The organism is Chamaesiphon sp. VAR_48_metabat_135_sub, assembly GCF_031418915.1.
Lineage (GTDB): Bacteria > Cyanobacteriota > Cyanobacteriia > Cyanobacteriales > Chamaesiphonaceae > Chamaesiphon.
The window spans coordinates 1-57,671 of sequence record NZ_JANOJV010000144.1; the positions used below are offsets into that span (position 1 = coordinate 1).

The 57,671-nt window shown below is 44.3% G+C and carries 54 protein-coding genes and 2 pseudogenes (1 of these 56 running past the window's edge); 30 read left to right on the forward strand and 26 right to left on the reverse strand.

Going from position 1 to position 57,671, the window contains the following annotated elements; genetic code table 11:
- Nucleotides 1-139: 139 nt before the first annotated feature.
- From RMO55_RS09935 to menH, 9 genes are all read left to right on the forward strand, one after another.
- On the forward strand, nt 140-493 hold the full coding sequence (locus tag RMO55_RS09935) for a hypothetical protein (protein WP_310426180.1): 354 nt from the start codon (nt 140-142) through the stop codon (nt 491-493).
- A gap of 161 nt (nt 494-654) precedes the next feature.
- Nucleotides 655-1,068 (forward strand): SDR family NAD(P)-dependent oxidoreductase, encoded by a 414-nt coding sequence (locus tag RMO55_RS09940; RefSeq protein WP_310426182.1) that lies wholly within the window; start codon nt 655-657, stop codon nt 1,066-1,068.
- A gap of 159 nt (nt 1,069-1,227) precedes the next feature.
- Complete coding sequence (locus RMO55_RS09945) at nt 1,228-1,356, forward strand: hypothetical protein (protein WP_310426184.1); 129 nt, start codon at nt 1,228-1,230, stop codon at nt 1,354-1,356.
- A gap of 110 nt (nt 1,357-1,466) precedes the next feature.
- Nucleotides 1,467-2,609 carry a glutamine-hydrolyzing carbamoyl-phosphate synthase small subunit gene (gene carA / locus RMO55_RS09950; protein WP_310426186.1) on the forward strand — a complete coding sequence of 381 codons (1,143 nt, stop codon included), beginning with the start codon at nt 1,467-1,469 and terminating at the stop codon, nt 2,607-2,609.
- 147 nt (nt 2,610-2,756) lie between these two features.
- A complete protein-coding gene (locus RMO55_RS09955; protein ID WP_310426187.1) occupies nt 2,757-3,128 on the forward strand; it encodes an STAS domain-containing protein in 372 nt (123 codons plus the stop codon).
- Between the two features lie 214 nt (nt 3,129-3,342).
- Nucleotides 3,343-3,735: a Mini-ribonuclease 3 gene (locus RMO55_RS09960; protein WP_396134252.1), complete on the forward strand. Its 393-nt coding sequence runs from the start codon at nt 3,343-3,345 to the stop codon at nt 3,733-3,735.
- 15 nt (nt 3,736-3,750) lie between these two features.
- Entirely contained in the window at nt 3,751-5,250 is a 1,500-nt protein-coding gene (rlmB, locus tag RMO55_RS09965; protein ID WP_310426190.1) for a 23S rRNA (guanosine(2251)-2'-O)-methyltransferase RlmB, read from the forward strand.
- Between the two features lie 93 nt (nt 5,251-5,343).
- Entirely contained in the window at nt 5,344-5,640 is a 297-nt protein-coding gene (locus RMO55_RS09970; RefSeq protein WP_310426191.1) for a DUF1816 domain-containing protein, read from the forward strand.
- A 145-nt stretch (nt 5,641-5,785) separates the two neighbouring features.
- Entirely contained in the window at nt 5,786-6,601 is an 816-nt protein-coding gene (menH, locus tag RMO55_RS09975; RefSeq protein WP_310426193.1) for a 2-succinyl-6-hydroxy-2,4-cyclohexadiene-1-carboxylate synthase, read from the forward strand.
- Between the two features lie 24 nt (nt 6,602-6,625).
- Here the strand turns inward: menH and RMO55_RS09980 are convergent, their stop codons facing one another.
- A complete protein-coding gene (locus RMO55_RS09980) occupies nt 6,626-7,618 on the reverse strand; it encodes a DMT family transporter (RefSeq protein WP_396134248.1) in 993 nt (330 codons plus the stop codon).
- Nucleotides 7,619-7,791: 173 nt separating this feature from the next.
- Here RMO55_RS09980 and sppA point away from each other — a divergent pair, with 173 nt between their 5' ends.
- Both sppA and aroH read left to right on the forward strand, forming a co-directional pair.
- Nucleotides 7,792-8,613 (forward strand): signal peptide peptidase SppA, encoded by an 822-nt coding sequence (sppA, locus tag RMO55_RS09985; protein WP_310426194.1) that lies wholly within the window; start codon nt 7,792-7,794, stop codon nt 8,611-8,613.
- A 40-nt stretch (nt 8,614-8,653) separates the two neighbouring features.
- Nucleotides 8,654-9,031: a chorismate mutase gene (gene aroH, locus RMO55_RS09990; protein WP_310426196.1), complete on the forward strand. Its 378-nt coding sequence runs from the start codon at nt 8,654-8,656 to the stop codon at nt 9,029-9,031.
- A gap of 63 nt (nt 9,032-9,094) precedes the next feature.
- On the opposite strand, the gene rlmN is transcribed toward aroH, so the two are convergent.
- Nucleotides 9,095-10,147, reverse strand: coding sequence for a 23S rRNA (adenine(2503)-C(2))-methyltransferase RlmN (rlmN, locus tag RMO55_RS09995; RefSeq protein WP_310426197.1), 1,053 nt, complete (start codon nt 10,145-10,147; stop codon nt 9,095-9,097).
- A gap of 167 nt (nt 10,148-10,314) precedes the next feature.
- Here rlmN and RMO55_RS10000 point away from each other — a divergent pair, with 167 nt between their 5' ends.
- The 7 genes from RMO55_RS10000 to RMO55_RS10030 all read left to right on the forward strand — a co-directional run bounded on the left by RMO55_RS10000 (nt 10,315) and on the right by RMO55_RS10030 (nt 19,163).
- Nucleotides 10,315-11,199, forward strand: a complete 885-nt coding sequence (locus RMO55_RS10000; RefSeq protein WP_310426198.1) for a hypothetical protein — start codon at nt 10,315-10,317, stop codon at nt 11,197-11,199.
- A 47-nt stretch (nt 11,200-11,246) separates the two neighbouring features.
- Nucleotides 11,247-13,757 carry an ATP-dependent DNA helicase RecG gene (recG, locus tag RMO55_RS10005; RefSeq protein WP_310426199.1) on the forward strand — a complete coding sequence of 837 codons (2,511 nt, stop codon included), beginning with the start codon at nt 11,247-11,249 and terminating at the stop codon, nt 13,755-13,757.
- 63 nt (nt 13,758-13,820) lie between these two features.
- Nucleotides 13,821-14,360, forward strand: a complete 540-nt coding sequence (locus RMO55_RS10010; RefSeq protein WP_310426200.1) for a hypothetical protein — start codon at nt 13,821-13,823, stop codon at nt 14,358-14,360.
- Nucleotides 14,361-14,372: 12 nt separating this feature from the next.
- Nucleotides 14,373-14,648, forward strand: coding sequence for a hypothetical protein (locus tag RMO55_RS10015; RefSeq protein ID WP_310426202.1), 276 nt, complete (start codon nt 14,373-14,375; stop codon nt 14,646-14,648).
- A 313-nt stretch (nt 14,649-14,961) separates the two neighbouring features.
- A complete protein-coding gene (gene pruA, locus RMO55_RS10020; RefSeq protein WP_310426203.1) occupies nt 14,962-17,928 on the forward strand; it encodes an L-glutamate gamma-semialdehyde dehydrogenase in 2,967 nt (988 codons plus the stop codon).
- 289 nt (nt 17,929-18,217) lie between these two features.
- Entirely contained in the window at nt 18,218-18,604 is a 387-nt protein-coding gene (locus RMO55_RS10025) for a PEP-CTERM sorting domain-containing protein (RefSeq protein ID WP_310426204.1), read from the forward strand.
- A gap of 235 nt (nt 18,605-18,839) precedes the next feature.
- Nucleotides 18,840-19,163 carry a hypothetical protein gene (locus RMO55_RS10030; RefSeq protein WP_310426206.1) on the forward strand — a complete coding sequence of 108 codons (324 nt, stop codon included), beginning with the start codon at nt 18,840-18,842 and terminating at the stop codon, nt 19,161-19,163.
- A 15-nt stretch (nt 19,164-19,178) separates the two neighbouring features.
- Here the strand turns inward: RMO55_RS10030 and RMO55_RS10035 are convergent, their stop codons facing one another.
- The 3 genes and pseudogenes from RMO55_RS10035 to RMO55_RS10045 all read right to left on the reverse strand — a co-directional run.
- Nucleotides 19,179-20,552, reverse strand: coding sequence for a hypothetical protein (locus RMO55_RS10035; protein WP_310426208.1), 1,374 nt, complete (start codon nt 20,550-20,552; stop codon nt 19,179-19,181).
- A gap of 237 nt (nt 20,553-20,789) precedes the next feature.
- Nucleotides 20,790-21,245 carry a pentapeptide repeat-containing protein gene (locus RMO55_RS10040; protein WP_310426338.1) on the reverse strand — a complete coding sequence of 152 codons (456 nt, stop codon included), beginning with the start codon at nt 21,243-21,245 and terminating at the stop codon, nt 20,790-20,792.
- Nucleotides 21,225-21,782: pseudogene (locus RMO55_RS10045) on the reverse strand (serine/threonine protein kinase); the annotation flags it as partial. The pseudogene RMO55_RS10045 and the gene RMO55_RS10040, both read right to left, overlap by 21 nt.
- A gap of 88 nt (nt 21,783-21,870) precedes the next feature.
- Between RMO55_RS10045 and RMO55_RS10050 the strand changes: the two are divergent.
- A pseudogene (locus RMO55_RS10050) lies at nt 21,871-22,718 on the forward strand (IS630 family transposase).
- A gap of 10 nt (nt 22,719-22,728) precedes the next feature.
- Here the strand turns inward: RMO55_RS10050 and RMO55_RS10055 are convergent.
- On the reverse strand, nt 22,729-22,935 hold the full coding sequence (locus tag RMO55_RS10055; protein WP_310426209.1) for a hypothetical protein: 207 nt from the start codon (nt 22,933-22,935) through the stop codon (nt 22,729-22,731).
- Nucleotides 22,936-23,030: 95 nt separating this feature from the next.
- Nucleotides 23,031-24,719: a VWA domain-containing protein gene (locus RMO55_RS10060; protein WP_310426210.1), complete on the reverse strand. Its 1,689-nt coding sequence runs from the start codon at nt 24,717-24,719 to the stop codon at nt 23,031-23,033.
- Between the two features lie 122 nt (nt 24,720-24,841).
- Between RMO55_RS10060 and RMO55_RS10065 the strand changes: the two genes are divergently transcribed.
- Entirely contained in the window at nt 24,842-24,979 is a 138-nt protein-coding gene (locus RMO55_RS10065) for a hypothetical protein (RefSeq protein WP_310426211.1), read from the forward strand.
- A gap of 156 nt (nt 24,980-25,135) precedes the next feature.
- On the opposite strand, the gene RMO55_RS10070 is transcribed toward RMO55_RS10065, so the two are convergent.
- Both RMO55_RS10070 and RMO55_RS10075 read right to left on the reverse strand, forming a co-directional pair.
- Nucleotides 25,136-25,594, reverse strand: a complete 459-nt coding sequence (locus RMO55_RS10070) for a hypothetical protein (protein ID WP_310426213.1) — start codon at nt 25,592-25,594, stop codon at nt 25,136-25,138.
- A 658-nt stretch (nt 25,595-26,252) separates the two neighbouring features.
- Nucleotides 26,253-26,936, reverse strand: a complete 684-nt coding sequence (locus RMO55_RS10075) for a LuxR C-terminal-related transcriptional regulator (protein WP_310426214.1) — start codon at nt 26,934-26,936, stop codon at nt 26,253-26,255.
- Between the two features lie 102 nt (nt 26,937-27,038).
- On the opposite strand from RMO55_RS10075, the gene RMO55_RS10080 reads away from it, so the two are divergent.
- Nucleotides 27,039-27,707 carry a DJ-1/PfpI family protein gene (locus RMO55_RS10080; RefSeq protein ID WP_310426216.1) on the forward strand — a complete coding sequence of 223 codons (669 nt, stop codon included), beginning with the start codon at nt 27,039-27,041 and terminating at the stop codon, nt 27,705-27,707.
- A gap of 466 nt (nt 27,708-28,173) precedes the next feature.
- The gene (locus tag RMO55_RS10085) at nt 28,174-28,614 is read left to right on the forward strand and encodes a response regulator (RefSeq protein WP_310426218.1); all 441 of its coding nucleotides are present in this window, start codon (nt 28,174-28,176) and stop codon (nt 28,612-28,614) included.
- Nucleotides 28,615-28,889: 275 nt separating this feature from the next.
- Here the strand turns inward: RMO55_RS10085 and RMO55_RS10090 are convergent, their stop codons facing one another.
- From RMO55_RS10090 to RMO55_RS10105, 4 genes are all read right to left on the reverse strand, one after another.
- On the reverse strand, nt 28,890-30,344 hold the full coding sequence (locus RMO55_RS10090; protein ID WP_310426219.1) for a peptidoglycan DD-metalloendopeptidase family protein: 1,455 nt from the start codon (nt 30,342-30,344) through the stop codon (nt 28,890-28,892).
- Between the two features lie 89 nt (nt 30,345-30,433).
- Nucleotides 30,434-31,222 (reverse strand): biotin--[acetyl-CoA-carboxylase] ligase, encoded by a 789-nt coding sequence (locus tag RMO55_RS10095; RefSeq protein WP_310426221.1) that lies wholly within the window; start codon nt 31,220-31,222, stop codon nt 30,434-30,436.
- Nucleotides 31,223-31,243: 21 nt separating this feature from the next.
- The gene (locus RMO55_RS10100; protein ID WP_310426222.1) at nt 31,244-33,310 is read right to left on the reverse strand and encodes an AAA family ATPase; all 2,067 of its coding nucleotides are present in this window, start codon (nt 33,308-33,310) and stop codon (nt 31,244-31,246) included.
- Nucleotides 33,307-33,444, reverse strand: a complete 138-nt coding sequence (locus RMO55_RS10105; RefSeq protein ID WP_310426224.1) for a hypothetical protein — start codon at nt 33,442-33,444, stop codon at nt 33,307-33,309. The genes RMO55_RS10100 and RMO55_RS10105 overlap by 4 nt, the downstream gene beginning before the upstream one ends.
- A gap of 127 nt (nt 33,445-33,571) precedes the next feature.
- Between RMO55_RS10105 and RMO55_RS10110 the strand changes: the two genes are divergently transcribed.
- Nucleotides 33,572-34,036 carry a hypothetical protein gene (locus RMO55_RS10110; protein WP_310426225.1) on the forward strand — a complete coding sequence of 155 codons (465 nt, stop codon included), beginning with the start codon at nt 33,572-33,574 and terminating at the stop codon, nt 34,034-34,036.
- A 398-nt stretch (nt 34,037-34,434) separates the two neighbouring features.
- Nucleotides 34,435-35,535 carry a glycosyltransferase family 4 protein gene (locus RMO55_RS10115; RefSeq protein WP_310426227.1) on the forward strand — a complete coding sequence of 367 codons (1,101 nt, stop codon included), beginning with the start codon at nt 34,435-34,437 and terminating at the stop codon, nt 35,533-35,535.
- 109 nt (nt 35,536-35,644) lie between these two features.
- Here RMO55_RS10115 and RMO55_RS10120 read toward each other — a convergent pair whose 3' ends face one another.
- Together RMO55_RS10120 and RMO55_RS10125 are read right to left on the reverse strand one after the other, a co-directional pair.
- The gene (locus tag RMO55_RS10120; RefSeq protein ID WP_310426229.1) at nt 35,645-39,574 is read right to left on the reverse strand and encodes a filamentous hemagglutinin N-terminal domain-containing protein; all 3,930 of its coding nucleotides are present in this window, start codon (nt 39,572-39,574) and stop codon (nt 35,645-35,647) included.
- 519 nt (nt 39,575-40,093) lie between these two features.
- Nucleotides 40,094-40,318 (reverse strand): ferredoxin-thioredoxin reductase variable chain, encoded by a 225-nt coding sequence (locus tag RMO55_RS10125; protein WP_310426231.1) that lies wholly within the window; start codon nt 40,316-40,318, stop codon nt 40,094-40,096.
- A gap of 279 nt (nt 40,319-40,597) precedes the next feature.
- Between RMO55_RS10125 and RMO55_RS10130 the strand changes: the two genes are divergently transcribed.
- Nucleotides 40,598-40,894, forward strand: coding sequence for a YkvA family protein (locus RMO55_RS10130; protein WP_310426233.1), 297 nt, complete (start codon nt 40,598-40,600; stop codon nt 40,892-40,894).
- A gap of 46 nt (nt 40,895-40,940) precedes the next feature.
- Here the strand turns inward: RMO55_RS10130 and RMO55_RS10135 are convergent, their stop codons facing one another.
- The 3 genes from RMO55_RS10135 to RMO55_RS10145 form a co-directional block, all read right to left on the reverse strand.
- A complete protein-coding gene (locus tag RMO55_RS10135; protein ID WP_310426234.1) occupies nt 40,941-42,176 on the reverse strand; it encodes an LL-diaminopimelate aminotransferase in 1,236 nt (411 codons plus the stop codon).
- Nucleotides 42,177-42,472: 296 nt separating this feature from the next.
- Complete coding sequence (locus RMO55_RS10140; protein WP_310426235.1) at nt 42,473-43,216, reverse strand: PEP-CTERM sorting domain-containing protein; 744 nt, start codon at nt 43,214-43,216, stop codon at nt 42,473-42,475.
- A 721-nt stretch (nt 43,217-43,937) separates the two neighbouring features.
- On the reverse strand, nt 43,938-44,120 hold the full coding sequence (locus tag RMO55_RS10145) for a hypothetical protein (RefSeq protein WP_310426237.1): 183 nt from the start codon (nt 44,118-44,120) through the stop codon (nt 43,938-43,940).
- A 510-nt stretch (nt 44,121-44,630) separates the two neighbouring features.
- On the opposite strand from RMO55_RS10145, the gene RMO55_RS10150 reads away from it, so the two are divergent.
- Both RMO55_RS10150 and RMO55_RS10155 read left to right on the forward strand, forming a co-directional pair.
- Nucleotides 44,631-45,359, forward strand: coding sequence for a Spy/CpxP family protein refolding chaperone (locus tag RMO55_RS10150; RefSeq protein WP_310426239.1), 729 nt, complete (start codon nt 44,631-44,633; stop codon nt 45,357-45,359).
- 353 nt (nt 45,360-45,712) lie between these two features.
- Nucleotides 45,713-46,303, forward strand: coding sequence for a hypothetical protein (locus tag RMO55_RS10155; RefSeq protein WP_310426241.1), 591 nt, complete (start codon nt 45,713-45,715; stop codon nt 46,301-46,303).
- 122 nt (nt 46,304-46,425) lie between these two features.
- Here RMO55_RS10155 and RMO55_RS10160 read toward each other — a convergent pair whose 3' ends face one another.
- The 3 genes from RMO55_RS10160 to RMO55_RS10170 form a co-directional block, all read right to left on the reverse strand.
- On the reverse strand, nt 46,426-47,895 hold the full coding sequence (locus RMO55_RS10160) for an isochorismate synthase (protein WP_310426242.1): 1,470 nt from the start codon (nt 47,893-47,895) through the stop codon (nt 46,426-46,428).
- Nucleotides 47,896-47,908: 13 nt separating this feature from the next.
- The gene (locus tag RMO55_RS10165; protein WP_310426244.1) at nt 47,909-48,637 is read right to left on the reverse strand and encodes a DUF502 domain-containing protein; all 729 of its coding nucleotides are present in this window, start codon (nt 48,635-48,637) and stop codon (nt 47,909-47,911) included.
- Between the two features lie 211 nt (nt 48,638-48,848).
- Nucleotides 48,849-49,604 (reverse strand): HpsJ family protein, encoded by a 756-nt coding sequence (locus RMO55_RS10170; protein WP_310426246.1) that lies wholly within the window; start codon nt 49,602-49,604, stop codon nt 48,849-48,851.
- 320 nt (nt 49,605-49,924) lie between these two features.
- On the opposite strand from RMO55_RS10170, the gene pgl reads away from it, so the two are divergent.
- The 3 genes from pgl to RMO55_RS10185 all read left to right on the forward strand — a co-directional run bounded on the left by pgl (nt 49,925) and on the right by RMO55_RS10185 (nt 52,229).
- The gene (gene pgl / locus RMO55_RS10175) at nt 49,925-50,647 is read left to right on the forward strand and encodes a 6-phosphogluconolactonase (protein ID WP_310426248.1); all 723 of its coding nucleotides are present in this window, start codon (nt 49,925-49,927) and stop codon (nt 50,645-50,647) included.
- A gap of 117 nt (nt 50,648-50,764) precedes the next feature.
- Nucleotides 50,765-51,577, forward strand: coding sequence for an FHA domain-containing protein (locus RMO55_RS10180; protein ID WP_310426250.1), 813 nt, complete (start codon nt 50,765-50,767; stop codon nt 51,575-51,577).
- A 328-nt stretch (nt 51,578-51,905) separates the two neighbouring features.
- Entirely contained in the window at nt 51,906-52,229 is a 324-nt protein-coding gene (locus RMO55_RS10185) for an FHA domain-containing protein (RefSeq protein WP_310426251.1), read from the forward strand.
- Between the two features lie 92 nt (nt 52,230-52,321).
- Here the strand turns inward: RMO55_RS10185 and dnaN are convergent, their stop codons facing one another.
- The 5 genes from dnaN to grpE all read right to left on the reverse strand — a co-directional run.
- Nucleotides 52,322-53,482 (reverse strand): DNA polymerase III subunit beta, encoded by a 1,161-nt coding sequence (gene dnaN, locus RMO55_RS10190; RefSeq protein ID WP_310426252.1) that lies wholly within the window; start codon nt 53,480-53,482, stop codon nt 52,322-52,324.
- Nucleotides 53,483-53,563: 81 nt separating this feature from the next.
- Nucleotides 53,564-53,779: a sulfurtransferase TusA family protein gene (locus RMO55_RS10195; RefSeq protein ID WP_310426253.1), complete on the reverse strand. Its 216-nt coding sequence runs from the start codon at nt 53,777-53,779 to the stop codon at nt 53,564-53,566.
- 108 nt (nt 53,780-53,887) lie between these two features.
- The gene (gene dnaJ, locus RMO55_RS10200; RefSeq protein WP_310426254.1) at nt 53,888-55,027 is read right to left on the reverse strand and encodes a molecular chaperone DnaJ; all 1,140 of its coding nucleotides are present in this window, start codon (nt 55,025-55,027) and stop codon (nt 53,888-53,890) included.
- A gap of 171 nt (nt 55,028-55,198) precedes the next feature.
- Nucleotides 55,199-57,199, reverse strand: coding sequence for a molecular chaperone DnaK (dnaK, locus tag RMO55_RS10205; RefSeq protein ID WP_310426256.1), 2,001 nt, complete (start codon nt 57,197-57,199; stop codon nt 55,199-55,201).
- 87 nt (nt 57,200-57,286) lie between these two features.
- Nucleotides 57,287-57,671, reverse strand: partial view of a nucleotide exchange factor GrpE gene (gene grpE / locus RMO55_RS10210; protein WP_310426257.1) — the 3' portion only. 377 nt of this gene lie beyond the right edge of the window; the window shows 385 of its 762 coding nt (coding positions 378-762); the start codon falls outside the window, past its right edge; its stop codon occupies nt 57,287-57,289.

Below are 57,671 nucleotides of genomic sequence, written 5' to 3' on the forward strand. Positions count from 1 at the left end.
GTTTCGGCAATCCGCAGCCGTTCGGCGAGGGCTTGAGCGAGTTCTAGGGTGGTAAGATCGTCTGGAATGGAAGACATGGGAGTTCTGACCTAAATTTAGGCATATTAATAATAATGCTACTTAAATTGTATCTCTCGCCATGACTCAGAATGCGACCCCAGTTGATGAGACGATTGAATTCGATCGCGAAATCGCCCAATTAGAACAGACGCTCGCCGATCTCAAACATCGCCATGCAGATACTCAGCTAGCCGCACGAGAGCAAGTTGTACTCACACGTCAACGAAATGAATTGAATCAAAAAGGTAGTAAGCATCCGGAAGTCAAGCAAGAGCTTCAGATGATTCGATCGAGATTGGATGAATTAGAGCTTACATTGGAATCCCGCCTATTAAATGAATGGAAGCTGATGTGGGAACCATTTTGGCAAGCTGTACGATTTGGTGGATTGGGGATTGCGATCGGTTGGTTTATTGCTTCCTGGGGACGGTAAATTGGTGGAGTCAGATCCCCGACTTCTCGAAGAAGTCGGGGATCTCGCAGTAATGGTGCAAATACCCGCAGCAATCTGTTAAAGATTATCAACGATCCGAAAATATCTCCCAAACCTACAGCCGAATTGAGCTAAATTCAATAAGCTGGGATGTAGCTCAAGTGGAAGAGCGCGAAGTTCATTTTTTCTATCATTTACTCTGTCCTAAATGTGCGGAGTTTAATTACGCAAAACGTTCTCAAAGAGCAGACTTAACTGGAAGGGTTGCGTTGATTACGGGCGGGAGAATTAAGATCGGCTATCAATTAGGCTTGCGGCTATTGCAAGATGGCGCGAGGGTAATTATCACGACGCAATTTCCTCAAGATTGTGCGCGGCGTTATAGTTTGGAGCCAGATTTTGAGGAATGGGGCGATCGATTGCAGATTCATGGCTTAGATCTTAGGGATCTAAAATCGCTGGAAGGATTTATTGAGTATTTACTCGATCGAGAATCAGCTCTAGATATTTTAATCAATAATGCCTGTCAAACTGTCAAGCGTCCGTTAGAATTCTACAGACATTTATTAGAATAGGAAGAATTATCTGGAGCAGTTAAGGCATTAATTCCAGTTAGTGGCGATCTCCAAACAGCCTTACTCGAAACTCGATCGAATTATCGAGCAGAATTAATCGATTCCAGCCAGATTTATTTTCCAGCGCAAACATTCGATCGAGACGGACAGCAATTAGACATGCGTCCGATTAATAGTTGGGCTTTGAAGCTCGATGCTGTTAGCACGCCGGAATTATTAGAGGTGCAATTGATTAATGAGATCGCCCCATTTCTACTCAATAGTAAACTCAAACCATTATTGAATTGAGTCGATCGACATTCGACAGGCGATTTATTATTGAAGTCGGGGATCTGGACGGTATAGGTGCTAACTTCAGTGGTATAATGGCTGCGCCATAATAACCCGTTGTAAATCCTATGCCCGTTTCTGCGGTCTTGCCAGCATTATTAGTCTTAGCAGATGGCACAGCCTACCCAGGTTTGTCTTTTGGAGCTATGGGTACGACCATTGGAGAAGTTGTATTCAATACCGGAATGACTGGCTATCAGGAAGTCCTCACCGATCCTAGCTACAGCGGTCAAATTGTCGTATTTACCTATCCCGAATTAGGGAATACAGGTGTCAATCCCGATGATGATGAGTCGGCATTTCCTCATGTTCGGGGTGCGATCGCGCGAAATGTCTGCTATCGTCCGAGTAACTGGCGATCGACAGCTTCGTTACCCAAATATCTCGAACATCATAACGTTCCTGGTATCCACGGTATCGATACTCGTGCGCTAACTCGCAAGTTGCGATCGGCTGGAGCCATGAATGGCGCGATTTCTACCGAAATTCTCGATCCTGCCGAACTGCTCAATTTAGTCCGTTCTGCACCGAGCATGGCTGGATTGAACCTCGTCAATAATGTTACTACTCCAGAGGTATATGAGTGGTCGCAACCGAGCGACGCAATGTGGGAATTCAAGCCCGAATCTGCTGACAGCAGCAAGGAACAATTAACTGTTGTCGCCTTAGATTTTGGAGTCAAGCGAAATATCCTCAAACGTTTGGCTAGTCATGGTTGCAAAGTAATTGTCGTTCCCGCCGATACCTCAGCCGCCGAAATTCTCAAACACAACCCCGACGGGATCTTCCTCTCTAATGGCCCTGGCGACCCTTCCGCCGTTACCGCAGGAATTGCCACCACTAAAGAGTTATTAGCTGCTGACAAGCCGATTTTCGGCATCTGTATGGGTCATCAAATCCTCGGTCTATCCCTGGGCGCGGAAACCTTCAAACTCAAATTCGGACATCGCGGACTCAATCAACCCGCAGGACTCACCCAGACAGTGGAAATCACTAGCCAAAATCATGGGTTTGCGATCGAGTCTGAGTCTCTAAGCGCAGAAATTGAAGTTACCCATCTCAATTTGAACGATCGCACGATCGCCGGATTACAGCACAAAACACTCCCCTGTTTCTCCGTCCAATACCACCCTGAAGCCAGTCCTGGCCCTCATGATGCCGACTACCTATTTGGTAAATTTGTCAAGCAAATGCGAGAGGGTAGAGGGTAATAAGCGTTCTGGTTTTTCCGAGTCCCGAATCTCGAATACTAAAAGAATATTGACAAAATTTCCGTAATTTGCGATCGATCCAGAGTATGGTTTTATATCACTCGCAGATAAACAATTTAGTTTAAGTAGAAATTTAAGAAAACTATTATGGCTGAACCACTAAGCTTAACAGTGAGTCTCCGAGGCACTCGCGAAGCAAAAGATAATTATCAACTATTCCGTCTCACCGGACAATTAGACGCATTTTCCGAACCAACATTTAGGAAGGTAATGGACAAATGTGTTGAAGAAGGACCAATCAATCTAATTCTGGATCTATCCAAAATTGATTTCGTCGATAGCTCGGGCATCGGTGCCCTGGTGCAACTAGTCAAAAAGGCTCAAGGCGCAGAAGGCACAGTGCAAATCGTCACGAACGCGCGGGTAACACAAACCGTTAAACTCGTGAGGTTGGAGAAATTCCTCTCACTTCAGCCATCGGTTGATGAAGCTTTAGCCAGGATCGTCGAGCAGACATAAGATTAAGATAAGAGAAACCCGACTTCTCGAAGAAGTCGGGTTTGGAGTCCTCACAAGCCTAATGGTTTATGAGGACTTAATGTCAAAATGTACCAATTTGACCCAGTTTCACTAAACCTTGATAAAATTGGGGTGCTGAGTCAAAATTTTTTAGTGCTATTTAGATACCACTGTGGGTGAAAATGAGCTACCACAAAGCTGGCAACAGCTTAATATTCTAGCTGTCCACCCTAACCAAGTGCCGCAACTGTCACCAGCAGCCCTAGCCTATTTAGGAGATGCTGTGTATGAACTCTACGTTCGCACGAGCTTTTTGCTTCCGCCCAAGCGTTCTCATGTTTATCATCAACAAGTTGTTGCCCAAGTACGTGCCGAAGCGCAGTCTAGCCATCTACAACTACTTTCAGTCCATCTGACATCCGCAGAATTGGATGTAGTCCGGCGAGGTAGAAATGCGACGAATGGTCGTCCGCGTCGCCTCGATCCCGAAGTTTATCAGCAGGCTACGAGTTTTGAGACTTTAATCGGTTATCTTTACATTACCAACCCCCAACGGCTTGCGGAGTTACTCGCCCTGCTCCATCTCGATCCGACTCCATCCCCATAACTTTAGCTAACATATATGGTATTCAAACCTCGTCGCTCCGATGGCGGTAAACCTTCCCCACGTCCGCGAGATCGTGATGGTGCGGGCAGTGGAGACCGCGATTTCCGCCCCAGCCGCAGTTCAGATAGTAGACCGAGCGGTTCTGACCGATATCGCCCGAATGGTGATGCTCCACGTCGTAGTGAAGGATCTGACGGTGGCTATCGCGGCAAACCTGATGACAGATCTGGGGATCGTCGCCCCCGCAAAACCGATGGCGCGAATAATTTCGACAGGGATCGCGATTATCGTCCTCGGACTCCTGAAGTTGGTTCTAGTTATCGCCCTCGTCCTGAAGGTGGTGCTAGTTTTGACCGCCCAAAACCAGGTAATAAATTCGTTCGCGGAGCGTCTCAGAATGAGCATCGCAGTGATAACCCCCGCGAGGAACGCAAAGATTGGGGTGTACCTCGCCCTAGTAGTCCGAGAGATTTTGCAGCCCGTACAGACAGCTATAAGCCTCGTAGAGATGATGCGGCGGGAGACCGTCGTGGTGGAAGTAGTTTTGGCAGTCGCGATGACCGAGGCCGTGGTGATCGACCCAGTTACAATAATCGGGACGATCGATCCTCATCCTCTGGAGATCGTCGCTTTTCAGACAGCCGGAGTTCGGGAAAACCAAAGGAATGGCAAGATCGAGCGAGTAATAGTCGCAACAATCGCGGCGGTTGGCAAGATCCCCCAGCACCAGAAATTACCGAGGAAGAAGTTAGCGATTACTTGTACGGCAAGCATTCGGTCTTCACAGCGATCGAAAAAGAACGCCAAATCAACAAGATCTGGGTACTATCTAAACTCCGTCACCACCCATCATTCTTCACTCTCATCGACCAAGCCAAATCCAATGGTACCGTCGTTGATGAAGTAGATGCCCAACGGTTGAGCTATCTCGCCAATGGTGGTAATCATCAGGGAATCGTCGCTCAAGTTGCACCCCACGACTATCTAGAAATAGAAGAATTAATTACCCGCGCCTTAGCCGCCACTGATTCGCCGATTATCGTCGTCGCCGACGGTATTACCGATCCCCAAAATCTGGGATCGATCGTCCGTACTGCTGAAGCATTAGGCGCACAAGGTGTCGTTATTCCTCAACGTCGCGCTGTCGGGATTACTTCCACCGTACTAAAAGTAGCGGCTGGAGCTTTAGAGCACCTTCCTGTCGCTCGCGTTGTCAATCTCAGTCGTGCGCTAGGTCAACTCAAAGAAGCGGGTTTCTGGATTTATGGCACGATGGCTGAAGCCGAACAAGCTATCTATACCGTCGATTTTACCGATCGACGACCCGTTGTGCTGGCAATCGGTTCTGAAGGCGATGGATTGAGTTTACTCACCCAAAAGGGTTGCGACCATTTAGTCTCGATTCCACTCAGTGGGAAAACCCCCAGTTTAAATGCCGCAAATGCTGCTGCCATGTGCTTGTACGAAATATCTCGGCAGCGTTTGTCAAATATGCTACGACTTTCTGAGCATTAAGCTCCTATTTTGGGCTTATTGAGTATCTAGGGCTTAACAATTCTTCAAGTCAACTAACTATCAACCTCTTTTGAATCAGCGGAATATAAACCAATGAATATTCAAGATATTTGGAGCAGTGCGCTTCACCTCGTCGGACAAGCTTGGTGGGTCGAAATTACCACAGAGCGACCTCACTGTACCTATTATTTTGGGCCTTTCACGACCGCAGTCGAAGCTGATGCTGCTAAAGCTGGTTATGTTGAAGACTTGGAGGCTGAGTCTGCCCAAGGTATTCAAGTTGCCATCAAACGCTGTAAGCCAGTACAGATCACAATCGATTATGAAGCAAACGGTCAAGATGGTTATGGTTCAACATCTAAAACTTCGATGAGCGGCCAGTTTGGTTAAATAGTATAGACAGATCGTAGTTTGCCTGCAATCTGTCTAGAGCTTATCTGAATCCAACCAGAGGTAAAATGTTGTAGATCGCCGATATCGGTCAGTTGTATTTTCATTAGGGTGCAGCTAATGAATATTATTGATTTTTCTAGATATGTATCAATGGCAATTTACTTTAACAGGGGATATCAATTTACCCCCACTGTTACTTTTACATGGCTGGATGGGAAGTTGTAGAGATTATGCTGAGATAATTGAGCTATTACGATCGCGATTTTATTGTATCGCGATCGATCTACCTGGACATGGCAAAACTGAGGTGACTAGTGGAGATCGGGGCTATGGTTTCGTCAATACTGCGATTGGAATTGTTCAGCTATTAGATAGTTTAGAAATAAATCGATGTTCGATCGCGGGTTATTCTTTTGGTGGTAGATTGGCATTGTATTTAGCACTAGAATTTCCCGACAGATTCGATCGAGTGATGTTGGAATCTACATCGCCAGGTTTAGCTACTGAGATCGACAGACAAGCAAGAATTATTCAAGACTGGCAAATTATCGATCGATTAGAAACAGATAATTTTCCTGACTTTGTACAGGATTGGTATCGACAATCGATATTTATCGGCATCGAAAACCATCCGAATTTTAGCGATCTGATTCAACGGAGAATCGAGACTAATCAACCAGATAGTTTGATTAAGTCATTGGAATACGCGGGTGTAGGAATGCAGCCATATTTGGGCGACAGGTTGAAAGTCCACACCAAACCAATATCATTGATTGTTGGAGAAATCGATTGTAAGTTTGTGACTATTAATCAAACCATTCATCGCGATTCTCCACTTACCGATATCAAGATTATCCCCAATTGCAGTCATAATGTCCATTTTCAACAACCACAAGCTTGGATCGATTTGTGGGTTCAGAAACCCGACTTCTTCAAAAAGTCGGGTTTGTATCTGTAATGCTGCCAAATCGCTTAAAAAAATTCAGAGCAATTTAGCTTTTTCTGGATCTGCGATCGATGGCACACCAGTTAGTTGACTCCAAAGATAATCGCGTTGATTGATTAATAAAATACTTACTAACGTCAGACAAACCCCACACCATTGGAGTAGATCTAGAGTTTCACCTAAAAATAAACTGCCAAATAACAGCGCGAATACAGGCGTGAGAAAAGTTAACGAACTGAGACTAGTCAGATTACCCTTTGACGCAAAATAGAAAAATAGTCCGTAGGCAATCGCGCTCCCAAATACGGTAGAGTAGGCGATCGATAGCCAGTCAGATCCAGTAATTGCCGTCCATTGGTTGGACTCCAAATAGAACGAACCAATCGCCAATGGTATTCCGCCGATAATCATGTGCCAGCCCGTGGCAACCACTGGATCGACGTACTTGGTCACAAATGGGATTAAGATCGTTCCTACAGCCATCGAGAGGGCAGCCAGGAGCATTAACCATTCACCCCGATCTGATAATCCAGCCACATCGAATTGGCTTGTCAATGAACTAGTCGCAACTTGACTCAACCATTCAATCGGTAACCCAATACAACTAATTCCCAGTACCCCCAATATCAAACCACAAATCCCGATCGCCCCAATCCGCTCCTTAAATAACCAAGCCGATAACACCGCTACAGCTAAAGGTTGGGAATCAATCATCACCGAACCCAAACCCGCCGTCGTTCGTACCAATCCAGCCGCCAAGAATCCCTGAAACAACGTCCCGTCAATGAACGCGAACAGCGAGATCCACGCCCAGGCTTGCCAACTTTGCGGTTGGGGACGTTTGGCAATCGCAGCGACGACTAAGACTAAAATACCCGCAGGAATCAGTCGTATTCCCGCCATGAAAAAAGGCGTGGTATGGGGCATCACTCCTTTCATCGCTACCATTGCCGTCCCCCATAGGAAAAAGGGCGCGACCAACAAAATCGGTGTTAAGCTGAATAAGAATGAAGACTGTTTTGACGGCATGAAAATAAGTCGTAAGTCGTAAGTGATGCCTTAAACGTTAGGCTCTTAGACAAATTGTATATTTTCTTTACAAACTCTGCCAGTCAGGCTTTAGGGTAAAGGAATGCGCTCTCCCACACACCCCCACTTTTCCACTCCCGCACACCCTTACTCCCACACACCCCCACTCCAACATGATCTGGCCATTTAAGAAGAATACTACCAAGCAAATCGCCCGAATTGAAATCGCTGGTGCGATCGGTAGTAGTACGCGAAAATCGGTGTTGAAGGCTCTCGATCTGGTCGAAGAACGTAAATATCCAGCTCTACTACTCAGAATCGATAGCCCTGGTGGTACCGTCGGCGATTCTTACGAAATTTATCGGGCATTGCAACGGTTACAACCGAAGGTCAAAATTGTGGCTAGCTATGGGAATATTTCGGCTTCAGGGGGCGTGTATATCGGGATGGGTGCGCCGTATATTATGGCGAATCCTGGCACCCTCACTGGCAGTATTGGCGTGATACTGCGGGGGAATAATTTAGAGAAATTACTCGATCGAGTTGGGGTATCATTTCAAGTAATTAAATCTGGGCCGTATAAAGACATTTTGGCATTCGATCGAGAGCTAACGCCACCAGAGGAACAAATTCTTCAAAGTTTAATCGATAATACTTACGAGCAATTTGTGAATACAGTGGCGGAATCTCGCCATCTCGATCCCGCCACGGTGAAAACCTTTGCCGACGGGCGGATTTTTACAGGCGAACAAGCGGTAGAATTTGGAGTGGTCGATCGACTGGGTTCGGAAGAGGATGCTAGACTGTGGCTGGCAGAATTAGCTGGGTTAGATCCAGACAAAGCTAAACTTCAGACGATTGAAGAACGCAAGCCATTGGTGACGAGATTGTTACAAAACCAAGTTTCTGGCTTCACTACAGTAGTATCGGCAGTAGATTGGGTACAATTTGAATTGAGTACTAGCGGACAACCCTTATGGTTATATCGTCCCTAGTGACGATCTATAATCTTAAAATTTTGTGGAGGGTGACGGCGTGGAGTGGCGCGTAAAGGCAATTCGAGGGGCAACTACAGCAAGTGAAAATACAGAGGAAGCGATCGCTTTTGCGGTTACGGAACTGTTGCAGGAGTTAGAATATCGTAATCGTCTCGATCCCGATCGGATTGTCAGTGTTATTTTTACGGCTACTCAGGATTTAGACGCAGTATTCCCAGCGAAAATCGCTCGCCGCGTTTGCCCTGACTGGCAAGATGTCGCTTTAATGGATGTTCAGCAAATGCATGTTGAAGGTAGTTTACCGCGCTGCATTCGGTTTCTGATTCACGCCAATTTACCTGCTGATACTAAAGTTTATCATCCTTATCTACGCGGCGCGAGTAATTTGCGTCCCGATCGAAGCTTAGTTAGTTAATAGAGGCGGGGGCTTTAAACCCTTGCTATTTGGTAAGGAGAAGTACAACCCAACCTCCAGATATCACACTCTCTGATTTGCCCGTAATTGTCCACAGGCAGCACTAGCACCTAAACCTTTTGAATAACGCACACTGACAGCGATATGTTTTTGCTCTAATACATCAACAAAATCCTGGACATCTCTGGGAGTGGGTCTGTCGTAATCGGCATCCTCGATCGGGTTGTACGGAATTAGATTAACATGGCTTTGGAAGCCGCGTAGTTTGCTGGCTAACTCAGATGCATGAGATCGATTATCATTCACCCCAGCTAGCAGTACATATTCCACACTCAAACGTCTACCCGTAATCTGGACATAATCCCGACACTCATCGAGTAAATCGTCAATCGGATAGTTTTCAGCAGTTGGTACCAATGTACTGCGAAGTCTTTGATTGGGTGCGTGAAGACTGACAGCCAGTGTGACTTGAAGCTCGTGTTGGGCGAGTTCGTGAATTTTACCAGGAATTCCGACAGTCGAAACCACGATCGATCGTTGAGAAATCCCGATATCTTTATTCAGACAGTTAACCGCCTTCACCACATTGTTTAAATTAGCTAATGGTTCGCCCATGCCCATAAATACCACATGACTGACACGCTCCTGAAAATCTTCTTGTACAGTCAGAACTTGATCGATAATTTCGTGGGGCTGAAGATGACGCATAAATCCCCCCTGCCCAGTCGCGCAAAAAGTACAGCCCATCGCGCAACCAACCTGAGAAGAGACACAAACAGTCAAACGTTTGGCGGTAGGAATACCCACAGCTTCGATGATTTGACCATCTTGAAGTTTGAGCAGATACTTGATCGTACCATCGCCAGAGACCGCACGATGATGAATCGTCGATCGACCGATTGGAGTATCCTTAACTGTTTCCCGCCACTGCTTGGAAAATACGTCAATATCTGCCAGCGATCTCGCACCCTGCTGATAAATCCATTGGTATAATTGTTTGCCTCGATAAGCTGGCTGTCCCTGCTCCTGTACCCAGGCGGTCAATTCTGCTAAACTCAAGCCTAATAGTGGGGTAATCGTGCTGGGAGTGGTGGAATCTGAAGTAATGACAGACATGTTTAAAGAAAAGTTATGATTACGGAAATGAGAGAACTGCGATATGGGGATAGGCTATAGAAATTTTTCCACAATGATACTATTCTTACAATTTATTCTAGAGCATTTCTTCTGAAAAGGAAGGTAAATTAAAACTCTTGACCTAATCCCTAACCCCTAATCCCCATATGGCTAGACAGATAGAACAAGTCGAACAAGATTTAACTAAACTTAAAGAAAGCAGCAGTCAACTAGGTAGAGAACTAACGGCTGCTTACAGAAGCTACTTTACCAACCTTGCCCCAACACTCAAGCAACAATCGATTCAGGGTTGTTATTATTTATGTACGACTTGTTATCCAGAACCTTTTTTGAAATTAAATTACGATCGACGATCTCAATTACTCAAAACATTACAGCGAGTGATTAGTAATGCAATTGCCAATCTAGTCGTTCAGATCGAATCTCGTCCAACTAGTAGTAATCGTGATGATGATGAACCAACAGGCGAATTAACATCGATCCCTGTGATGCCAACTGACTGGTTCGCTACTCCCGAATTGCTATCAACTTGGCAACAAAATTTAGAGGAAGAACTAAGTCATAGCTTGAAAGAAATTTCTTACAAGGTAAATTTGCTTTTGCAACAAGCGCAAATCATGCCGTCAAGCATCCCGAAGCCAATATTAGAAGCAAGCCCTGATGCAGATCGACAAGGAGGTAATACAATTAATATTCCCAATCTATTAAATGTATTAATCGAGCAAGATAGTCATGAAGATCGACAACCAGACAATTATTTAGACAGAAAACTACAGCAGTCAGATGAAGAAGATGATGAGGATAATGAAAACGAAGATGTTTCTCCACAAATTATTCAAATTAACAGTCTCTATCTTCGCTTAACTGAAGTTGAATTTTCAGATGTTAACGTATTAAGTTTGCGAAAAAGTATCAATCAGCTAGTTAATAAGATTAAGGCATTACGGCGTGAATACGCTCAAAAACAACAGGAACTAAAAATCTCCCAAGCCGAATCAGCTTGGCGAAATAGTTGGTTTGAATCTCCATAGGTAATTAATTAATAGTTAATAATTCTCAATTCTCAATTATCTTCTAGATGTCCGACGAACCAGACTGGCAAAGAATTCAAAAAGCTTTAGCGATCGAAGCGCAATACGGTTACACTGACTTGATGGGGCAACAGTATCGCTTCGGTGAATTCCTGTGTTTGAGTTTTGGTAAACCACCGACACATGCAAGTTCCAAAGATCGTCAGCATTGGCGAGAATTAGCATTTGAATTTGCCAAGTATCAAGATCTTACTTTACTCGATCGCAAGTTATTAATTGCTAAAGCTAGTCAGTTTTTAACAATAGCTCAACAAGTTGTCAGTCAGGACAATCTTCGGGAACCAGTTAAGCTTGTAAGAGCGAGTGAATCGCCGACTAATATTACCCCGACTGAATCTCCAGCAGTTCCTAAAATTTCGCCAGCCACAATTCCCAATCTTCAGGGCGATACAAATTTAACCCTCGAAAAATATTTACGAGATATTCCCCAACTAGGTAATCGCAAAGCTGAAATTCTGGCAAGGTTAGGATTATTAACCGTCAAGGATGTCTTATATTACTATCCTCGCGATCATATTGACTACGCCAAACAGATAAATATCATCGAACTAGAGCCAGGTAGTACCGTTACCCTAGTCGGCATTATTAGAAAGATCAACTTCTTTACCAGTCCTAAAAACAAAAAACTTAACGTTCTCGAAATCACCATCAAAGATGAAACTGGCAGCCTAAAAATTAGCCGCTTTTACGCCGGAACTCGTTATAGCAATCGTGGTTGGCAAGAATCTCTCAAACGCAAATATCCCGTCGGTAGTTGGATTGCTGCATCGGGATTAGTCAAGCAGGGTAAATATGGCATCAATTTAGACAACCCCGAACTCGAAGTATTAGCAGATAGTGAAGCCAGTATTTCCTCTCTCAAAATTGGGCGGGTATTACCAGTTTATCCATTAATAGAGGGCGTATCTGCGGATGTAGTTAGAGAAGCCGTGATGACAGTCTTACCTGTGGCGGGGAAATTAAAAGATCCACTCCCTGAAGTGGTGCGCGAACAGTATGGATTGATGGAATTATCGACATCGATTCAGAATATCCATTTCCCCGAAGATAGCGACAGCAAAGGAGCCGCTCGCCGCAGGTTAATTTTCGATGAATTTTTCTATCTGCAATTAGGCTTCCTGCAACGGAGAAGTTCATTGCGTCAGATTCACACTCAAGCAATTATTAAACCGACTGGAGTATTAATCGATCGATTTAGAGAGATATTACCATTCCAACTCACCAATGCTCAACAGCGAGTTGTCGGTGAAATCCTCCACGATATCCAACAGCCCGCACCGATGAATCGGTTAGTTCAAGGCGATGTCGGCTCTGGTAAAACAGTCGTTGCAGTCATGGCAATTCTCGCTGCAATTCAGTCAGGCTATCAGACAGCATTAATGGCTCCTACCGAAGTTCTCGCCGAACAACACTACCGCAAACTCGTCGGCTGGTTCAACCTGCTCCACATCCCCGTCGAACTCCTCACAGGCTCAACCAAAACCGCCAAACGGAGACAAATATATAGCGAACTGGAAACAGGCGAACTCTCGATCGCCGTCGGCACTCATGCTTTAATTCAAGATAAGGTTAACTTCCGCAACCTCGGTTTAGTCGTCATCGACGAACAACATCGCTTCGGCGTATTCCAACGTGCTAAATTGCAGCAAAAAGGCTCCCAGCCTCATGTCCTCACCATGACAGCTACACCCATCCCCCGCACCCTCGCCCTCACCCTCCACGGCGATTTAGATGTCAGTCAGATTGACGAACTGCCAGCCGGACGACAGCCAATTCAAACCAACGCCGTCAATAGCCGCCAGCGCAGCCAAGTTTACGATTTGATCAATCGCGAAATCGCCTTGGGGCGGCAAGTATACATCGTTCTCCCCCTCGTCGAAGAGTCCGAAAAACTCGATCTTCGTGCCGCCACCGCAGAACACGAACGCCTAGCCACCGAAGTATTTCCTCAATATCAAGTCGGCTTACTCCACGGGCGAATGAGTTCAGCAGATAAAGATGCTGCACTCAGCGCATTCCGCGATCACGTCACTCAAATCATCGTCTCCACCACTGTCATCGAAGTCGGCGTAGACGTACCCAACGCCACCGTCATGCTCATTGAAAACGCTGAACGCTTCGGATTGTCCCAACTTCACCAACTACGTGGGCGCGTTGGCCGGGGCGAACATCGCTCTTACTGCCTACTGATGAGTAGCAGTAATTCTAGCGATGCAAAGCAGCGTCTACAGGTGCTAGAACAGTCCCAAGATGGATTTTGGATCTCTGAAATGGATATGCAATTACGCGGCCCAGGACAGGTTTTAGGTACCCGCCAATCGGGAATGGCGGACTTTGCCCTTGCCAGTTTAGCAGAGGATGGCGAGGTGTTGTCGATCGCGCGTGATGCAGCGGAAAAGGTAATTTTACAGGATAAAGATCTGAGCCAGTCGCCATTATTAAAAGCGGAGTTAGATTATCGTTTTCAGAAGTTAATGGGAGGAAGTATTTTAACTTAACTTAGATTGAAAACCAGTCTTGAAAGTTGCGATGATTAAGGATTTGAGATAGCATCTGAAACAATGAACGATCGAATCGAAGTATACGGTTATCATGGAACGAGCAAAACTAAAGCTGCGAGTATCCTTGAAAATGGATTCCTCACCAGTGATAATGATTATGATTGGTTGGGTACGGGAATATACTTTTTCCAGGATGCGCCCATGAGAGCCAAACAATGGGCAACAGAACAGCATCCCAACGAGCCAGCCGTGATTTGTGCTCGAATCCGACTAGAAAACTGCATAGACTTGTTTGATGTCAAATGGTTTCCAATACTTAAAAGCATCTATAATTTATTTGATGAGCAGTATCGATCTGCTAATCGACCTTTACCCAAACAAAATCCATCTCGCTCAAAAGCTCATCGCTTAGACTGTGCATTTTTTAATTTTGCGAGTCAATTACTGTCCGATCGAGAACAAACAGTAGCAGGTATTAGAGCTGTATTCGTAGAGGGTGAGAGTCTTTTTCCTAATTCGGCAATTTTTGATTTAGCTCATGCCCAAATAGCTATCAAGAATCCTGCTTTAATCACAGAATGTTATTTAATCGAAATCTAAGGAGCTATTAAGATGCTAGATATAGATAAATCTAAGGAAATTTTAGAGAACTATTTTGCAAACGTGACCCGCGAGCAATTTGTAATAGATTTGGAAAAGTATTGTCCAGAATTAGTTGAAGCAGAATCAGCTAGTCTAGGGTCAGAAATATCTAAAAATACAGAACTATATCAACAAGCAAAAAATGAAAGCAAGCTAGAGATTGCTCCTAAACTTTTGAAAAAAGGGCTAAGTATTCAGGAAGTAGCTGAAATCTTAGAAGTGGATGTACATCTTCTCGTTAAATAGAAGATTTTGGAATATATTTATACGTTGATAATTCACTAGGCGATCGATATGGCTTTAGAGTACTAGTAATAGAACCAACCGATCTAAGCTGGGTAGATAAAATTATCGAAACTGTTAATGAGTTTGAAGATTAATTGAATATCGATACCAAATTTTTATTCGATCGATCGTGACTCTTGCCATCACAGGTTAGTCGGTAGGGTGTGTTAGCGTAGCGTAACGCACCAACAGAGAGATCCTTTGTATGTTATTAAACACAAGTATCTTATCGATCGAATCGAGCTAAATACTCATTCTTTAAAGAGGTTGTTTGATGGTTGTCGATCTATCTCGTTCCAGTTCCGAAGCCAAGACTCAAGTCATTGCACAACAATTACTCGCAGCAACCACCGAAAAGCGATCGATCTTTGCCAAGGTGCAAGATAAATTTCGGTGGGATGACAAGCTGCTGAGTTGGACGATGGATAACCCCAGTTTGCGGGTGCAATTGTTCCGACTGATTGATTGTTTGCCATCTCTAACCACCAAGGCAGAAATTGCTCGTCATCTTCAGGAATACTTGAGCGATCCGACGGTAGAATTGCCCCAAGCACTCAAGGGATTGCTCAATTTTACCGCCCCCGACTCAATCCCCGGACAGGTTGCGGCAACTACCCTATCTACCGCCGTCGAAACCCTAGCGCGAAAATATATCGCTGGGGAAAACCTCCCCCAGACACTCAAAAGTATCACTAGACTCCGCAGCCAGTCGATGAATTTTACGATCGATCTCTTGGGAGAGGCGGTAGTAACAGAAATTGAAGCCCAATCCTACCTCGATCGATATTTGGACTTGATGTCACAACTCACCGCCGCACGGGTAGATTTAGCCCCCGTGCAGGTTTCGGTGAAACTGACTGCATTTTATTCCCAATTCGATCCTTTAGATGTCCAGGGTTCTCAGGTAAAGGTGAGCGAACGTGTCCGCATTCTGCTGCGTAAGGCGCAGGAAGTGGGGGCGGCGGTGCATTTTGACATGGAACAGTATCGGTATAAGAATGCGACGCTAGGGGTGCTTAAAGCGTTGCTGATGGAAGATGAGTTTCGCGATCGCACGGATATTGGCATCACGCTACAAGCCTACCTCTGCGATAGCTACCAGGATTTAAAAGATCTAATTATCTGGGCGAAACAACGGGGTAAACCGATTACGGTACGGTTAATTAAAGGAGCCTATTGGGATCAGGAGACGATTATCGCTCGTCAAAATCATTGGCGCACACCCGTATATAACCATAAGTCCTCGACGGATGCTAATTTCGAGCGGATGACGCAACTGTTATTAGAGCATCATGAGGATCTCTACGCCGCCATCGGTAGCCATAATATCCGTTCTCAGGCGCAAGCGATCGCGATCGCCCAAACCCTAAATATTCCCCCCCAACACCTGGAATTTCAAGTCCTGTATGGCATGGCGGATAATTTAGCTACCGCGCTAGCCAAACAAGGTCATCGGGTGCGGGTATATTGTCCCTATGGCGATCTAATTCCAGGTATGTCATACCTGATTCGACGGTTATTAGAAAATACCGCTAACAGCTCTTTCCTTCGTCAAAGCTTGTCAGAGCAACCGCTTGAAGGACTATTAGCGGCTCCCGTTTGGGGTGAAGGTGATGAGGATGGGAGTGTCCTGAAACCTGCGCCAATGCCCTTATCTACAGCAACGGTAACGCGGATCGATTCCGCTCCAGATACAGATTACGCGATCGAACTGAATCGCTCGGCGGCTAGTGCGGCGTTAGCATTAGTCAGACAGCAATTCGGGCAAACCTATCAGCCGCTAATCGATGGCGAACGGGTGCAGACAGAGCAGACAATTCCATCCGTCAACCCATCGAATCCGGCGGAAATAGTCGGATCGATCGGTCAAATTACGATCGCACAAGCAGAACAAGCGATCTCAGCCGCCCAAACCGCCTTCAAAACCTGGAAATCCACCCCAGTAAAAGAACGCGCCGCCATCCTCCGCCGCGCCGCCGATTTACTCGAAGCCCGTCGCCACGAACTCAATGCCTGGATGGTGTTTGAAGCAGGTAAACCGCTCCCACAAGCCGATGTCGAAGTATCCGAAGCGACCGATTTTTGTCGGTATTATGCCGCCGAAATGGAGCGATTAGACCCCGAAATTAGCTACGACGTAGCAGGGGAGATCGATCGCTACTGCTATCGTCCTAAAGGGATTGTCCTAGTAATTTCTCCCTGGAATTTTCCCCTCGCCATCCCCACCGGAATGACCGTAGCCGCCCTAGTAACTGGCAACTGTGTCTTACTCAAACCAGCCGCAGTGACCGCTGTCATCGCCGCCAAGCTGAGTGAAATCTTAGTCGATGCAGGGGTACCCAAAGGTGTATTTCAGTACGTCCCAGGTAGCGGTTCCACCGTGGGGGCGCACCTAGTCAAACACCCAGAAGTACAGGCGATCGTCTTCACAGGCTCCCAGGAAGTCGGGTGTCAAATTTACGCCAGCGCAGCGATCCTCCAACCAGGACAAAAGCACCTCAAACGAGTCATCGCCGAAATGGGCGGCAAAAACGCCATTATCGTCGATGAAAGTGCCGATTTAGACCAAGCAGTACAGGGAGTGGTAGCCTCCGCCTTCGGTTATAGCGGTCAAAAGTGTTCCGCTTGCTCCCGCGTAGTAGTATTAGAGTCAATCTACGAGCCATTTGTAGCCCGACTAGTAGAGGCAACTAAATCGTTAAATATCGGGAATGCTGACAATCCTAGTACGAAAATCGGCCCAGTCATCGATGCAGCAGCGCAACAGCAGATTCGCCAGACGATCGCCACAGGCAAACTAGCGGCTAACCTCGCCCTAGAGCTGCCTGTCCCCGAAATCGGTTATTTCGTCAGCCCAGTCATTTTCACCGATATAGATCCTCAATCTACCCTCGCTCAGGCAGAGATTTTTGGCCCTGTATTGTCAGTGATAAAAGCTGCTGATTTCGATCGAGCCTTAGAGATCGCCAACGGTACCAATTTCGCTCTCACAGGTGGACTCTATTCCCGCACACCTTCCCATATCGATCGAGCAAAAGCCGAATTTGAAGTGGGAAATCTCTACATCAATCGTACTATTACAGGTGCGATCGTTGCCAGACAACCCTTCGGTGGCTACAAACTATCCGGTGTCGGTTCTAAAGCTGGAGGACCAGATTATTTGCTCCAATTCCTCGATCCGCGCACAATAACGGAGAATATTCAACGTCAAGGATTTGCCCCGATCGACGGAATAGATTAAGTTAATTTTAATCCACCCCCATTACTGCAAGATCCAAAGGATTCTTCAAGAAACCCTTGGATCTGTCCCCCATAGTGGCAGATGAGATTCGATCGGGTATATGAAAAATCTGGACAGCTCGATGCAATTATGGATGATTACGTTGTTCGATCGTGTGTATAATGTAGTCTAATTACATTAGTTAAGGAAAAATATGCGAACTAGCAGCTCACAAAATATAACTCGAGACTTGGTGCCATGAAATGGCACCAAGTCTAAAATCGCTCTTTTCGTTGGCTCAATATTGGGATTGGGTTTGATTGGGGTAAATCCGGCTGGAGCTGTTACTTTTGGCAACATCGCACAATTTCGGATAATTTTCGATCGTGCCGATCCTAATTTGCTAAACCCTTCTGTGCGATACGATACTCCAGCAGCTCCATTCAATCTTCTTGGACTATTTGAACAAACTACTTCTGGTTCAGTTCCCATTGGTACTCGAAGTATCTATACAGAATTGTTAATGGTAGGACCAAATACAGGTTACAACGATACATATGCTGATAATCTCTCTCTAATACTCACAGATATCAACGCCACTGCTACTAGCGTTCCCGAACCTTCTGAGATTCCAGGCGTATTGATTGGTGGTGCTTTAGTCGTGGGTGCGATTAAGCAACGCAAACAGAAACTGTAGAGGCGGTTGAAGACTAAGTATCGCAACCGCCAAGCTTGCTAGGACATACCCCCGACTTCTTGGAGAAGTCGGGGGTATTTCAGTACCAATTAGGTTTTTAAAGGTGGGGAATTAGACACCTGCCGATCGATTAAAATAGAAGAGTTCGATCGATAGCTGTCGAAGCTTGCGCGTCGTCTAACGACGATCTAACTCTTCAAAACTCAAATTCATAATATAAATATAGAATAGCACAATGTCAGTAACTATCGAAACCGATCTCAAGGATATTCTGGTACAACTCAATGGCAAATTAGAGCGAATTCAAGATGACATCACCGACCTAAAAGTTGGTCAAGCTGAAATTAATGGAGAAATAAAAACCATTAATACTAAGATTGTGGGCGTAAATGATAAAATAGATGGACTCCAAAAAACAGTAGATAAATTAGCTGTAGATGTTTCTGCCTCCAAGCAAGATATCTCAGATCTTAAAGGGGTTAAATCTCTGATTATTCCTGGCTTCGTCGCTATACTTGCCAGTCTCTTAACTTTTGTTTTTAGAGGTATTAACTTATGATAAATTCAGGTATTTTTAATTCCGATCTTCTTTGAGATAACGATTACCTTTGGGAGAGGATTCTACTCGAATTGAGAAAGGGAGATCCTGGGCATATTCTTCTAACTTATTTGCAAATTGTCTAACCGATCGAGCATTACCTAATTTACTACTAGCCTCAGCTTCGGTAATCGTCCCATGCTTTTCGATATGTTTTAAAACAGTAAGATGAGGATTATCGATAAATCGATCGTACCATGCTCCAGCTACAACGATTCTGTCAATCTCGCGATCTATCGTCGGCGGTTGTGGCTCGAATGTTTGGAGATTATTTTCTAGATCTATTTCGTCGATCGATCGAAGTTTAGAATGAATCTTTAGCTCTAAATTATCTAGTTCCGCCTGTCTACTACTCAATTCTAATTGAGCTATTCTTAACTCCCTCTGGAGCAATCTATCTGAGAGTGGATCGGGATCGATCGGGATCTGTGCGGCTAATTCATCCAATTCTGCTTGTTTAGCTTGCAATGCTAATTCTACCGAACTTAATTGCGATCGAGTATCTATTAATTTTTGTTCTTGACTAGCCAACTCTGGCATTTTTTCAGCGATAATACAATTCAGTTGGTCTAGTTCTACGATGGTTTCTTGTTGATTTTTTTGTCGATCGCTAATTGCTAAATCTAACTCGCGTAGCAATAACTGTTTCTGTTCGATCGATTCATTAAAACCACCATCTTCTATCACCTGCTGATTTTGAACCTGCTGAATCTGTAGCTCCAATTCTTGCTTAGTCGCCAAATATCGATCGATCTGAAGCTGGATATCTGTTAATGCTATTTTAGATCGATCTTTCGCACCTTCGAGCTGCATTTTCTCTGCTCGAACACGAGATAATTCCAACTTCAGACTATTTAGATCCGTATCAACTTCCAGTAGACAAGCTTGCTTATCCTGAATTTTGCGATCTAAACTAACCGCCAGACTTTCTTGCTCCTGAGCATCAATAGTTAGTGTCGATAATTGTTGCTCTAATTGCTGAAGTCGATCGCGGTCTCGATCGAGTCGAGCGGTCAAATTAGCTGCTAAACTATGTAATTGCGATACCCTAGTCTCGATCTCTTGCCGATCTTTATCCCTAAGTTGCAAATGTTCGTTCAGAATTGCGCCTCGATGCTGCAACTTATTTAACCGCAGCTTTCCCCGCTCCAATTGACGATATACCTGCTGCTGGCGTTGACGAGATCTAACTACCACACTAGCCGCCATTCCTGGTAGCGTCGCCACACCAATCAGCGCAGACTGAGCGAGATTCTGCGTAAATGGCAAAGTACAGCCACAGCTCACCCCAAAGGCGACAGAGCCAATCTTTAACCAGTTTTTGAGACTTGGTGTTTGTTTGGTAGACACTGGCTATTAGCTAGAGGATCGGGGTTGGTGGCGAGGGGCTAGAGTTGTTGGTGACGAATTCTACCCTTAATTTCGAGGGCATTCGATCCCGATAATTCAGCAACGCCCTAATTCGTCTATGATAACCTGATTCTGGCGTTGGCGTAGCCTACGGTCGGTAATCGATAAAATTAAGTCTATCCTTCAGAGAGCGGTAGTTATTAATTATTAATTATTAAAATCATCGTCTAGATTGAATTATGGCTGAAACTTGCGATCTGGTAGATTGGCTTCACGTAAATCGGCACTTTCTAAATTTGCCCCAGTTAGCATCGCATCAGAGAGATTTGCCCGACGGAAACTTGCACCCCGTAAATCGGTATTGCGCAAATCTGCACCAGCTAAATTAGCATCAGTAAAGTCATAACTTTGTAAATTGAGATTCCGCAGATTCATTCCAGCTAAGTTACAGCCAGGACAACCTCGATCGGCTTGCAATTGCGAGATTGAGATCGAGTTTGTTGTGGTTTGAGTCGGTTGATATTCGAGCGATTTATGTTTGTTAATTATTAGCAATCCTATCACAGCAAGTACTCCTAAAACAATCGTTTTAGATGAAGGAATTTGCTTAGGTTCGATCGCAGCGAGTGTTTGCAATGCGGTTAAGGCATTCTCGGCATTTGGATAGCGAGCTTCAGGATTAGGATCGGTCATTTTCGTTAGCCAATCTAAAAAATTCGACGGTAAATGACTTAGATGCGATCGCAGATCTAGGCGATAATTATGGTCGATTAGTCGATCGATCTCTGTTGATTTACGTCCTGTTAATAGACAAACTAAAGTCACACCCAAACTATATAAATCTGAAGCCTTCGTTAAGGGGCGATTGAATAACTGTTCGGGCGGCATAAAACCTAAAGTCCCTTTAATCGTACTGCTCGCAGTTAGATCGGTGTTATTAATTCTCGCAAAGCCAAAATCGATAACATAAACTCGATCGGCATCATCAATCAAAATATTTTCAGGTTTGAGATCGCGATGAATAATTGGTGGTTGCTGTTGCTGGAGATAAATTAATATTTCTAAAATATCGATCGCGATCTGCTTTACTTCATCGAGTGTAAATTCTCTGCCTGAATTTGCCAGCGTAGTGCCAGATTTATATTCTTGAACCAAACAAAATCCAGTCGGTGTTTCCCAAGCAGTTAAATATTTAGGAATACGGGGATGATTTAGGTGTTGCAAAATATCAACTTCGCGTTGATATAGTCATTCCAAATAAGAACGAGACAAAAAGAGATAAAATAGAAAGCAAAATTATAGATCAGGTCGCATCGAAATGTCTTACAGTTTAGATTTAAGAAAGAGAGTAGTAGAGTTTGTAGAGCAAGGAGGAAGCGTATCAAAGGCAGTAAAAAATTATCAAGTCAGTAGAGCAACGATTTATCGATGGCTGGGTCGAGAAGAGCTGGAAGCAACAAAAGTCACTAGAAGAAAAAGAAAGCTAGACTGGGAAGCAGTAAGAAAAGATATCGAGCATAACCCAGAAATGAAGCTAGCAGATAGAGCCAGGATTTTTGGAGTAAGAACGAATGCAATCTGGTATGCAGTCAAAGAGATGAAGATAACGCGAAAAAAAAAGATCTAAGATATAGAGAAAGGAGTAAAGAGGAAAGAATTGAGTACTACAGAAAGCTAAGAGAATTAATAAAAAAGCATGGAAGTGAAAGTCTTGTATTTATTGACGAGTCAGGCTTTGAGGAAAATGTAGAGTGTGTGTACGCGTGGTCAAAACGAGGGAAAAAGGTCTATGGAGAGAAACAAGGAAAACGAGGGAAGAGAGAGAATCTAGTAGCAGGAAGAAGAAAGAAGAAGAAAGAATTTATCGCCCCAATGATATTTACAGGTAGCCTAGATGCAACAGGGTTTGAAGGATGGCTAAATTTATTTTTAATTCCTAGTTTGACAACAGTATCAGTATTAATTATGGACAATGCACCAATTCACCGAAAGAATAGAATTAGAGAATTGGTAGAAGCAGCAGGGCACCAAGTTTTATTTCTACCAAGATACTCGCCCGATCTAAATGATATCGAGCATGACTTTGGTGCAGTTAAAAAATCGAGAATGTACGCCAAGCCAGGTACTTCTATAGATGAGATTATTCGAGATTACTGCATTGCTTAATGTCTCATTCTTATTTGGAATGACTATATGCATCATAATCTCCCCAGGTATTACCAAGACTGGCAAACTGAAATTGTTTGATAACGACAAATTTGTCGCGATTTAGATCTTGAGCTAAATAGGTAACTCTACCACCATGAATATTTTGCCCTAACACTCGATCGATCTGGTAGCCTTGGGGCGATAAGTCTGGTAAATTTTGGTTATGATTATTCATATCGCAATCCGATTTGATTTGATTTGGCTAGCACAGATACCCGACTGCTTGAAGAAGTCGGGTATCTAGCAGTAATAGTTTAAGAGTGAAGATCTCTAAGATTTAGTAAGCTTCTTACTCTTTTCAACCAAACGAATAAACTCCGCTCGATATCCATCCAAATCTGCACCCTTAGCTTGACTTGCCAACTCTAAAATACTGCCAAAATTGCTACTACCCTTATAAGGTGAATTGCGTAAATTCATCCCATAAGCAGCAACAGCCGCCGCAAACTTGAGATTGTTAGAAGCAGTATTAATCGGTTTGGCGATCGAGCGATCGACTTTCCCAGTTAAGAGTTGAGACGTGTCGGATTTTGGAGCTTTATACCGCAATCGAACTTGCATCAGCTCATTGCTATTCGCGGCAATTTGAGTTTCTTTATCTGCTGCAGTTTGAGCTGTAGGTATGGCAAATTTAAGATCGGTTTTCACCCCTGTTGGAATCACCTCATATAGGGCTGTAACTGCGTGTCCGGCTCCAAGTTCGCCAGCATCTTTTTTATCATCTTTGAAATCTTGATTAGCTAGAACGCGATTTTCATAGCCAATCAGACGATATGCTTGGACTAGCTTGGGATTGAATTCAACTTGGATTTTGACATCTTTAGCGATCGTCAACAAAGTCGAGCCAAATTCTTTCACCAATACCTTTTTGGCTTCCATCAGATTATCGATATAGGCATAGTTACCATTCCCTTTATTGGCTAACTGTTCCATTTTGGCATCTTTGAGATTTCCCATTCCCAAACCGAGTACAGTGAGAAATACATTGCCCTTGCGTTCTTTTTCGATCAGCTTGACTAAACCATCATCGCTGCTCACACCAACATTAAAATCGCCATCTGTTGCCAGAATTACCCGATTATTACCGTCTTTGAGCAAGTTTTCTCGCGCCACCTTATAGGCTTGAATTATCCCTTCCCCACCAGCAGTAGAACCACCAGCCTCTAATTTATCTAGAGCAGCGATAATTTTATCTTTTTGATTTCCAGGCGTAGATGTTAACACTAAGCCAGCACTACCAGCATAAACGACGACTGCGACTCGATCGATCGGGCGCAGTTCATTAACCAATAATTTGAGCGAAGCTTTGAGTAGAGGTAATTTATTCGGCTCGTTCATCGAACCAGAAACATCCAACAAGAAGACTAAATTATTCGGCGGTAATTTCTCCATGCTAATCTTTTTACCTTGCAATCCAATCTGCACGAGTTTGTGCTGCGGATTCCACGGTGCGCTGGCGATTTCAGTATTGATCGAAAATGGTTTATCTCCTGTTGGCTGAGGATAATCATAGGGGAAATAGTTTACCATTTCCTCGATTCGCACGGCATCTTTGGGCGGCAATTGTCCATCATTAATAAATCGCCGGACATTACTATAACTAGCTGGATCTACATCGATCGAGAAAGTCGAGAGTGGTTGTCGATCGGCAGTGTAAAATTGATTATCCGCGATCGATTTGTAGCTTTCGTTAGTAGCTGGTTCTTCTGGTTGCGATGCACGTTTAGCTTCTGGTTCTGGAGGTGTTGAAGAATCCATAGTGCTACCAGTGAGACCTTCTAGTTTCCCTATTTCCGAATTAGCCGCACTAGAAGCTGGTTTGCTAGCTGTTTGGTTGGGCACACCAGTCGGCGCAGATGACTTATTCACGCCAGAATCACAGGCGGTGAGACTGCCGAGTAAGATGACGAGACTGGTATAAACTATCGATCGATAGATCGACTGAGCAGGATGAGACATAAAAGTTAGCGATAATGGGTAGTGGACTTGAGTGTGAGTCGCGACTACCTAATGCCAACTGCCCGAAATGAAATAGATGCAAGGGCAGCATCAAAACAAGTTTTCGTCTATTCCCAGCTACAATGCCATTTTCAGAGATTCCAGAAACGATCGAAAAAATAGTTCATCGACAGCTTAAACTGCCTACCTCTTACATCAGAATGCAGTTACTAGTGTTGAGTAAATATACTTGGCACGGTCACAATCTGAGAGCTTCGTAAAACTCTTACCTACCCTTTACTCTCTACCCGAGAAGCGCAAGTTATGCCCGTGCCAAGTATCGTGAATAAGTGACGCTTTCACAGCCGACCGCAAGTAGTCTGGTGGGAGTATCCGGCAGTTGAGGTGGCGATGAACTATTTGATGGTGAGATGGTGCTAGAATTTGTAGCCAACACCAAATGTAATATCGGTAGAATATTCACTTTTGAAGGGGATTGCTACACTACCTTTAAGTGCAAATTGGTCGTTGAGAGAGTAGTCTGCACCGCCGATAACGTAGCCAGTCACGTTGGCTCCATTATTACTATTGTCGCCAGTATAAACATTGAAACCAGCACCAGCGTAAGGTTCTAGTCCAACATTGCTACCATACATATCGAAGTCGTAGGTAGCAGATGTACCCAGTACAATCCCACCGCTAGGAAAACGGATTGTAGGGCGAATCGAGATATTTGGGGCGACTGGAAATCTAGAATCCACTCCAAAGACTGCCGTACTACCACCAAAAGAAACAGAGGGCGCGATCTGGTTGGGTTTTGTTTGTGCTTGCACTGGTTGAACTGTGAATAGAGTAGCGATACCCAGTACTGCAACGAGCATTAGTTTAATTTTCATGATGTTATCCTTCATTTTTAGATTTTAGTCAAGAGGTTTATCTAGTACTGAGCGGCGTAAATCTATGTACTATTTGGCAAAGGGGAAAGGGGGATCTGAGATCTGGGAGAGAGGAGTAGAACATAAAAAATGGTAACTCTATTTAAGCCGCTCAGTACTAGTCATTTAGTCAGGGAACAGATCGGATGTTTAACCGAAAATATCGATTTAACCGAACTAGAGTTTTCTAATACATTTAATATAGAACTAAACCTTATCTGTTTCCATCTATCTAAAGTATAAAAGTCGATCTAATTATCAGCTATTATTTCAAACCTGGCAGCATAACTGACTTATTTTCAGTCAGTTATTATCAAAATATACCTCTTTAGATAGAAGACATTAGCCTTTCGGCGATCTAACAAGTAGGGTCGAGATTATCGATCCGGTGGATGTGGGGTTTTTCGATCTGCTAATTTGAATTTAAGCGAACACAAGCAAAAATTAACGACGGGATTTAGCCTTAGTAAATGTTAGTTATTAAAAATTGTTAGGTCGAATTCTCCATCTACAGCAATCCTAAAGCTCACATTCTGCACTCAGGAAAAGTAGCATGAAAAAAGCCTAGTTTTACGAGCGAGTTGAAGTTTTTGGCGGTCAGTCTATTTAATCCAAATAGCTAACAAGAAGAAAGCCGTGCAACCATTTCGGCACGAGAGGAAACTTCAAGCTTCCGAAACATTCGCTTCAAAGCCTGTTTAACGGAATTTTCTGTAATCCACAGCTCAGTGCCAATTTCGGAATTCGTGCGCCCTAAAGCAACTAGTTCGACAATTTGCAATTCACGCGCTGTTAATAGCTTGTTTTTGAAAGATTGGGGTGACGATCTCGTTGTCACTGCCCAGATAGATAAGTGCAAACAGATCCCACTCAAATCGGCTAGATTTTGGGCATCGAAAGCAGGCATCGATCGATCGCGAGTGCAACCCAGCGCACCTACCAGTTGACCGCGAACGACAATTGGGCCAGCCATCACATGCCAATGGTCAGGACGAGGGCAGATTAGGCTCCAAATTTTGGGGGATGTCACCAATCCTTCATGTACGGGTGCATGACGCTCTGTTAGATAACGGGCAATGGGGTTAAGCTCAATCGATAGGGCAACTTTTAGTATTCTTTGAAGATTGCGATCTAGTAAGGGTATTTGGTCAAAGAAAAAAATACCCGATCGTTTAGCCGCGAAATACTCGCCAACTTTTGGGATGACATCCGTTTTTAAATCTCGTTCTGACTCGACTCGGTGGCAATGCCTCTCTGAAAGAGAATCGATCGCCGCGAATAAAGGCTGTAAGGAAGCAACCATGGTGTCAAAAAGAGTACCCGATCGAGGACTATGCGCGATCGATTTCCACTTCTAGTATAGACATTATCAACTTTGTTACTATCACCACTAAGAGATTGATTTATGATTGATTCACAACAGCACATCATTGGTTTAGTATTTTATCCTGGCATGACATCATTGGACATTATCGGGCCACAGCAGGTTTTTAGCGGTTTACCTGGTGTCCAGATTCATCGCATCTGGAAAACGCTAGATCTAGTTAAAACTGACGATGGCATGATGGTGCTACCCGATACTACCTTTGATAATTGCCCACGCCTGGATATTATTTGTATCGGTGGCGGGATCGGACAGGCGGTAGTAGAAGACGATCCAGATTTATTGGCATTTTTACGCAACCAAGGCAGCACCGCTAAATTTATCACTTCTGTCTGCGGCGGATCGCAGTTTCTAGCGAAGGCAGGACTGCTAAAAGGTTATCGAGCAGCTACGCATTGGGCAGCACGCCCCCAACTTGCTGCATTGGGTGTGCAAGTTGGCACCGAGCGGGTAGTAATCGATCGCAATCGGATTACAGGTGGTGGCGTGACAGCAGGTATCGATTTTGGGCTGACGCTTGCCAGCATCCTCTATGGCGAAGAAATTGCCAAAATTACGCAACTATTAATCGAGTACAATCCCGCTCCGCCATTTGATACTGGATCTCCGGAAAAAGCGGGGGCAGAGTTGGTGGAGAAGGCAATGTTATTTATGCAGGGTATGATGCCCGCTCCAGTCGTAGTAAACTAGCGAAATTTATTGGTATGTGTAGCTTTGGTTCAGATTCTGTTGCGATACTTTGCACGGGTATAGATTGCACTATCGTTAATGCTTGTCTGATCTCACTAAACTTTTCACTAGTTTTGGTATTTCTTGGTCGATATATATATTGACTTCTTGGGACATAGTGCGCGGCGTAGATGCTTGGCTCGTCTTTTTTTAACGTCATGGATATAGCTACGTTCGCGGAGCATCTCTGAAAGAGAATCATGCTTTTGAGAAAGGGGAATATCAACAAAAGATGTAGAAAGTTTTGAGTCTATTCTTGTTAGTTTGTATGTGCTAATTTAAGATATGAGTCTTCGGACTCTAAACCTTCCTTTTGGTAGATGAAGAATTTTGTCAAAGCCTTACAATAGAGGAATACCGCCCAAATGGCACCGTAAATTACTATATTAGGTAATAATCCATGATGATAGCTACCCGATATCCTGTAATGACAACCACTCAGCACCTCAATATTCTCCTCGTCGAAGATGATGAAGTCGATGTAATGAACGTCCAACGCGCTCTGAAAAAAAACAACGCGACTGCCACTCTCTATCGGGCAGCTAATGGAATCGAAGCTCTCACAATGCTCCGTACCAATAACCAAATTCCCCAAAATAACAACAACAAGTTATTAATTCTGCTCGACTTAAATATGCCTAAAATGGGCGGACTAGAATTTCTTAAGGAATTACGTGCAGATCCCACTTTGTGTAATTTATCTGTAGTTGTCTTGACGACATCCAGGCAGGATAGAGATCTAGCTACTGCTTATCAATATAATGTCGCTGGATATATCATCAAACCGATTACCTTTAGCAGTTTTGTCGAAACGATCGATATCTTAAACCGCTATTGGTCGATGTCTGAAATGCCGTCACCAGCATAGACTATAGACTATCAATTGCCAGATGGGAATGGGATCGAATTACTTCAAAAACTGCGTGAACAGGGTATTCATGTCCCCATCGTCAGTCTAATGGGACAAAATGACGAGCGAGTCGCCTGCACCAAGTTTTTCAGAATGTGATGCGAGTACATGCTGCGGAAATAGCGGTGGAACTTGCTAACCGTCACCCTGAAACAATTACAAAAAAATATCCCGATCGCGATGGCTAGCAGGATAAGTAACTTTAGTTAACTTTAGGATTTTTCTGAAATTATCTAATTGTAACCAGGTGGTAAATCTCTCTGAGCAAATGGTGCCGATCGACGGAGATTATCCAGCGCGTACTTGATATCGTCACCAGGATCGACCGCAACCCAACCATCAGAGGTCGCCATCCGCGACTCGAAATGGAGGTGAGGGCCAGTAGAGTTGCCTGTGCTGCCTACTCGTCCAATTACAGTACCTTGTTCGATGCGTTGACCTGGTTGGACGAAAACTTCAGAAAGGTGACCGTAAAGAGTCTGCTGGACACCGTTGTGTTGAATCACAATTGCTTTACCATAACCACCGAGCCAACCGGAAGATATAATTGTCCCAGATCCAGCAGCGACAACAGGTGCGCCCATTGGTGCACCGATATCTACCCCAGAATGGAAGCGACGATTGCCTGTAATGGGGTGTGTCCGCCAACCAAAGCTAGAAGTTGTGGGAGCGGGACTACTGAGTGGGTAGATTAATTCGGCGTTAGACTCATTTTCCCCAATGTTCACAAAGGCAATGGGTTTTGATTGTGATGCCGCTACTGCTCCAGGCCGAACACTGGGAATTGCAGGTACGATGGGGACTACTTTGTTAGCAGTGAGCTGGGGTAGTCTGGCAACAGGTTTGACTTCGGATGCTCTCGCTGCTATTTGAGGCTTCATCGGCGCAACAACAGTACGTTTGAGACCAGCCAAAGGTACATATTGAGGGGTGAACGTGGAACCCTGAGTGCCCTTCAGTACGTTAGGATCGATCGCGACAGAAGCTGAGATACTAGATCTAGACCTACCGATCGATGGTGATGCAGCAGTCGGTAAAGTAGGAACGGCTGGTACCGATCGATAACTATTCGCTGACTCTTGACGCTGGATACTAGTCGCAGGGACAGATTGACCGATCGCTGTCTGTGTCTTAGTGTAGCTAGGCTGGATCTGGCTTTTAGTTATTGTGACTATTTCCCTATTCCGCCCAGGAATGATGCTACTCAAAGGAGCTGGAACGGGAATATTGATGAATTCTTCAGCGACTTCGCGACCGGAAGTCGATTCATTTACACTTACAGTATAGTTGTCAGCAGTCGATAAATCGGTATGCTGTGGACGGACGATCGTGCCTGTCGGCAGAATCACCGCTGAGGCAGCGGCGACAGCCAGTGGTACTTCCCGATTGGGAAGTTGGTCTGGAGCCACTCGAATGGAAGGCTGCTCCTGAGCGATGGGAAGGTAAGGACCATATGTTTCCCGATCTTTTTGTTCGACGGCCGATGCTGAGGCTTGAATGAGTTCCGGTGCTTCAGTTTTGGACGTAGAAATTGGTTTGATATCTGCCCAAACAACGCCAGTAGTACCAAGAAAGCTGAGGCTACTAAGCCAAGCGACAATCTTTAACAGCAGAGGATTTCGGAAGAAGATACTTAACCGAGGCTGCTGATGTGAATGATGAAATGTTTTTTCTGCCTTGCTGCTCATATATTATTGTTAATCTAATGCAGTCTTTGTTCAGAACTATTCATCCGCTTCAGCATAGCAAAATCGATTAATTTCGCATATGTCCAAAGTCACAAACTCTCGTAGCCCAATGTGAATGTACCTGGTGTAAGATAAGTTTCCGTTATCTCTGTGGCAGTTGTAAAACCAATGTGTAGTTCTCCTTGCGGTGAGATGCCTAACACAGTTCCTAACTGACCATTCACTAGTACTGAGCGTCCACGAGCGTTGAGTAGTTCCAGATAGTCCAACAGTAAACTGTCGATCGTTGCTGGAGTGCAACGTTTGTACCCGCTTATAATTCCCCTAATGGTACAGCTTGTTAACATTTCGATGGAAAAATTTCGGTAATTTGGCTGATAATCATTGCTGGGGGCTAAATTTATTGCCAGACCTTCTACCGTATTTGTATAATTAATCCCAACTCCCACGATCGCATGTTGAATTCTACCTTGAGAAATGCGGGTTTGAGTTAAAATCCCCCCCAGTTTTCGATCGGCTAAGATTAAATCGTTAGGCCATTTAATTGATACTGGCAGCCCTTTTTGTCTCAATTGATGCGCGATTCCCCAGACAATCCCAAGCGTCAACTGATGAATGTTTCTCGCTAGTAGATCTGGAGATATAGCAAGTGATAAATATAACCCACCTGTGTCTGAATCCCATTTTTTGCCCCGCTGTCCCCGCCCATCTGTTTGCATTTTGGCAATGATAATCGTTCCTGGTGGTGCATTTTCTTCAGCAATTAGTTGGGATAATTTGTTGTTAGTCGATCCCAGTGTATCGAAAATATGGATATTAAAATCCATTTCTAAATCCACGCCTTCTGCTAGTAAGTCTAATATTTTTCGATCGTTCATAGAGCCACTATTTGCTATCCACTATTCACTGATTTCAATAATTTCGGTATAGTCAAAGTCGTTCGGACTGCACTTAATTAGCGGATAATGACGATTGTTAATTTCTAGATAGTCTTCAGGACAGTCTGATTTAGACGTATAGTAAGTCAAAAGATATTGTCTGCCTATTTTTGGCTGCATTTCAGTTTCGACTTCATCGCGCCATTGAGTTTTAGTAACTAGTACGACCAGTTGATTTGCCAGTTGAGGTAAAATTTGAGCAATTTGACGACGGGAGATCCGATCGAGACTGCCAAATGGCGAATCCATGACGATCGGAAAGGTATTGCTCTCTGGTACTGCGAGCAGTTTTTGCTCGCTCCAGGAGCGGACTCGATCGATGATGCCACCGATAAATGAGAGACTGAGAATCTGATTTTCGCCTGTAGATGCAGCAACGGTTGTTTCGAGATCTCTAGTATTTTCGACTAAGATTAGTTCGTACTTTTCGGTAATTTTGGGTAGATATGGAGTGACAGAAATTGTTTGAAAAATCTGTTGGACGCGCTGTTCGAGGTCTAGACGAAATTGTTGTTCTTGTTGGTGGCGGATGGTGTTTAATTCGTCAATTGCCAACTGGGCAGCTTGGAGACGACGATGGGCTAACTTTTGACGATCTTGGTTAGTTTGTTGTTTGGTAATTTGTTTCGCTAGTGATTGAATTTGTCCTTCGAGATGGACGATCTGTTGTTTGTTTTGACCTTGGGTGAGGGTGAGATCGCGGACTTTAATTTCAATATCGTCAAGCCGTTTTTGGAGATTAGCAATCTCAATATTGGTATCTTGACGGAGTTGTAATTCGAGATTGTCGATTTGGATTTCGATCTGACTAATTTCCGCTCTAGCTGTAGTGACAATTTGCTGATGTAGATCGATCGACTTCCAAAATTCGCCACCTTTAGTTTGAAGGTCTTCGACTTGGGTAATCAGTCGCATAGTTGTCTCTTCAATTACCGCAATACTCGCGCGCGATAGCCAAGTTTGAACTTGGAGATAGGCAGAAGTCTTTGGCTTGAGTTCCGTGCCACAAAGACAATTTTGGTCGTGCAGTAGATGGCTGAGAAATTCACGCGAGATTCCTTGATTTAATTCGCCTCGATCGCGTAAATCGGCGACAATTTTTTGGAAGTCTTGAGTCAGATCTGTGAGTAAAACGGTGTGCGCTTGAGTCGAAATTAATTGTTTAATCGCTGTCTGCGCTTGACGAAGTTGCGTTTGGTGGATGGCTTTAGTGCGTTCGAGTTCTTGCCTTTTTAATTGGGTAGCTTTGGCGGCTGTAAGTTCTAGCAGGTAATGGTTTATTTCTTGTTCGATCTGTTTAAAACTAGCTATTTCTCGGACTATTTCAGCTTCGCGTTCCTGGATTAGATCGATCTCTTGTTGACATTGTTGTTGAGACTTGAGTAAATCCTTCGTCGTCGTATCGCCAATTTGAGCGAGTTCGGTTTCCAGCGTCCTTTTCGCTTCACCCAAATGTTTAATCGATCGATTTAATACTTCCACTCCCAACAGGATTTTCGTAGCTTCCGCAATTTCCAATCGTTTATCCTGACGGACAATTTGCTCGATCCGTTCGCCATCGAAGAAGAAATATTGATGTAGACTAGCTGGTAAAATTCTGCCGATGATTTCATCCGGCGGTTGTTGAGGATGTAGCCATTTACCATCAGCATCACCAATATATAAGTAGAGTAACTCATTGTTGACGAGGTTAACGCCAGTTTGCTGCTTATAGGCGCGACACATCCGTTTAGCGCGATAACGCTTCCCATCGTGTTCCCATGCAACTTCCACCCAACTATCGACAGCCGTACCCACATCGGCTTCAGCGATAGCGCGTTTATTGACTAGCTGCTGAGATTCAGCAAAAGCGGCGGTGAATTTTTCGTAGAGTACCCAGGTAAAAGCATTAAGAATCGTAGTTTTACCTGCACCATTATTCCCGTGAATGATGGTGGTGTTGCGATAATTATCAGTGGCGAGGTGGATTTCGGGAGTTTCACCGTAAAATTGACGGAAGTTGCATAGACGAATCGTGGTCAATTTCATATGACAATTTCTTTGATGATTTTGAGGATATCATCATTAATTGGTGAATTCTTCTTGCGATCGAGCCGATCTTTTTCTAATTGGAGCACCCGCTCGATAATTTGGCGAACTTCGGAAGTGATATTTTGGGTCATTATACTGAGCTAGCAGTGCTAAAAACTTCAGAATGTAATGTTTAGAGGGAACTTAGTTCGGGTATCGATCGTCTAGACTTTTATATCAATCGTCTGATTTTATACCTTAAATAACCATTATCCTACAATGAAAAAGTTTTTATTCCTACCCGCAATTCTGCTAACTTGGATTGTGACCACAATTTCCCAAACTCCGCAAGCAGCTCTGGCTGGCGGTCTTGGTAACAACTATATCGCGCCCTCCGTAACTTTCGGCGGTGGCTCAAGCGTGTTTGGCATCGATAGTAAATTTGGTCTGTCGAAAAATGTCTCCCTCCGCCCATTTATTTCGTTTCCATCCAATGGCACAGAATTCGGTGGTAGTCTTACTTATGACTGGGATCTGCCTCAAGCAGCTTTCCCAATTACACCGTTTATCGGTGTGGGGATAGATCTCCAGACAGTCAACGAAACTACGACAACTAATGGTTTTGCCCAAATTGGTGCAGATTTGAACGTCAACAGTAGCTTGGCGTTACTAGGTTCGTTAGCGATTCCTTTTAATGGCGGCGGTAACACTAGCTTTACGCTCGGTGCTGGCTTCCGTTTTTAAGTCACAATCGTTGGTTCGAGATTGCGGACGATACTGGTAATCAGATGACTTTCGATCGTCCGCCAAATCGACGAACATGACGGGAACAAATGCAGGTAGTCCAGATTTGAGCATCTGGGTGATGGGCTTCAAGTCTAGCGCAGGAAAATATCAATACGGTTCGGTTGAGCCACGCGACTGAAGTCGCAGCTAGTGACGCAAAGTCCGCCTACACGGACTATTGAGGAGGGGATTTCCCAGTGCGAAATGTGAGTTTTGCAGTTTATTAGTGACAAGTTAAGCCTGTGAACTAACTGCTGGGGTGTGGGAAATAAGCAGCTCTTTTCCTCTTCACCATCCACTTTCAACCTGGGTTATTTGCTAAAATCAAGAGACTTCAATCCTTACTTTCATCTTGCTTGAATAGCCGATCTGCTCCTCCCAAACTCAAAATTCTCATTCTGTCAACTCCAGTCGGTGCATTAGGTTCTGGCTTGGGAGGTGGTGTCGAACTAACGATCGCCAATCTCGCCCGAGAACTGCGATCTCGCGGACATGCGATCGACATTATCGCCCCTACAGGTTCTGAATTAGGGGATTTATCAATTATTCAAATCCCAGGAGAACTTCAACTTACTGCCCAAACCCAGGAACAGGCTGCATCCATTGTGATGCCTGGAGATCCGGTGCTGGCGAATATGTGGGCAAAAGCCAGATCGATCGAGCACCATTATGACATCATTTTTAATACTGCCTTCGATTGGCTACCATTCTATCTAACTCCGTTTTTCGATCGACCGATCGCCCATTTTGTGAGTATGGGTTCGCAAATAGCCGCGATCGATCTGGCAATTAACCGAGTCGCGATCGATTTTCCTGGGACAATTGGTGTTTGTACCCGCACCCAGGCTGAAACATTTAGCTTTGCCGATTTGTGTTGCGTCGTTGGTGGTAACGGTGTCGATCCGGCTGTTTATGACTACTGTGAGACTCCAGAAGACTCGCTAGCTTGGCTGGGGAGGATTTCTCCCGAAAAGGCTCTCGAAGATGCTGTAGCCGCCGCCGATCGGACGGGAATCAAGCTCAAAATCATGGGTAAAATCCAAGATCCACTCTACTGGGACAAAATTCAACGAGATTATCCTCACGCCCCGATCGAATATCTCGGCTTTCTGCCCACCCATGAGTTACAACAATCCCTTCGTACCTGTAGAGGCATGTTGATGACTCCCCGCTGGGTCGAAGCCTTCGGAAATGTGGCAATTGAAGCCCTCGCTTGTGGTGTCCCAATCATCGCTTATCGGCGCGGCGGGCCTGCTGAAATCATCACCGATGGTAAAACGGGGTTTCTGGTCGAACCAGACAGTGTAGAGGGCTTAATTGCGGCGATCGATCGACTAGATGAGATCGATCGAGCCGATTGTCGTCATGCCGCCGAAACAGTCTTCTCCCAATCAGCTTGGGGAAATTTAGTAGAAAGCTGGTTTTATCAGTTGCTAGATAGAAAACACGCTAAATGAGCGGGAGCTTGGTAGCCTTTCCCCTAAAACCTAACCTCAGATTATGCCCGCGCGAAGTATGGGACATATCAGATCCCCTACTTCTCGCCTCACAAACGTCCTAACAGTCCTATTTCCCCTCCTGCGGACATACAACCTTCGTTCCTATCGGTGCGCCCTCCGTCTGAGCAGATATCAACGTCACCTTCCCCTTCCCGTCGAATACCCAACCCACCGCAGGTGCTAATTTTCGAGTGGTTTGACTAGTTACAGGCTGCGTTTTCACCCCACGAGGATCGTGCCAAACCACCTCACTAGTCAGCGGATCTTCGGCATTTTGTGGATGTCCGCCCTTACCGATAATGTAGAATTTATTCGCCCGTTGACTCTCGCCACAGGCTTGGGAGATTTTTTTACTCGCATCGTCAGGCACAGCAGTAAGTTCGCCTTTATCTCGCCCTGGATCTGTACCTGGGGTGCTAATATTCACACTGCCATTTTGTCCGAAGGTGGAGCTGGCGGTAATATCATTAGTGAAGAGGGAGTCTTGTGCTTTGGGGCGATACTGGATACCAAATAAGCCTTGACTGGTAATATTGATATTCCCACCATTACCTCCGTTAGCATTGGCGGTGATATCGTTGTCGCCGGGAGTCGCGATAATCAGGGGACTGCTAATCGTAATATCGCCACCATTACCATTTTTCTGGGTGCTACCAGAATTAGTTGCGATTAAACCCCCACTTTTCATCAATAGTAAATCGCTAATCGCTAAGGTAACATTAGCACCGCTGACAGAAGTTGCATCAGAGATAATGAACGCGGTATTAGAAAGTGAAACTCGTGAGGCATCAATTGAAACGTTGCCAGCTTCTCCCGATCCTGTGCTTCTGGTACTTACCCCTGCCAGGTTATTGAAGGATATTGTTTGTTTGATTTTTAGATCGATATCTCCAGCATTTCCCTTACCATTTACTGGCGTAATTTGGTCTGTAGAGCTGGTAATAAAACTGCCATTATTTAATTCCATTTCTCGTGCAGCGATCGAAATACCTTGGCCATTTCCGATCGCCTGTTTAGAAATATCACTAGAAACCAATCCTGCATTAACAAAAGAAAGCTTACCTTGAGTATTGATGGTGATTTTACCCGTGTCACCATTACCAGCAGAACTACTATTAATTGAGGATTTTTCTGCTCGAGTATCTCCAGTCGTTTTAATATTGATGTCTCCGGCATTACCTTTTCCAGTTATGGCAGCAGATTGGAATGTGGCGGTAAAAATGTTGCTATCAAATAGTTCCAATTCTCGCGCATTAATTTTAATACCCTGACTATTACCAACCGCAGTTTTAACTATCGCACTAGAAATCACCCCTTCATTAACTAGAGATAACTTCCCCTGAGTGTCAATGCTAATTTTCCCTGCATCACCACCTCCATAAGTACTACTAGAGATTTGTGCGGAATTTGACTTGTTTGCTAGATTTGGATTAGTTGAAGCTGGATCGTATCCAGTTAGCTTAATATTGCCAGTGGTTTTAATATTAATATCTCCGGCATTACCTTTGCCATTTACTAGAGCAGTTTGGAATGTATTAGTAGAAATATAACTATTATTAGCTAATTCTAATTCCCTTGAATTGATACTAATACCTTTACTATTACCTAGTGCGGTGTTGAAAACTCCACTAGCAATGTTTCCTTTATTGAAAATAGCCAATTTACCCTGAGTATCAATAGTTATTTTTCCTGAATCACCAAATCCAGTAGTACTGCTATTAATTTGCGACAGATTCGATGTGATGGGATTAAGTAATGATGAATCGTATCCAGAAACATTAATGTCTCCAGTAGTTTTAATATTAATATCACCCGCATTACCTTTGCCATCGACTGGTTTTGTCTGAACTGTAACAGTAAGAATAGAACTACCATTGGCTAGTTCCAATTCCCGTGCTGCGATATTGATACTTTTACCATTTCCTACTGCTGTCTGACCGACTGTGCTAAGAATATTGCCTCTGTTAATGAGAGACAACTTACCTTGTGAATCGATCGTAATTTTACCCGCATTACCCTGTCCATTAGTACTGCTCTCGATCGATGATATATTTGAGAAGGTCGGACTAGCTGAGGCTGATTCGGAGCCAGAGATATTAATATTACCAGTAGTTTCAATATTAATATCACCAGCATTCCCTTGAGCCTTTGGTAGAGAGCCAGTGCCAATCACACTATTATTTGATAGCGTTAGTTCTCGCGCTACAACATCAATACCTTTACTATTCCCTACGGCAGTATCAGAGAGGTTGCTACTAATATTTCCATAATTTACAATAGATAACTTACCCTGAGTATTAATAGTAACTTTGCCTGTATTTCCATATCCGCTAGTATCACTACTGATATATGACAGGGTAGGGTTAGTTAACGATGAATCGTATCCCGAGACATTAATATCTCCAGTAGTTTTAATATTGATATCTCCTGCATTACCTTTGCCCTCGACTCGATTAGTCTGGGATGTTCTACTCGAAATATAACTATTATTAGCTAGTTGCAATTCCCGTGCGGAGATCTCAATACCGTTACTATTGCCTACTGCTGTGGTAAAGATTCTACTCACAATTGCCCCTTTATTAAAAAGAGCTAATTTCCCCTGAGTATCAATGGTAATTTTCCCTGCATCACCCTGTCCTTGAGTATCGCTACTAATTCCCGATGAAGTAAGATTAGTTGCTGTTGAATTATAACCAGAGATATTGATGTCTCCATTAGCTTTGATATTAATATCTCCGGCGTGTCCTCGTGCTGTTTCTAATGCATTATCACTGATAATAGTGCTACTACTGGTGAGATTGAGATCTTTACTGACTTTAATATCGATATTTCCAGCATTACCCGTTCCAGCCGTTAATGATGAGATAGCTGAGTTATTTTTAATGTCCAGATCGCCAGCCTGAATTTTAATATCACCAATCATTCCCTCAGATCCAACCCGAATAGTATTCTTAATATCCGAATTATTGAGATTGAATTTCCCGAATGCATCGATATTAATACCTCCAGTTGCTGCTGTTTGTACTCCCGAATTTCGCCCCAAACCTGCATCTAAAGCCGCAGGTTGGTCATTTAATTTTACACCTGAGTTGAGGATGTCGAGATTATTAGCACTAATATTAATGCTGCTACCGTTGGTGGTGGCGTTATTAAAAAAGGTATTAACGGTGTCGAGCGTTCCTGTCGCGCGAACTGTGATGCCCGCGCTATTAGTTAGCAACACGTTACTGCGCCCTACTCCATTACTGCTAAATACCAACCCACGATTACCAACAGTAACAGTTCCCGCACTTTTCAATCCCCCAATATCCACCCTACCCCCAGGGGCGATAATCTTCCCACCACCAGCACTACCATCGAGCGTGACATTCCCACCGATTAACCCGATGTATTGACTATTATTCGGTGTTTGCAAAGTCCCAAAATTATTAATCGCGCCAGTTCCCCCACCCATATTTAAACGGGAAACATTAAAAAACACGTTCGGATTGACTGATAGTAACGGTGCATCGCCATTCGCATTCGCCCCAAACGTAATCGTTCTCCCACTCCCATCGACTAAATCGATACTATTGGCCGTACTTCCGACAAATGCTTTACCGACATTTAACTGGGCATTCGGTCCAAATACCACCCCATTAGGGTTAATCAGAAAGAAATTCGCATTGTTGGTATCAATCCTCCCATTAATATCGGAAAATAAACCACCTGTGACGCGGGTAATAATGTCCCGATTTCCCACTGGATTGGCGAAATTTGCCTGTCCGCTCGTCGGTACAGAGAAATCGCTGAAACTATGAAATAACGTCTGTCCCCGCTGCAACCCACCCGTGATGTTAAAGTTGTTATTACCACCCGAAACTTGAGTACCGATTTGCGTCTTGTCAGCCACCGGAATCCGGTTAGAAGGCTGGTAGGTTTGGGCGTGGGCGACGTTTGCACCCAGGAGCAAGCTAGTCAGAGCGAGGGGCGCAAATAAGCGGGTGGGCGTTTTCATCGTCGATTCGAGGCAGCAAGGATTAGTGTATTATATTTTGCTGCTAAAATTAAATTGAGTCGATCGATATAATTTCAGCATAAATACTGAGATAGAAAATATCTAAGCTGTCGAACATTTAAAACACTCTTTTTGTCCTCTATAACCCTTGTGGTAAGGGATTCAATCAAAAAATTTAGATGACAAACAGCTTATTCGATCACGCTATAAATTCTGACATATATAGCAACTGCCAAGGTCATTAGGACAAAACAGCGATTGAAATCGCCGCTCGGAATGCAAAGTCCGCCTACGCGGACTACGCGGACTACGCGGACTAATTAGAAAACGTCCTAAGGATCTTGGCTACTGCGATACTTTGCATGGGCAAAACTTGCGCTTTTGCCAAAAACAATTTGGACTATGCAACGTTTATCCTGGTGCGTTACCCTTCTGGACAACACACCCTACAATAGCGTGGACTTGGCAATCTGAGCTGAGACTTCGAGTCTCAGGCACATTTTAGAGCTAAGATCCAGATTAAATTGCTTCTAACTCGTCTGCCCGCATATGCGCCCGGAGCTTGTCATTATCGAACTTGACCACCAGGGGGAAATTGGCACTAATGGGGCGACCTTTCCATTCAGTGGCAATTTTATCGATCGTACCCTCGTGGTTGACAATATCGACAGCTTGACCGCGATTTTTAGGGTGATGATAAATAACTACAGATGTACTAACACGAACGCGGTCGCCTACTTGCATATGCTTAAATTACCTATGTTTTTGATTGCCGAAATTTAACTATATAGCTTTTCATTCTCTCATGATTAGGATCTGTCTCGATCAATTTGACCAACAGCATCCAGATACTCCCTTCCCAGTGAAAAATTAGACATTTAGTGTAGTGGGTAGATGGACAGATGGTGAATGGTGGATGTAAGTAGTAACAACCACCACGAAAAATGGGTTTACCGTACCTGTACAAATCTGGGGAATTTGAGATGATAGATGTATCGACAAAACCAAATCAGGAATCAACCGATGAACTTCAATATTCAATCGCTTCACAACTGGTATCGTGGTTTATTACAAAATCCTAAATATCGGTGGTGGGTGGTAGCTGCTTCTATTGTTTATTTAGTTAGCCCGATCGATCTGATTCCTGATTTTATCCCCTTGGCAGGATTAGTTGATGATACTCTGATTATTTCTCTATTAGTTGCAGAAGTTGCTCAAGTTGCCAAACTTACGCTGCAATCTCAGAATACTCGATCTAGTCCAGTGAGCGCGGATGCAGCCAGCCAGGTTGTTGATGTACAGGCAATACCTGTTAAATAGTAATAACAGATCCCGACTTCTTGAAGAAGTCGGGATCTGTTATTTATTAACCTTTAAACTGTGTGGTAATTCGTTTCATTGCTTCTTCTACATTTGCGCGACTATTAAATGCCGAAATGCGGAAATAACCTTCACCCGCAGCACCAAAACCAGAACCAGGTGTACCGACAACATGACAATTGGTCAGTAATTTATCGAAGAAATCCCAACTGGATAAACCATCAGGAGTTTTCACCCAAACGTAAGGTGCATTAATTCCTCCATGTACCTCTAAACCCACTGCGGTAAGTTCTTGACGAATGATTTTAGCATTCTCCATATAGAAGCCAATTAGTTCTTTAACTTGCGCTTTTCCTTCAGGTGAATATACCGCTTCCGCACCGCGTTGGATGATGTAGGAAACACCATTAAACTTAGTAGCTTGACGACGATTCCAGAGTTTCCATAGCTCTACGTCACTACCGTCGGCGGCTTTAGCTGTCAGAGTTTTGGGAACTACTGTCAGCGCACAACGGGTACCTGTAAATCCAGCATTTTTAGAGAAAGAGCGAAACTCGATCGCACAATCCCGCGCCCCGTCGATTTCGTAGATCGATCGAGGTAAACTAGGATCTGTGATAAAAGCTTCATACGCCGCATCGAAAAAGATAATTGAGCCATTCGCCTTGGCATAATCTACCCAAGCTTGCAGATGTGCTTTTGTTGCTGTTGCGCCAGTAGGATTATTGGGAAAACAGAGATAAATCAGATCGACTTTCTCGGTAGGAATTTGGGCGGTGAAATTATTATCAGCCGTAATCGGAAGATAAACCAAACCACTATACTCGCCGAGATCGTTAGCGTCCCCAGTATTACCCGTCATTACATTGGTATCGACATAAACAGGGTATACAGGGTCGGTAACAGCGATCGTGTTATTATGTCCAAAAATGTCGAGAATGTTGCCACAATCGCATTTAGAACCATCTGAGATGAATATTTCCGAGGCATCGATCGAGCAGCCCCGCGCTTGAAAATCATTAGTCGCGATCGCTTCCCGCAACCAAGTATAACCCTGTTCTGGCCCATAACCTTTAAATGACTCGCGATCGCCCATATCCTCGATCGCTTTTGTCATCGCAGTCCGACAAGCCAACGGTAATGGCTCCGTGACATCCCCAATTCCCAATCGAATAATCGGTGCATCAGGATTAGCTTGAGCAAAGGTATTGACGCGCCGCGCGATTTCGGGAAACAGGTAGCCAGCTTTGAGTTTTAAGTAATTATCGTTAATAGTTGCCATAATTTCTGTCGCGAATCGTCATTCAACAGCTTACCTTATTGGGGGTTAGGGGTTAGGGAGTCGGGGTAGAAGGGTTAGTATTAGTATGAAAAAATAAATTTTTAAGGCAAAAGAGGTAACTTCTAGCTGTGCTAGAAGTTACCTCTAAGTTTTTGGGTATAGCAATCCTAGTCGAGTTCCTCGCAGTAACGTTAACCTGTAGGAGCGGTACATCATCCCAGCCCTCTACTAACCCGCGCTTCTCAATTAGAATCGCTATAGAACATTAACAATCCCCAAAAATCAGACCGACAAGTCTAATTTTTAGTAACATTCGACAGTTTCTTTCTCATCCGAAGAGCTGCTGCGCCACCAACGATCGTGCCAATAATGGTCAAAGGTTCGGGTACTGCTGGAGTTCCTGCTGCTGCAACTCGGATACCGTAACTACCAAGCTGATTTGGGGTGTTACTAACGCTAAAATCAAAGTCCATAACATTTACTGGCGATGCAGATCCACTTACGAAAGTTGAACCTATACTACTGAGAATACTGAAATTTACGTTACCACCAGTAATAGGGAAACCTCTGAAGATGGAGTCTTTGGCAATATTGAGAGTTCCAATCGCGCCACCAAAATTAAAATCCAGACCTAGGGGATTTGAAAGCTTATAATCAACACTAGTTCCTGGACCTACCCCAGAAAATAAGAAAGTGCCGATACTGCCACTGATCGGTTTGGGAACAGACACGCCAGGAGGATTGACACCAGGGATTAAGGGAGCAAAATCTCCAGAAGCTGTGGTAACAACTGCATTACCGCCGTTATTAAAATTGACGTTAAATTGGTTGTTACTTGATATAGTTCCAGAAGAGTTAAATGCCCCATCGTTAAAGGCTAACTCTCCAGTGTTGATGACAACAGCCTGAGCTGGTGCAACGGGAATACTTGCCGCAACACCAATCGCTAGACCACCAGCAGTAAGTAATTGTGCTAGAGTGCTAGTTCTAAAAGAAGCCTTAGCAAAATTTGGCGTACTTGCAAATTCTTTTACTTTCATAATTTTAGTTTCTCCCTGAGTTTTCAATAATTAGCTTGTCAAAATAACTCGTCTAACTTGATTCTCTGTTTGCTTGAGCCGATCGAGAATCTAGTATAAAAAAACGATCGATCTATATCTGTACAGTCAGTTAAAATTTGCTTTTACGTTACTTCCAACTAGCGCGAACAAGTAAACAAAAGCTCCAGAGCTTCGAGTTATGCGCCATTGATTTCATCGTAGCGCAACTTGCACTAAGCTTGGATTGAGATCGGGATATTCTGCAAAATTTCAGCAAAGTGGCGTAGTTTTTCTACTGAGCTTGTTTGGAAATTACCGTCGATATAGTCGATCGACTATTAAGATTAGAGAGTGATTGAGATTCTTAAAAGTCTTCAGCAAAATAGCTTGTTTTCAACGTTCAATTGAGAACAGAGCATAATTAAAGTAAAAAATCAACAGCTAAATGATTTAATTTTTGCCACTTTGTAAACAATATTTTTGAATCTGGGATTGACGATTTACAAAGTTACCAAAATCGACCGACAGATATTTATCCTGATGAACAAAGAACTTCAGCCGATCGATCTATTTTGAATTTAATTGTATGATATATAGCTTTTATGATTGCGTATGTCTAGCACCAATTTAAAATCGGTGCAGGAACCTTAGCCAAAAAGTCGAAAATTCAGCATTAAACACTATTCTCATACTGTAGAAGCTCTCGACGATCGTCCACAGATTAATTTCGACCGAAACTGGTAAATCGCTGTTTGCAGGTGTGCTGTTGGCAGCGATAGGGATAGATATTTATCAGCGAAAGTAGTCGATCGTCTAGATCGATCCGCTGCGAACGAGCAGTATGTAAACTACCGCATTTTGGACATTTTCGATCGACTTGCACTTTAGAAGAACTGAATAGCATCGGACTAAAACCTGGATGATGTGAGTATATTTAATCCCCTAGTCTAACCAATTCCAATTTCCCTTAGGTACCTTTATGGTACTATAGATCGCTATTTCCTCTGTTTTATAAGCATACTAGCTGACGAATAGCCGCATAAATCAGCATAATGACCGATCTAAATACTCACATCTTGCACGAATACGCATATATTATCGCCACAATTTTTGGGCACCAGCAATTCCAAATTCAACACTAGCTGAGGTCGTTACTTTCGTCATGGCTTGCGGAAATAGAGTGCATGACTATAGATATAAGATCGACGGCAATTAGTCGTGACTTTGGCAGGATGTAGAATGTGAGCCGAGAAAGCTAAGATTGCAATATGGAAATCCACCATAAATCTCAACAGCTTACCTGAAAAATATCACGAATCTAAATTAAGATCCTCGATCTCCAGATTGAGACACCAGAAACAGAATTTGACCTTGAAAACAACTAACAAACTAAACTACCCCAATCCCAAATATTGTGAATAAACTAGCTAAATTATTACCGCTCCTCTCGATCTCCATCGCGATACCAACACTAGCAATGGTTGTCCAGGCGGAACCCCATCACCATCGCGGACAGATTGCTGATGTCAGAATGGGACGCATGGATAATCTCAATCTTACTCCCGCACAAAAAACCAAAATGGAGCAACTGCGACAATCTGCACGGACGGAGATCGAGGGAATCCTCACTACCGAACAACGTCAAAAATTCCAGCAGATCGAAACCCAGCGTCAGGTTAGACACCAAGCTGGTGAAAGTATGAACTTAACCGCAGACCAAAAACTCAAACTCAAAGCTATTCGTCAAGCTAATCAACAACAATTTCAAGCAATTCTCACTCCCACACAACAAGCACAACTAAAAGAAGATCGGGGTGGTGAGAAAGCTGGATACATGGCGCGTCTGGACAAACTCAATCTTACTTCAGAGCAAAAAGCTAAAATGGAGCAGCTCAAAGCCGCCGGACGCGCTCAGATGGAAGCAATTCTAACTCCAGAACAACGTCAAAAATCCCAAACTATGCGCGATCGACGACCAGAGATGGAGAACACCTGGAAGAGCATGAATTTAACCGCTGACCAGAAGGCTAAAATTAAAGCGATTCGTCAAGCTAGCAAAGAGCAATTTAACGCAATTCTGACTCCAGAACAGCAATCCAAGCTCAAATCTGGCAAGCATGGCAGAAAACACCGCATGATGTAAACTGTCGCTGTCGGGTGTGTTCGTACCAGCGCGAGCGTAACGCCTGACTAACGACGAAAGCGATTTTCGGTTTTTAAGGGCAGACTGCTAGGCAAATTTAATGGATGAAATCCGACCCTTGGATCTCATCCATTTTTGAATTTAGCACCTGGATCGCAATCTCAAATTAGTGCTGCTGAATGAAAAATTTTCCACTTTTACGGAATTAGGAGCGGCTGGAATGTAGTTAAAGACAGAGCTTAATAACCTTTAGATAAACTTCACTCTTAAAAAGTTCCACAAGTTATCAAGTTGCTTACATTAATTAATATACTAAATTACCAAACCCCATCCCACACACCAGGAGCATAGCCATGTCTTTCCAATTCCTCTCCACACTCAATGACTCATCGATAGCTGAAGCCGAATTGATGGACTGTCTCCTGGCATCCTCTACAGCTAACTATCCGTGGAATCCCAGCGATCCAGCAACAGCAGACTACTATGAACAATCTGACAGTTACTTTAGCTTAGACGATTGGTCGGATGATGAGATCGCGCAGAGGTCTGAGTCTTTCTTTGCCAGCATCCAATCGTGCTGGGAAGCTGCGCCCAGTTATGAGCTAGAACAGAGTCCACTTGCCGCACTAACTGCACAATTTGGTGCTAGAGTGCCTCAACAGTGGCTGTCAAAAATTGCGGCTAATGTCAGTAATTTGGCAACTAGCAGTCTCGAACCTGTAGACCAATTAGTCCAATCAGTTCAGGATTTATTATCAAATTGGGCAACTGAAGATCTGTTGGTGATGGCTCGCCCTTATGCTTATGCCATGCGTTGCAATCCTGGGGTGGACAATATCGATAACGTTGTCAGACCTTTGGACTGGAACGAATTATCTGAGGTCGAACGTGCAAAATTAACTATTCTCATCGCTCAATACGCGATCGAACGGATTCAATTATAATTAATAATTACGCCTGACTCAATATTAAAAGATTGAAATAAAGGAATATTTATCGATTTTTCTCCTTGAAAGTAAAGGATTTAAACCCAAAATTGATAATTATCGATTAGCGACTATCTATTCTACTCAGTTAATGATAAATTGGCAATCTGTGGTGGTGGAACATCGGTAAATAAGTCAGTAAAATGACGGATTTTATTTTCGATTTCTGTCCATTCTTCCTCGGATTGAGAGCCTCGAACGATGCCAGCACCTGCAAATAGTAATAACCGATCGCGATCGATTAAACCCGATCGAATGGCAACAGCAAATTCGGCATCATCATCGCCAACCCAGCCAACAGGAGCCGCATACCAGCCCCGTTCAAAGGGTTCTAGTTCTTGAATCAGTTTTAAGGCTGGAGTTCTTGGAGCACCACCAACAGCGGGTGTGGGATGAAGTTTAGGCAAGATATCGGCATCAGTCAAATCGGACTTTAAAGTACCCTGGCATTGGGTATATAAATGTTGTACTTTATTGAGTTTGAGAATAGTTAATTCTCGATCGACTGTGACTGAATGACAGAGTTCGGATAAGATCCCTTGAAGGTTATTAACTACTAATTGATGCTCATGAATATCTTTGGGTGAATTGCGTAACAGATAGCTTAATTCTCGATCGAGCCTGTCTGAGTCGCCCCGCTGACGAGTTCCCGCAATCGCTTCAGTTTTTAATAAGCGATCTTGACGGTAATAGAGTCGTTCTGGCGAAGTCCCAATAAATGCGGTGGTGGGATCGATCTGGAAACAGAAATGATAACTATGAAAGTTATTAGGTTTTAGCGATCGCAACAATGATTGTGGCTGTAGATTGCTAGTAAATGTTAAAATCGATTGCCGAGCTAGGACAATTTTATCGAGCTGCCGTTCGGTAAAGGCTGCTAGTGCTTTGTCAATGTTTCGTTGCCAATCAATCCGATCTGGTTTGTCTACTCGTTCGCAAAGTTTTGGTAGGGCAAAATCTAACGGTGGTGGTAGAACGGAGTCAATTTCTATTTGCGTAAAATCGAGTTTAGTTAACTCATCCAAAATTAGATCCAATTCTCGTTTACGGATTTTAGCTTGGGTCGAATCTAATTCCTCTGACTGCAAATCTGCTGAAAATTTGTATCTAAAATTACAAGCAAAAAAAGTATTAGTTCCATCTGTCCAGATTTCAAATCTCGGTACGACAAACCGATAATTACCAAATAGTTTCCAAGTTGCATCGATCGGTCGATCTTGACTAAACCCAATCCCACCATAGTATCTAACTTTGGGGAATAGGGACGATAAATTTTGTCTTAACTGCCCAAAAATATTAGCATAGTTAATTGGTAGATCGCCAGCGATTGCATCTAATGTACCCACTCCAGCCATTGTAAAATGACCCCGCCGATCGGACCAATAGGTTTTAATATCTGACTTTTGTTGTGCCAACCAATTTAATGGTTCTATCGTAGGGATTTGCACTTCCACCCGCAAAATTTTACCCTCCATTGCTAGAGGGATATAAATCAGATCGTACTGAAAAAAGTTTTGAATCTGGGTGGCTATCTTCAGATCGAGATCCATTTTGAACTATGAATTATAAATTATCCTCCTGTGCGACAATGGGGGCAGGTAACGCACTAACCATGAGGGAATCGACTACAGGTGCTGAGTCGTGACTCAAAGCTGCTATTGCTACATTACCAGGATTGACGATCCCACCGGAAATAATTACTTTAAAAGCATCCTCGATCGACATTGCTAAATCTAGGACATCCTGCTCTGGGACTACTGCATACCAACCAGTGGTAGGGTTAGGCGTAGTCGGGATAAATAGATTTAACATCCCATCAGGCATCTGTGACTGGATCTCACTATCGATCGTCCCAGTCACAAAGGCAAGTGCCCAGATCCCTCTCCGAGGATATTCTACCAATACTACCCGCCGAAATTTGTTGCCCGAATCCTTGAGAATAGTTTCTAGCAGTTGTTTGAGCGTTTTATAAACGGCACCCGCGAGCGGAATTGCCTGCAATAGTTGTTCGCCAACATCTAACAGCCACTTACCCGCGATATTTCGAGCCATTAATCCAATTAGCAGGATTGTCAACAAAGGTGCTGTCAATCCCACCAATAAGTTCAATACAGATACCAGGATTGGATGCAAACCATCAAAGGGATTGATTTGCTTGGGAATACTAGTCAAGAAATTGACTACCCATGTCGCCACATTAATCGACAGCCAGATCGTGGTAGCAAGTGGAATCACTACCAACAACCCAGCAATTAAATCGTTTTTTAAGTCCTGCTTGAAATGTTGGAACACAGATCTCCGCTTTTAGATCGGGAACATTAGACTCTCTACTGATACTATACAAGCTTTGCTGAATCTGGTGAGGGGTGATTTAACTATTTGCGAAAGGGGAAGGGTGGGAGAGTGGGGAGGATGGGGGGTGTGGGAGTGGGGGAGTAAGGGGGTAGGGGAGTAACGGAGTAAGAAACACCCCAACACCCCAACACCCCAGACCCCCACACTCCTATCTCAGCACTCGCTTTAACCCCGCCCAGCCGATGACAATATAAGCAATTGCTAGCAGTAAACTGGCTAAACTGGTACGGACACCAGTTTTTAGCATTCTCTCACTAGCTTGAGTTTCAACTTTTTGTTTTTGTTTTTGCAACTGTTGGAGATTTTGCTCCGACTCTTGGGCAAATTTTTTCGGATCGGCGAGCAATAATTCTAGTTTAGATTTAGTAAGTTGGAGATTGGTAAGCCGTTCTCCTTGAGCCTGACCACTTTTTAGCTCTTTGTCAATGGCTGTAATTTGCTCTTTAATTTTATCCTTACTTTGGGCATTGATTTGTTGGAGATTGCTTTTAATCCCTTTTTCGATCTCAGTTACCTCATTCCCGATTTTTTTGAGTTCTTGGGATTTAAAATCGTTAGTGGTAATCAACTGAAATGGAATAATCAGGACAAAGATCAACCCTAAGAGACTCGCTAGGGTAAAAGTCCCGATTCGCCATGCATTTCCCCGATCTCCCCCATCTTCTGTGGAAACGATTTTGATCCAATCACCAGCAACAACAAAAGCAATCCCAACTAATGGTAGTAGCCCTCGATCGACTAGCTGGCTAGTAGCATAAAGCCACCATCTATTGCCTTCTAATACCAAGTTTTCAGGTGGGAACCAGAGCATGAAAACTAGATCGATCAGGGAAGATAGAATCAATACTGCACCTGCGGTTTTGAGCGCGAGGGGGGTCAGAAAACTACTAACGGTAGGTTGCATAGTCTAAATTTATGGAGATGTTAAGATATTCACCCTGACTTTGTGAGTGATGTGTAAATTCGTAGCGGAGGATCTAGAAATCTAGATTATCTTGTTTTGAGTAAGTTCCCACAAATTAGGCTTTAGACTTTAGGGATTAGGCTTTAAGGAACTCAGATCCCAGAACAGACCATATCTAAAAATTATAGATTTGGGCAATTAAGCCCACAAAGTTTGCAGATAGACCGATGAGGGCATTTTCCTAAAGTCTAAAGCCCAAAGCCTAATCCCTAATGCTTGCTAAAATCTAAATATTCAGTTTATCTGCGAGATCGATTTTTATGACACGGGAAGTTCTGGTTTATTCGGATAAACAGGCATTGGTGGAGGCTGCGTTCGCGTCGATCTTGGATCGAATCCGATCGGCAATCGCTCAAAGACAGACTTGTTCGATCGCCCTCTCAGGTGGTTCGACTCCGCAACCATTGTACGCAGCTCTTGCCCATGTTGACTTACCTTGGCATCAAATCCAGATCTTTTGGGGTGACGAACGGTATGTTCCGGCTAGTCATCCCGATAGTAATTATGGAATGACTAAAAGAGTCTGGCTCGATTTAGTGCCGATTCCGGCTGAAAATGTTCATCCCATGCCCACAAATTTAGCTTCGCCACAACTGGCCGCAGATGAATACGATCGGCAGATTCGTGCTAATTTTGGGCTAGAAGCTGGGTCGATTCCAGTTTTTGATATTGTACTGCTGGGGATGGGTGATGATGGGCACACAGCCTCTTTATTCCCTCATACGGCGGCTCTATCAGTACTCGATCGACTCGTAACTGTTGGTGAAAAAGATGGGCAACCGCGTCTCACTGTTACCTTTCCCCTAATCAATCAAGCTCGCAGTGTCATCTTCCTGGTTTCAGGTGCTAGCAAACAGACTGCACTAGCCGCAGTTTTCGCACTAACAGGCGATGAAACTATCTATCCATCGCGATCGATTCGACCCCAAGATGAATTATTGTGGCTTCTAGATGCCGCCGCCGCAGATGGATTAGTAACCTAGCCCTAGCCTTGCGTACTACTCATTACTTATTACTTACTACTTATTACTTAGCTCCTAACCCCCAACTCTGGTAAAATTGGGGCGGGTTAAGTATCTAAACTTAAAATCTAACTTTTTATGATAGTCTGTCCAAACTGTAAGCACGAAAACCCTGAAGGAGCAACTAACTGCGAAGCTTGTTATACAGCCTTGCCAGCTACCAAGGCTTGCCCAGCGTGTGGGGCCTCGATTCAACTCGACGCTACGTTTTGCGGACAGTGCGGTCATAGCCTGAAACCCGCACACAATAAATCATCGCCAATTTTGCTGCCGCCACCTGCCGAGCCACTAGTCAATTTTGAAGCAGAAGCGGCTACTATCGGTTTGCCACCAACAGTTTTGACGAGTCCAGAGCTAGAAATTCCGATTTCAAGTCAAGCAGTTGTGGCTCCAAACTCAGGCACCATAACACCTATAGCATTAACTCCAGATTCAGATTCAACCGATCCACCCGAGGAATTGTCACTATCCCTACCAGTGGAGCAAGTGGAGCATATTGTCCCAGTGCAACCAGTCGAAACGGTGGAAACTGTCATCGCACCTGTCAATACACCACCACAAACATCACCCTATCAACTACTTCACTTACAAACAACTACGACTATCGCAATTCCACCGCAGTTACAAGTAGTGAATATCGGTAAACCTAATGACCAAGTAGCTCCCGATATTGATGTATCGGCATTACCCTGTGCGGAAGTCGTATCCCGAATCCATGCAAATATTCGGGTAGAAGGGGAAAACTACTATATTGAGGATGTTGGCAGTGCTAATGGTACATACATCAACCATAATGTTCTAGCAAAGGGCAATCGTCATTTACTCCGTCCTGGCGATCGCATCGGCCTAGGCAAAGGCGATCTAGTGACTTTTCTATTTTCTGCCGTGTAAGCTCAGTCCCGTCTAAAAAAACGGGACTAGTCGATCTCCAACTCATTTCGTACAAAAATGCCCTATTGTTTTTCCCTCACTCTTTAAAGACAGTATTCCCCAATCGGCACTTTAATCCGCTGATGATATCATACTGATAATCTGTCATGCCATCTTTGCCAACCACGATGCTTTGAGAGTCTCCACTAACGAGTATTATCGGCGATCGAATGAAGCCCGTTCGATTTGATTAATTCAATTCTCATTACCACAATCGAGTATTATCCACGAGGATTAAGTTAAGTCTGCTCAATTTGATTGATTCAATTCTCACCAGCCAGTATCGAATATGTCCGCGATCGTCTTAAGTCTGATCAATTCAGTTCCAGTGCAAAATTGGACATTCCTTTCTGAAAATATTATCCGTATTGGGCGGGCGACAGATAACCATGTGGTTTTATTTAGTGCTGTTGTCTCTCGACATCATGCTGAATTGCGATGGAGTGAAATTAGTGGTTGGGAGATATTTAATCTCAGTGCGAATGGAACTTACGTAGATGGTGAAGCCATCAAGACAGTAGCGGTGGCAGATGGGATGATTATTCGACTAGCAACATCAGGGCCAAAAATTCAGATTAAGTCAGATGTGGAAAGTGAAAAATTGAAATGTTGAAAGCGAAAAGTGCTGATGGTCGGGGGACCCGACCAGACAAGTAGAGCACCTTTTCAAGACAGTTGAAAGTTGGGTAAATAGTAGTTCTTTATCTAGTTTCTGAGTTGGACTGGCATGACTAGATAAGTCATTTTGATACCACCTAGAGGGGTGAGGATGACGGGTTCGAGGGGGCCATTGAGACTGATGGTGATTTCTTGGGTGGGGAGAGTTTTTAGACCATCCATTAGGTATTTAATATTAAAAGCAATATCTAAACTTTCACCAGAAATCTGTGCGGACAGAGATTCTTTTCCGTTACCACGATCTTGACTTTCGACGGAAATGTCGATCGATGAATTGGTACTATCGATACTAAATTTAACTAAATTAGTTTGATCTGCAAGGACGGCAATTCGTTCTAGAGCCGCGAGTAATTGCTTGCGATCGAGTGTAATTTGGCGTTGAAATTGTCTGGGAATCAATAAGTGATAATCGGGATATTTCCCTTCTAATGTTCGAGTTGTTAACTTGCGATCGCCCCAACCAAATACTACCTGGCCTTGCTCCAATTGCAATCCTAATCTGTCCCCTTCTTGGCCAGAGCCTAACATTTTCTCTAGTTCCCGTAAAGCTTTAGCGGGCACCGTAACTTCAAACGATCCCTTTGATGCTGATGTTGAAGAAATTTCGGTTGTTTCCGACTCATTTGGGTATACTTCGACGATTCCCAAGCGATGCCCGTCAGTGGCCGCAAATTCCAGTCTCTCTGGCTCGACCTTGAGATAGACTCCAGTTAGTACTTGCTTGCTTTCGTCCTGGCTACAGGCGATCAGAGACCCCTTTAAGCCGTCAATAAATGCAGCGGCCGAGAGTTGATTGGTTTCGCCTCGTTTGATCGATGGTAGTTCGGGAAATTCTTCTGCACTCATCCCCCGTACTTGATAACGCCCGGAAGCCGATGTAATCGTTATGAGATTTTCGCCCGCTTCATCGTCGAGGGTAATTTCCCCGCTAGGTAATTTAGCAACAATATCATTTAGCAATTTAGCAGGTAGTGTCAATACACCTTCTTCCTCTACCTGAGCCATAAAATTAGTTTGAATTCCTAGGCTCAGATCGAATCCAGTCAGGCGAATTAGACCACCTTGAGGTGCGCTTGTGGCTTCGATCTTGATATTAGCTAGTACTGGATGGGTAGGACGAGTGGAAACAGCGCGACTAACTAAGGCTAGGTTGATGTTGAGATCGTGCTGTGTGCAGACAAATTTCATGGAGGGCGAGGGGGGAGGGTGGAGCGGGGAGCGGGAAGAACTTTCATCCCTGAAGCCTAAAACCTAAAACCTAAAACCTAATTATTTACGGACTGCGAGAATGAAGAAATCTTGACGATCTGCGATTTGTTCGATCGTGTATCCTGCCATTCTAAGACTGTCGGGGACTTGTTCGATCGGTTCGCCAGCATCTAACCATACTTCTAACAACTCGCCAGCTTCCATCTGTTCGAGCTTCATCTTCGTCCGCACAAAATTGATTGGACAGGGGGTTCCACGGAGGTCTAGTTGAGTCATCGATCTAGGTTTTAGGTTTTAGCGGTTAGGTTTTAGCGGTTAGGGATTAGCGATTAAAACGGTTGCGTTCCTCATATTCGCGAAAACCTAACACCCAACAGCTAATACCTACTTAAAGACATTCCCAAAAATACTCCCAATCCCTCCCTTCCCGACTTTATCGCCACGAATTTTGGCGAGTTTTTCGAGGAGATCGCGTTCTTCGGAGCTGACTTTAGCCGGAATGTCAATTTGGAGTGTAAGCAAATGATCGCCACGACTGATCTCGTTACCCAGGCGGGGTACACCTTTTTGTTCTAATTTGAGCACTGTATTCGGCTGAATACCTGCGGGAATATTCAACTCAGTTGGGCCATCGACAGTATTAATTTGGATATGGCTGCCCAAAATTGCCTGGAGATAACTAATCTTCACTTGAGAGAGAATATTAATCCCCTCACGGCGGAATTCGGCATCTTCCTCTACGTGCAAATATACATATAGATCACCTGGTGGACCACTACGGAGACCAGCATCACCTTCTTTGCCAATTCGCAGTTTGGTGCCATTATCGACCCCTTTGGGAATCTGGATTTTGAGTTTCTTGGTTTCCTGCTTGCGTCCAGCTCCATTACAAGCTTCACATTTATCTTCAATTACCTGTCCTTCACCATTACAGGTGGGACAGACAGATACTTGGGTAAAGTTACCAAAGGGAGTACGAGTATTCCGGCGCACCTGTCCGGCACCGCCACAGGTACCACAAGTTTGGGGTTGAGAGCCTGGTTTCGCCCCTGTACCTTTACAGGGAACGCAAGACTCTAAGTGCGGGATGCGAATTTCTTTTTCGCCACCAAAGATTGCTTCATGAAAATCTAGTTTGAGATCGAGGCGCAGATCCTCGCCTCTGGCTGGGCCGTTGCGACGACGGGTTTGTTGTTGCTGTCCACCTGCGCTACCACCAAAGTTATTAAAGAAGGCATCGAAAATATCGGCAAAGCCCCCCATATCCCCCATGTCACCATATCCAGGTGCAGAGCCACCGCCTGATGATACTCCTGCTTCTCCAAACCTGTCGTAACGAGCGCGGAGTTCGGGTTCGGAGAGGACTTCGTTGGCACGATTGATTTCTTTGAATGTGTCTTCTGCTCCAGGCTCTTTGTTGACATCTGGATGATATTTTCGCGCCAGTCGGCGATAGGCGCGTTTAATTTCTTCCTGGTCGGCATCTCTGGATGTGCCAAGGATTTCGTAATAGTCGCGTGCCATAGAGAAGTTCTATCTTACAAGGAGTGTTTGGAAGCAGGATTCGGGGGTGTGATGGGAGTAAATAGTTTACTTATTGTAAAGGAATCAGGTCTTGTCGATGGAGTATTAACCGTAATTCCCCATTTTCTATTTACTAATCATTCCTAAAGCCTAAAGCCTGAGACCTAAAGCCTATTCCACTGCCTCATAATCAGTAGTAGCTGTTTCGTCATCATAATCTAATGTGAGAGTGCTAGATACCTTCTTTGGTGGTGGTGGTGGCGGTGGGGGTGGCGCGGCAGCCCGACTGAGCGGAGCGTGTCTAGTCGCACCATTATTAGATTTGGGCGGACTAGTTGAATTGGAATTGTTGGAGGGGATAGTGCCTTGTTGGTAAACAGCCGCACCCATTGCAAAGATCTGCTGTTGGAGCTTATCGATCGATTGTTGAACGTTCTCCAGGTTAGCTGAGGGTTCTAGCAACAACATTTGGAGTTCTTTGGCAGTGGTTTCAGCTTGCTCGCGGAGATTGTCATTGATGAGATGACCGTTGTCTTTGAGGGCGATGTCATAGGTGTGGAACAAGGCATCGGCTTGATTTTTGAGTTCCACCAATTGAAGTCTGCGCCAGTCATCTTGAGCGTAGGTTTCGGCTTCTTTGCGCATCCGCTCGATGTCAACTTTATTGAGTCCTCCGGTATTGGTGATCGCCACAGTTTGCTCGCGTCCGGTGCCGCGATCGTGGGCTGAGACCTTGAGAATTCCATTTACGTCAATATCGAAGGAGACTTCGATTTTGGGCACACCACGGGGCGCAGGAGGGATGCCTGTGAGTAAAAATCTACCTAGACTCTTGTTGTCTTTTGCCATCGCCCGTTCGCCCTGAAGGACGTGGATTTCGACAGATGTTTGTCCATCGGTGGCGGTGGAAAATTCTTGACCTTTGCTGGTGGGAATGGTCGTGTTCCGTTCGATAATCTTGGTAAAGACTTCACCAAGGGTTTCAATGCCAAGGGAAAGAGGTGTGACATCAAGCAATAGGACATCTTTGACATCCCCACCCACGACTCCAGCTTGAACGGCTGCACCCATTGCGACAGCTTCATCGGGATTGACAGATCGATCGAGTTCTTTACCGCCAAAAAAGTTTTGAATGGCGCGTTGAACTGCGGGAATTCGGGTGGAACCGCCGACTAATAAGATGCGATCGATATCTTTAGTTTGCAGATCTGAATCTTTGAGGGCGCGTTGCAATGGTTCGAGTGTAGAAGCAATTAAGGGTGCCACCATTTCCTCAAATTTAGTCCGCGTCAGCTCTATCTCCAAATGTTTGGGGCCTTGAGCATCAGCAGCGATAAAGGGCAGGTTAATCGAAGTATTCATCATGGTTGAAAGTTCGACCTTGGCTTTTTCGGCAGCTTCTCGCAACCGTTGTAGAGCCATCTTGTCCTTCAACAGATCGATATTTTCGGTAGTGCGAAAATGTTTGATCATCCAGCGGACGATTTCATTATCAAAATCGTCACCACCCAAATGGTTGTTACCAGAGGTTGATTTCACCTCATAGATCCCGTTACCCAGTTGCAGCACAGAGACATCAAATGTCCCCCCACCCAAGTCAACCACCAGAATTTTTTGTTCGGTGTCTGCTTTGTCCAATCCATAGGCAAGAGCCGCAGCAGTAGGTTCGTTGATGATCCGCAATACTTCTAGCCCCGCAATTGTCCCCGCATCCTTAGTTGCTTGGCGTTGAGCATCGGTAAAATAGGCCGGAACCGTGATTACTACTTGCTCAATGGGTTGCCCCAAAAAGTTTTGGGCATCTTTCTTCAGCTTTTGGAGGATCATCGCAGACACCTCTTGCGGGGTGTATGTCCGTCCGCGAATTTGAACGTCAACAGTATTGTCGCGCCCTTTCATACAATTGTAAGGGACGCGATTGCGTTCTGTTTCTGTATCCTCCCACCGACGACCGATAAAGCGTTTGATACTATACACGGTATTCTCCGCATTAGTTACGCCTTGTCGTTTTGCCAGTTGTCCGACTAATTGTTCGCCACCCTTAGCAAATCCAACGATACTGGGGGTGGTACGACCACCTTCAGCATTGGAAATGACCACAGGGATACCGCCTTCGAGGACGGAGACGCAGCTATTAGTAGTACCGAGGTCGATGCCGATGACTTTTGCCATAAAATTGAGGCAATATTTAAAGAGGTATGCAAAAAGGGATGTCTAGAATTTAGCTAGAAAGTAGTGACGATCTTACGCAAGCTGCGTTCAATTATCGACGATCGCGTCTTCGGCGGATAACTGCTCTGGTGGAGCAGCTACCTTGACCAAGGAGTGACGTAAAATCCGCTCGCCGAGGAAGTAGCCACGTTGCAGTTCTTCCATGACCGTGCCTTCTGGATGTTCTTCTGTCGGTTGACGCATGATTGCTTCATGAAGATTGGGATCGAATTGTTGTCCTTCGGGACGCATGGGAGACACGCCAATCCGCTTGAGACTTTCAACTAATTGTTTGTACACGCCTTGATAGCTTTTATGAATGCCCATTTCTCCATCATTTTGAGGTTTGATTTGGGTTCTAGCGCGCTCAAAGTTATCAACAACACTCAAGAGTTCCATGATGGTGGCGCATTTAGTCCGCAGTTCGATATCC

Coding starts and splice junctions, on each gene's coding strand:
- pgl (WP_310426248.1), top strand. CDS start 49,925: ATGACACGGGAAGTTCTGGTTTATTCGGATAAACAGGCATTGGTGGAG.
- rlmB (WP_310426190.1), top strand. CDS start 3,751: ATGGTATTCAAACCTCGTCGCTCCGATGGCGGTAAACCTTCCCCACGT.
- RMO55_RS10140 (WP_310426235.1), bottom strand. CDS start 43,216: ATGAAAGTAAAAGAATTTGCAAGTACGCCAAATTTTGCTAAGGCTTCT.
- RMO55_RS10060 (WP_310426210.1), bottom strand. CDS start 24,719: ATGTCTCATCCTGCTCAGTCGATCTATCGATCGATAGTTTATACCAGT.
- pruA (WP_310426203.1), top strand. CDS start 14,962: ATGGTTGTCGATCTATCTCGTTCCAGTTCCGAAGCCAAGACTCAAGTC.
- sppA (WP_310426194.1), top strand. CDS start 7,792: ATGATCTGGCCATTTAAGAAGAATACTACCAAGCAAATCGCCCGAATT.
- RMO55_RS10080 (WP_310426216.1), top strand. CDS start 27,039: ATGATTGATTCACAACAGCACATCATTGGTTTAGTATTTTATCCTGGC.
- dnaN (WP_310426252.1), bottom strand. CDS start 53,482: ATGAAATTTGTCTGCACACAGCACGATCTCAACATCAACCTAGCCTTA.
- RMO55_RS10030 (WP_310426206.1), top strand. CDS start 18,840: ATGTCAGTAACTATCGAAACCGATCTCAAGGATATTCTGGTACAACTC.
- RMO55_RS10125 (WP_310426231.1), bottom strand. CDS start 40,318: ATGCAAGTAGGCGACCGCGTTCGTGTTAGTACATCTGTAGTTATTTAT.
- RMO55_RS10135 (WP_310426234.1), bottom strand. CDS start 42,176: ATGGCAACTATTAACGATAATTACTTAAAACTCAAAGCTGGCTACCTG.
- RMO55_RS10070 (WP_310426213.1), bottom strand. CDS start 25,594: ATGAAAATTAAACTAATGCTCGTTGCAGTACTGGGTATCGCTACTCTA.
- RMO55_RS10130 (WP_310426233.1), top strand. CDS start 40,598: ATGAACTTCAATATTCAATCGCTTCACAACTGGTATCGTGGTTTATTA.
- RMO55_RS09980 (WP_396134248.1), bottom strand. CDS start 7,618: ATGCCGTCAAAACAGTCTTCATTCTTATTCAGCTTAACACCGATTTTG.
- recG (WP_310426199.1), top strand. CDS start 11,247: ATGTCCGACGAACCAGACTGGCAAAGAATTCAAAAAGCTTTAGCGATC.
- dnaJ (WP_310426254.1), bottom strand. CDS start 55,027: ATGGCACGCGACTATTACGAAATCCTTGGCACATCCAGAGATGCCGAC.
- carA (WP_310426186.1), top strand. CDS start 1,467: ATGCCCGTTTCTGCGGTCTTGCCAGCATTATTAGTCTTAGCAGATGGC.
- RMO55_RS10000 (WP_310426198.1), top strand. CDS start 10,315: ATGGCTAGACAGATAGAACAAGTCGAACAAGATTTAACTAAACTTAAA.
- RMO55_RS10155 (WP_310426241.1), top strand. CDS start 45,713: ATGTCTTTCCAATTCCTCTCCACACTCAATGACTCATCGATAGCTGAA.
- RMO55_RS09935 (WP_310426180.1), top strand. CDS start 140: ATGACTCAGAATGCGACCCCAGTTGATGAGACGATTGAATTCGATCGC.
- RMO55_RS10145 (WP_310426237.1), bottom strand. CDS start 44,120: ATGCTATTCAGTTCTTCTAAAGTGCAAGTCGATCGAAAATGTCCAAAA.
- RMO55_RS10010 (WP_310426200.1), top strand. CDS start 13,821: ATGAACGATCGAATCGAAGTATACGGTTATCATGGAACGAGCAAAACT.
- RMO55_RS09945 (WP_310426184.1), top strand. CDS start 1,228: ATGCGTCCGATTAATAGTTGGGCTTTGAAGCTCGATGCTGTTAGCACG.
- RMO55_RS10170 (WP_310426246.1), bottom strand. CDS start 49,604: ATGCAACCTACCGTTAGTAGTTTTCTGACCCCCCTCGCGCTCAAAACC.
- RMO55_RS10120 (WP_310426229.1), bottom strand. CDS start 39,574: ATGAAAACGCCCACCCGCTTATTTGCGCCCCTCGCTCTGACTAGCTTG.
- RMO55_RS10180 (WP_310426250.1), top strand. CDS start 50,765: ATGATAGTCTGTCCAAACTGTAAGCACGAAAACCCTGAAGGAGCAACT.
- RMO55_RS10195 (WP_310426253.1), bottom strand. CDS start 53,779: ATGACTCAACTAGACCTCCGTGGAACCCCCTGTCCAATCAATTTTGTG.
- RMO55_RS10040 (WP_310426338.1), bottom strand. CDS start 21,245: ATGACCGATCCTAATCCTGAAGCTCGCTATCCAAATGCCGAGAATGCC.
- RMO55_RS09970 (WP_310426191.1), top strand. CDS start 5,344: ATGAATATTCAAGATATTTGGAGCAGTGCGCTTCACCTCGTCGGACAA.
- RMO55_RS10110 (WP_310426225.1), top strand. CDS start 33,572: ATGAAAAAGTTTTTATTCCTACCCGCAATTCTGCTAACTTGGATTGTG.
- rlmN (WP_310426197.1), bottom strand. CDS start 10,147: ATGTCTGTCATTACTTCAGATTCCACCACTCCCAGCACGATTACCCCA.
- RMO55_RS10065 (WP_310426211.1), top strand. CDS start 24,842: ATGCCATTTTCAGAGATTCCAGAAACGATCGAAAAAATAGTTCATCGA.
- RMO55_RS10075 (WP_310426214.1), bottom strand. CDS start 26,936: ATGGTTGCTTCCTTACAGCCTTTATTCGCGGCGATCGATTCTCTTTCA.
- RMO55_RS10090 (WP_310426219.1), bottom strand. CDS start 30,344: ATGAGCAGCAAGGCAGAAAAAACATTTCATCATTCACATCAGCAGCCT.
- RMO55_RS10185 (WP_310426251.1), top strand. CDS start 51,906: ATGTCCGCGATCGTCTTAAGTCTGATCAATTCAGTTCCAGTGCAAAAT.
- menH (WP_310426193.1), top strand. CDS start 5,786: ATGTATCAATGGCAATTTACTTTAACAGGGGATATCAATTTACCCCCA.
- RMO55_RS10015 (WP_310426202.1), top strand. CDS start 14,373: ATGCTAGATATAGATAAATCTAAGGAAATTTTAGAGAACTATTTTGCA.
- RMO55_RS10160 (WP_310426242.1), bottom strand. CDS start 47,895: ATGGATCTCGATCTGAAGATAGCCACCCAGATTCAAAACTTTTTTCAG.
- RMO55_RS09955 (WP_310426187.1), top strand. CDS start 2,757: ATGGCTGAACCACTAAGCTTAACAGTGAGTCTCCGAGGCACTCGCGAA.
- dnaK (WP_310426256.1), bottom strand. CDS start 57,199: ATGGCAAAAGTCATCGGCATCGACCTCGGTACTACTAATAGCTGCGTC.
- RMO55_RS10105 (WP_310426224.1), bottom strand. CDS start 33,444: ATGACCCAAAATATCACTTCCGAAGTTCGCCAAATTATCGAGCGGGTG.
- RMO55_RS10055 (WP_310426209.1), bottom strand. CDS start 22,935: ATGAATAATCATAACCAAAATTTACCAGACTTATCGCCCCAAGGCTAC.
- RMO55_RS10100 (WP_310426222.1), bottom strand. CDS start 33,310: ATGAAATTGACCACGATTCGTCTATGCAACTTCCGTCAATTTTACGGT.
- RMO55_RS10095 (WP_310426221.1), bottom strand. CDS start 31,222: ATGAACGATCGAAAAATATTAGACTTACTAGCAGAAGGCGTGGATTTA.
- RMO55_RS10085 (WP_310426218.1), top strand. CDS start 28,174: ATGACAACCACTCAGCACCTCAATATTCTCCTCGTCGAAGATGATGAA.